The following is a 54363-nucleotide window of genomic DNA, read 5'->3' as shown; positions in this document are numbered from 1 at the left end:
CAATCCGGCGGGGCTGGTCGCGACCGCGTCCGGCGGCGAAAAGCGGCGCGCGGCGCTGGCCAAGCTGATGGCCGAAGCGCCCGAGCTGATGCTGCTGGACGAGCCGACGAACCACCTTGATATCGAGGCGATCGCCTGGCTGGAGGCGGAACTGAAGTCCACCAAGGCGGGCTTCGTGCTGATTTCCCACGACCGCGCGTTCCTGCGCAACCTGACCCGCGCGACGCTCTGGATCGACCGGGGCGAGGTGCGGCGTGCCGAGGAAGGCTTTGACGGGTTCGAGGCCTGGCGCGACCGGCTGTGGGAAGAGGAAGACCAGCAGCGCCACAAGCTGAACCGCAAGATCAAGGCCGAGGCTCGCTGGGCCGTCGAAGGCATTTCCGCCCGCCGCAAGCGCAACCAGGGGCGCGTGCGCGCGCTGCAGGACCTGCGCGCCGAGCGCGCGAACCAGATCCAGCGGCAGGGCACCGCCGCGATGGCCTTCGAGGGCGGCAGCACATCGGGCAAGAAGGTCATGGAAGCCTTTGGCCTGTTTAAGGAATTCGACGGCAAGCAGATCGTGCAGGGGCTCGATTTGACCGTGCAGCGCGGCGACCGCATCGCCTTTGTCGGGCCGAACGGCGTGGGTAAGACCACGCTGATCAAGATGCTGCTGGGACAGGTTGAACCGGATCAGGGCATGGTCAAGCTCGGCACCAATCTGGAAATCGCGCTTTTCGACCAGACCCGTGCGCAACTCGACCCCGATATGACCCTCTGGGACAACCTCGTGAACGACCCAGAGATGGGCGTCAGCGGCAAGGCCGACCAGATCATGGTGCGCGGCGTGCCGAAGCACGTCGTGGGCTACCTCAAGGAATTCCTGTTCGACGAGGCGCAGGCCCGCGCCCCCGTTCGTGCCCTGTCGGGCGGTGAAAAGGCGCGTCTGCTGCTGGCCCGCCTGATGGCCAAGCCCAGCAACCTGCTGGTGCTGGACGAACCGACCAATGATCTGGATATCGAGACGCTGGACCTGCTGCAGGACCTGCTGGGCGAGTATGACGGCACCGTGCTGCTGGTCAGCCACGACCGCGACTTCCTCGACCGGACAGCGACGACCACTGTGGCCATGGAAGGCGACGGTCAGGCGACCGTTTATGCCGGTGGCTGGACCGACTATCAGGCGCAGCGCGGGGATCGGGCGAAAGCTGCAAGTTCGGTCGGCAAGCAATTGTCGACCAAGGGAAAACAGCCGCAGGCTGTGGCCCGCAAGACGGGTCTTTCGTTCACTGAAAAGCACCGGTTGGAGGAGCTGCCCGGCGTCATCGCCCGGCTGGAGGCCGAGATCGCCAAGCTGGAAACGCTGATGGCCGATCCCGACCTCTTTACCCAGAACCCGGTGAAGTTCGAAAAGGCGACCGATGCGCTGACCGACCGTCACGGCAAGCTGGAAGAGGCCGAGGCCGAATGGCTGGCGCTGGAGGAAAAGGCGGGGACATGACCGGCGGCCCGGCGTCAGTCGTCGCCGAAATTACCATCCAGCATGCCGGCCACAAAGGCTTCGTTGCGGGTCTGTGCCATGTTGGGCATCAGCGCCGCCAGCGGCACATCCAGCGTATAAGTCATCTGCCCGTCCTGCACGCTGCGCGATGACGTGCCGTCCAGCATCGTCGGCACGATCTGCATCAGCAAACGCGTGCCGAACCCCTGGCGCGGCCCGACGGGCATGGGCGTGGCCTGCGCCGTGCCTGTATCTTCGTGCCAGACCAGCACGACGCGCGCGGCATCCGGATCGACCGCGTCGGTCACGGCATAGCTAACCGCGATGTGCCCGTCCTCTGCCGCCAGCGACCCATGCTTTTGCGCATTCGTGGCCAGTTCGTGAATCGCAAGGCTGATCTGCTGGGCCGCTTCCGCGTCGATCTGCAACTCGGGCCCCGTGACCGTGACCTTGTCCGCATAGGTCTGCATCACCGGTGCCAGCTGCCGGGTGACCACATCATGCAGGTTGGCTGTGGATTCGTGCTGTCCGCCCACGATGGCCCCGGTGGCGTCGGCCAGCGCGCTCAGCCGGCCGATCAGCACCTCGGTGAATGCGCCGACGTCGGTCTGCATGCGTGACGATTGCCGGGCCATCGAGGTGACGACCGCAATCAGGTTATGGCTGCGGTGGATCGCCTCTCTCGCGGCGATGGACAGCTTGGCGTTCAGGTCCTTCAGCTCTGCCGTGCGTTCGGCCACGGTCAGTTCCAGCGCGTCACGGGTCTGGCGCAGGGTCTCCATCGTCGCTGTGTGGGATTCCACCTCTGCCCGCAGGTTCGCGTTCGCGTCCTGCATGTTCTGCAAGCTGGGCAGTGAAATTAAGGTGGGGATCAGCCGGAATAGGACGACAGCCGTGATGGCCGACACGATTCCCGTCGCCAGTTTCACCATGCCGACCAGCGGATAGATCGGCACCCACAGCGTCACCACCGACAGCCCATGGGTGATGCCGCACAGCATGATGAAGGATGCGAACAGCACGACAAGGCCCCGCTGGCGGATGTCATTGCGTTTCGCCAGCACGCGCAGCAGGGCGAAGGGGATCGCGAAATACGCCGCCAGGATCAACAGATCGGACCCGGCCCACAGCAGCAGCAACCACGGCTGCCACAGCAGACACATGCCGTGCGGCATGTATTGGTCGAAATCGGTGAAGTACGAAAGCATTTCAGGCACCCCGACACAGCGGACCATCGCGCGATGGCCGAGTGCGACGTGGTGTCACACCCTTTTCAATGGGTATGCGGCGGGCGACGCGGTCACAAGCCAAATGAGCACGCGTCGGCGGGTCAAAACCGACAGGGGGCGCAAGGTCATCCCCCGGCCCCCCGCCTATATCGTCATCACCCGTCGAAGTTCACTTCTTCCATGATCCGCAGGGCGGCGGCGCGGTGACCGGCGACCTCGGTCAGATCGATGTCGTCCACGGTGTAGTCGCCCCAGCTTTTCACCAGATCCGACAGCGGCGCGCCGGGCAGCACAGGGTATTCGTTGTTCACCTCGGCATAGATCGCCTGCGCCGCGGGGGACACGAGGTATTCCATCAGCTGCTGCGCCTCGGCCTTGTGGGGCGCGCTTTGCGTCATCGCGATGCCAGAGATGTTGACGTGCGTGCCGCCGTCCTCGAACGTCGGGAACCGGATGCTGACGCTGTTCGCCCATTCGGTCTGCTCGGGATCGGCCAGCATCTGGCCCATGTAATAGGTATTGCCAAGGCTGATGTCGCATTCCCCGGCCCAGATGGATTTGACCTGTGACCGGTCGTTGCCTTCGGGCTTTTTCGCCAGGTTGTCCTTCAGACCCTGCGCCCAGACCTTGGCCTCGGCCTCGCCGTGGTGGGCAATATAGGCGCTCAGCAGCGCGAGGTTATAGTCGTGCAAGCCGGACCGGGTGCAGATGCGGCCTTTCCATTTCGGGTCGGCCAGATCCTCGTAGGTCGTGATCTCACCTTCGGGCACGCGGTCTTTGCTCGCATAGACGATGCGGGCGCGGGTGGTCAGCGCGAACCAGGTGTTGTCGGCGGCGTGCAGGTTGGCCGGCACCGCGTCCCGCAGCACCTGATCATCCATCGGCTGGATGGTGCCGCTGTCCACGACGCGCTGCATATTGGCGATATCGACGGTCATCACCAGATCGGCGGGGCTGCGGGCGCCTTCCGCGCGCAACCGCTCGATCAGGCCTTCGTTCACGAAGGCGAGGTTCACGGCAATCCCCGTCTCCTCGGTAAAGGCGTCCATCACCGGCTGGATCAGTTCCGGCTGGCGGGTGGTGTAGATATTGACCTCGGCCAGGGCGGGCAGGGCGCAGGCACTGGCGGCGGTGGCCAGAAGAAGGGTGCGAAGGGTCATCGGTGTCTCCATTGCTGTTGGCAACGGTAAACCCGACTCTTTCACTTGGGTCAATACCCGATCAATTCAGTCAGAGATTCGTTCGCGCAGTTTCGCCGCGTCCCACAGGGCATCCATCTCGGCCAGATCGCTTTGCGCGGGCGTGCGACCGTCCAAGGCCAGCGCGTCCTCGATCGCCTCGAATCGCCTTGTGAACTTGGCGTTGGCGGCACGCAGAGCCTCTTCCGGATCGACGCGCAGATGCCGGCCAAGGTTCGCCATGACGAACAGCAGGTCGCCATATTCCTCGGCCACCTTGTCGGGCGTCAGATCGTCGCGCGCCTCGACCAGCTCGGCCGCCTCTTCGGCGATCTTGTCCACGACCATGCCGATATCCGGCCAGTCGAAGCCGACCCGCGCCGCGCGTTTCTGCAACTTGACAGCCCGCATCAGGGCGGGCAGGCCGATGGCCACGCCGTCCAGCGTGCGCGTCTCGCGCTTGGCGGCACGCTCGGCGGCCTTGATCCGTTCCCAGTCGGCGGTCTGCTGGTCGGCGGACTTGTCGCGTGATTCGTCGCCAAAGACATGCGGATGCCGCGCCACCATCTTGTCGCTGATGTCGCGCACCACGTCGTCAAAGGTGAACAGCCCCGCCTCCTCGGCCATCTGCGTGTGATAGACCGACTGCAGCAGCAGATCGCCCAATTCGCCGCGCAACTCGCCCCAACTTTCCCGCGCAATGGCGTCGGCCACCTCGTAGGCCTCCTCGATCGTGTAGGGGGCGATACTGCCGAAATCCTGTTCGATATCCCACGGGCAGCCCGTTTCGGGATCGCGCAACCGGCGCATGATCTGCAACAGGCGCGGCATGCCGCCCTTGGGGTCATGGATCAGGTCGTTCGACATTGCGGGCCTCCGGTCACTCTGCCACTGTTCTAGGGATCACAGCCCCGGAGTGCCAGCCATGCCCGTCACCAATGCCATCGCCGCCATGGCGCCAGACCTCGCCGCATGGCGCCAGCATCTGCACACGATCCCAGAGGTGCGCTACGGCACGAAACGGACCGCCGCCTTCGTCGTCGAACGGCTGCGCGAATTTGGCGTGGACGAGATCCACGAGGGCATCGCGGAAAACGGCCTCGTCGCTATCATCAACGGGCAAAAACCGGGGCGCACCATCGGCTTGCGCGCCGACATGGATGCACTCCCGATGACCGAGGAGACGGGTCTGGACTACGCCAGCCTCTCACCCGGAGCGATGCACGCCTGCGGCCACGATGGCCATACCACGATGCTGCTGGGTGCTGCGCGTCATCTGGCCGAGACGCGCAATTTCGCGGGCCGCGTGGCGCTGATCTTTCAACCGGCCGAAGAAGGCGGCGCCGGCGCCGAGCGGATGCGCAGAGAAGGCATCTTTGACACCTTTGAGATTGCCGAGGTCTATGCCCTGCACAACGCCCCCGGCACGCCGGTCGGCCAGTTCTACACCACGCCGGGGCCGATCATGGCGGCGGTGGATGAATTCACGATCAACATCAACGGACGCGGCGGCCATGGCGCCACGCCGCACGCCACGGTGGACCCGATCAGCGCCGCCGTCGCGATGGTGCAGGCGATCCAGACCATCGTCAGCCGCAACCACTATGCCCTTGACGAGCTCGTGATTTCCGTCACGCAGATCCACGCGGGCACGGTCTTCAACGTGATCCCTGACACCGCCATGATCAACGGCACCGTCCGCACATTCGATCCTGCCGTGCAGGCGATGGTGATCCGCCGGCTGGAGGAGGTCGTGCAAGGCCACGCCGCCAGCTTCGGCGTGACTGCCACGCTCGACTACGGCAACGGCGATCCCGCCACGGTCAACGACCCCGACTGCGCCGCCTTCGCAGCCTCCGTCGCGGCAGAGGTGTCATCCTGCAACGCCAACGCGCCGCGCGAAATGGGTGCCGAGGATTTCTCCTACATGCTCGAAGCACGCCCCGGCGCCTACCTTTTCGTGGGCAACGGCGACACCGCCGGGCTGCACCACCCGAAATACGATTTCAACGACGAAACAGCGGCTTATGGCGCGTCCTTCTTTGCCCGCCTGATCGAAAGGGCGCTGCCGCTGGGGCACTGACCTCTCCTGCATCCAATGGCCCGGAAATCGGACCCCGCGGATATTGTCGATCCGGCCCGGCGTCCCATATCGCAAGGCAACAAAGGAGCATTCCATGCTGAAGAAAATCCTGATCAGTGTCGGCATCGTGGCCGTCGCTGGCGTGGCCTACGTCCGCCTGTCGCCCACGGACCTTGCGACCTATCACATCGCCCCCATCGCCACGATGGCGGGCGACGATGCAGGCGAACACAGCTTCAAGGCCGCGCGCCAGATCACGGCCCCCGCCGCCGACGTCCTGCGCGCTGTGGATACGCTGGCCTTGGCGACCGCGCGCACGGAGCTTGTCGCAGGCTCCGTCGGTGAGGGCCTGATGACCTACGAGACGCGCTCGGCCCTCATGGGCTATCCGGACTATACCACCGTCACGGTCGTCGACGGCGCCGACGGTCCGCTGCTGGTCATCAACGCCCGCTCGCGCTTTGGCTCCTCCGACCTGGGTGTGAACCGCGCGCGGGTCGAAGGCTGGCTCGCACGCCTCGGCCCGCTGGTCGTCCCGGCCTCTTGACGGGCGCCGCACGGCCTGCCACCTGACAGCCATGATACCCGCAGACCGCATGGCCCAGATCATCGACCGCTTCCAGTTTCTGGAGGCGAAGATGTCCGGCGACGTCGCAGGCGCCGACATCGCCGCATTGGCCAAGGAATACAGCGACCTGACCCCCGTGGTGGGCACCCTGCGCGCCTATCAGGACCTGATCCGCCAGATCGCCGAGACCGAGGACCTGCTGTCCGACCCCGAAATGCGCCGCATGGCGGAGGAGGAGCTGCCGGACCTGCGCGACCAGCTCGCGGTCAGCGAAAAGGCCGTGCAACTGGCCCTGCTGCCCCGCGACGCCGCCGACGCGCGCCCGGCGCTTCTGGAAATCCGCCCCGGCACTGGTGGCGACGAGGCCTCGCTTTTTGCCGCCGACCTGCTGCGCATGTACCAGCGCTATGCCGAAAGCCAGCGCTGGCAGTTCGAGATCCTCGATCAAAGCGACACCGAACTCGGTGGCATCAAGGAAGTCACCGCGCGGATCGCGGGCGACGGCGTCTTTGCCCGCCTGAAATACGAATCCGGCGTCCACCGCGTCCAGCGCGTGCCCGAAACCGAAAGCGGCGGCCGCATCCACACCTCTGCCGCGACGGTCGCCGTCCTGCCAGAGGCAGAGGAGGTCGACGTTCAGATCCCCAGCACCGACATCCGCATCGACACGATGCGCGCCAGCGGCGCCGGCGGCCAGCACGTCAACACGACCGATTCGGCCGTCCGCATCACGCACCTGCCGACGGGCATCATCGTCGTCAGCGCCGAAAAATCCCAGCACCGCAACCGCGAGATCGCAATGAACGTGCTGCGCACCCGGCTCTTCGATCTGGAACGCCAGCGAATCGATGGCGCACGCTCCGCCGACCGCAAGGCGCAGATCGGCACCGGCGACCGGTCGGAACGGATCCGCACCTATAACTTTCCTCAGGGCCGCCTGACCGACCACCGCATCAACCTGACGCTCTATTCGCTGGGGCAGGTGATGCAGGGCGACCTCGATGCCATCATCGACGCCCTGCAATCGGACGCACAGGCCCAGCTTCTGGCCGAGATGGGCGCATGATCTGGTCCGACCTGCTGCGGCAAGGCATCCAGACCCTCACCGCCGCAGGCATCCCCGACGCCCCCCGCGACGCCCGCAGGCTCGCCGCCCACGTCATGGGAATCGAGGCCAGCCGCATCACGCTGATCGCGCAGGACACCGTCCCGCCCGGCATCGTGCAGCTGTACGACGGCATCGTCGCCCAGCGCGCCCGCCGGGTCCCGGTCTCTCATCTGACCGGATCGCGCCAGTTCCACGGCCGCGTGTTCGAGGTGACACCGGACGTCCTCGACCCCCGGCCAGAGACCGAGATCCTGATCGAAACGGCGCTGGCCCGGCCGTGGCGAAGGGTGCTGGACCTTGGTACAGGTTCGGGCTGCATCCTGCTGACATTGCTTGCAGAACGGGGCAACCAGACCTTCGGTATCGGCACCGACCTGTCGCGCGCCGCCCTGTCCGTGGCGATGCGCAACGCGGCCAACCTGCGCCTTGGCGACCGGGTCCAGTTCCACGCCGGCGACTGGCTCGGCGCGCTGCCCGTCAGCACCGCCGCCTTCGATCTGATCGTGTCGAACCCGCCCTACATCACGCTCGACGACTACGCCGCTCTGGCCCCCGACGTCGGCCTCTACGAGCCGCGCCTTGCCCTGACGGACGAAGGCGACGGCCTTGGCGCCTATCGCCGCATCCTGCACGCCGCCCCCGCGCATCTGGTGCAGGGCGGCTGGCTGATCGTAGAAATCGGCCCTACGCAAGGGCCCGTCGTCAGCGACCTCTTCCGCACCCACGGCCTGACCGCGATCACCGTGTCACCCGACCTCGACGGGCGGGACCGCGTCGTGGCAGGGCAAAAACCGCGCGTTTGACGCGACAGCGGGTCACACTGACGTTTTTGGCTTGCCACCGGAGCCCCTACGTGCAAATTCAGATCAACCGGCGCGCAGAGTGCTCACGCGCTCTCTCCGGTTAGCCGCCAGACACCGCTTCGTCGCCCGCCGTGCACAAGGCACGGACCTGCGGGGACCAGCGCAACAAAGCCAAGGGCTTGACGGAAGTTCACATGAGATCATCGAAGTCACGGTCGCGGGGCAACAAGAACCGCAACACCAACCGCCCCACAGGCGGCAACATCATCAACCGGGTCTTCGACAGCTCCGGCCCGGATGGCAAGGTGCGCGGTACTCCGCAGCAGATCATCGAGAAATACAACCAGCTGCACCGCGACGCGCAGCTGAGCAACGATCGGGTGAATGCCGAAAACTTCGCCCAGCACGCGGAACACTACCTGCGGATGCTGGCCGAGGCGCAGCGCGAGGTCGATCGCCAGCGTGAAGAGCAGGAAGAGCAGAACCGCGCCCGGCAGGCCGAACGCGACCGCGAGCGCAACGAGCAGGAAGAGCTGAACCGCCAGCGTCAGGCCGACCGTGACCGCGAACGCAACGAACGCCTGCGCGCGCAGGAAGAGGCATCGGGCGGCCAGACGGCCGACCAGCCACGTCAGAACGACCAACCGCGTCAGACCGACCAACCCCGCCAGAACGACCAGCCGCGCAACGCGGATCAGCCGCGTCAGAACGATCAGCCGCGTCACAGCGACCAGCCGCGCCCGCAGACCGATGCGCCACAGACCCCGGTCGAGGCCTCTGACAGCGACAGCACCCTTGTCGATACGCCGGAATCCCGCGGTGACGCGCCTGCGCCGAAACCGCGCAAAACCCGCGCCCCGCGCAAGCCGCGCGCCAAGCCCGACGCGGCACCGGCCCAACCGGCGCCAGACGCCTCCGAATAGATGAAAAGGCCCCCGCACCGGGGGCCTTTTTCACATCAGGGGGTCAGGCTGCGGGTCAGGGCACAGAATTGCTCCAGCCCGATTTCTTCGGCCCGCGCCGTGGGCGGAATGCCCACCGCGTTCAGATGATCCTCCACATCCGCGCCCAAAGGCTTCAGCGCCGACCGCAGCATCTTGCGCCGCTGGTTGAATGCGGTGGCGACGACCCGGTTCAGCATCGCGGCATCCGCCGGATAGCGCGGTGCGGGCAGGGCGGTCAGATGCACGACAGCGGAACTCACCTTGGGCGGCGGCGAAAACGCCTCCGGCGGCAGGTCCATGACAATCCGCGCATCCGTGCGCCAATGCACCAGCAGCGCGAGGCGCCCGTAAGCCTTGTCGCCGGGCATCGCCACGATCCGCTGCGCCACCTCGCGCTGGAACATAAGCGTCAGGCTCTCCCAGAACGGCGGCCATGCGGGCGGCGACAACCACCGCACCAGCAGTTCCGTCCCGATATTATAGGGCAGGTTGGCCGCGACCCGGATCGGGGCCGTCAGCCGCCCTGCCACATCAATCTCCAGCGCATCGCCGTTCACGACCTCCAGCCGCCCCGGATAGGCGCTCGCGATCTCCTCCAGCGCCGCGATGCAGCGTGCGTCCTTCTCGATCGCCAGCACCCGCCGCGCGCCTTCGGCCAGCAACCCGCGCGTCAACCCGCCGGGTCCCGGCCCGATCTCAAGGATATCCGACCCCTTCAGATCGCCCGCCATCCGCGCGATCTTTGCCGTCAGGTTCAGATCCAGCAAAAAGTTCTGGCCCAGCGATTTCTTCGCCGCGATCCCGTGCGTCTCGATTACGGCCCGCAACGGCGGAAGATCATCGATCTGGCTCATGTCCTCGCTTTTTCCCAAATACTCCCGCCGGAGGCTCCCACATCGCCACGCGTCCGCGCATCAGCCATGTCGCGCGCCATCCGCAACGCCGCGATCATCGACGTCGCATCCGCCACACCGGTGCCCGCGATATCGAAGGCCGTCCCGTGATCCGGCGAGGTCCGCACGAAAGGCAGGCCCAGCGTCACGTTTACACCACCGGCAAAGTCGATGGTCTTGATCGGGATCAGCGCCTGATCGTGATACATGCAGACCGCCGCGTCATAGCCCGCCCGCGCGCCCGCGTGGAACATCGTGTCCGCGGGCAGCGGGCCACGCAGGATCATCCCATCGCCGCGCAACGCGTCCAGCAGGGGTGCGATTATCGCGATCTCCTCGTCCCCCATCTTGCCGTCCTCGCCCGCGTGCGGGTTCAGGCCAGCCACGGCGATCCGGGGGGCCATGATGCCGAAATCACGGATCAGGGCGGCATGGGTGATCCGCAGGGTCTGGCGCAGGCTCTCGGCGGTCAGGGCGGCGGGCACCTGCGACAGGGGGATATGGATCGTCGCGGGAACCACGCGCAGCTGCGCGCAGGCCAGCATCATCACCACCGGCACATCGCCTGCCAAGGCTGCGAGGTATTCCGTATGGCCGGGATAGGCGAAATCCGCCCCGTCGATCAGCGCCGCCTTGTTGATCGGCGCCGTGCACAGCGCGCGGGCCTGACCGGTCATCGTCAGATGCACGCCTTCGGCAATCGCGTCGATCACACCCTGCGCATGACGCGGGTTCGGCTGGCCGGGACGACGCGGACCGCCAAAGTCGCGTGCCAGCACGGGCAGCGCATCGGGGCAGGGACCGTGCGCCTCTGCCGCAGAAGCGACCACCCGGTGCGGCGTGCCATCCGGCAGATGCGCCGTATCGCCGATCCACAGCAGGGCCATCTCGGCCCCCAGCGCGCGCCAGGCGCCCACGGCGACCTCTGGCCCGATGCCGGCAGGTTCGCCGCAGCTGATCACGATCGGCGCCTGCGCCGCGGCCTGTGGCCCGTCAACCGCACTCATGCCGACACCGTCACGCGCCCATCGCCCGCAAGACCGTCATGGACGGATCGTGGCCGCCGCACGCAGATCGGCCAGCAGGGCGTTAGCGAAACCTTCCAGACGCTGACTCTGCAACTGGCCGCGCAGCGCCTCGGGGTCGGCGGCCGCATCGCCATAGGTCCGGCCGCACATCATCACCAGCAGCGTTGCGTTGCCCCGCGCAAGCCCGACCGAGGTTTCGTTCCGGTCCAGCCGCGCCAGTTGCAGCGCCACATCCTGCGGGATCTGCGCGGGCGACACGGTCTGACGGGTCAGAACGCCTTCGGGTTGCCCCTTGGCCATCCCGTAAAGGTCGTCGCAGGTATCGACGCGCAGGGCCACGGCGGCGGCCGCGGCGGCATCACCACCGACCGCATAGGTCGCGTAATCGACGCTGGTCGGCTGCGCGCGGGGCTGCTTCACCTCGCGGATGCCGCGCGACTGAAACAACGCCACGCCGTTCGGGATCGGGATCGGCGCCGTCACCTCGCCCACGGCAAGAGAGCTGATCAGCCCCTGCAGCGCGGGGGGATAATTCGACAGCGGCAGCCAGTTCAGACGGCCGCCGTTGCTGCGGCTGGGCAGGGCGGAATACTGCCGTGCCGCCGCCTCGAACGCCGATTGCGACCGGGTCTGGCTGATCCGTTCGGCGATCGCGTTCGCCTCGGCCGCGCGGGGCGGCGGGGCGGGGATGATGATCTCGGTCAGCAGGACTTCGAGCGCGTCGGCACTGCTGCCCTGCTGGTTGGCGGCCCGCTCCACCTCGGCATCGCTGATCTGCGCCTGCGCGCCGTAGCGCTGGCGGATATAATCGCGCCAGGTGACGCCCACGCGCACGAACTGCTCCAGCGTCGTCGGCGCCACGCCGCCTTGGTTCAGCACCTGCAGGAACTGCTCGGTCGACAATCCACCCCGTTCGGCAAAGGCATCGACTTCGCCGGCAAGGGCTTCCGGCGGCAGTGTGACGCCGCGGCGGTCCAGCTCTTCCTGCTTCAGCGTCTCTTCGATCAGCTGTTCGCGGGCCAGCTGCGCCACGTCGCCGGGGGTGCGGAACAGGGTCAGCAGGCGCTGCCGCTGGTCCAGCTCGTATCCCGTGATGGCATCGTCGTTCACCGTGATGACGGGCGAGAATTGGCCCTGCGCCACCGCACCGGTGGCGACAAGGGGCAGCAGCAGGGCAGTCAGAAGGGCGGTCAGGCGCATCGGGGGGTGGTCCTATCGTCTATGTGTCGTCGGGTCGGGGCCGGACCGGGTCCGGCTGGCGTGATGTCATTTGCGGCAGGTGGCGGGGGTGATGCGTGGCACGCCATTGGCGGAAAACCCCTGCAAAGCCACCGACAGGCCGTAGTTCGTCGTTGGCTGCAGCGTAGTCGAAGACGCATAGCGGCGCGAGACCGAAAGCGAGACGGTGACGCATTCATTCCGCCAGCCCACGCCGAACCCCGCCCGCACCGGGCTGTCGCGCGCGATGTCATAGCGGGTGTCGAAACTGACGTCCCAGGCGGGTGTCAGCTGCACCGTGCCGTCCAGACTGTATTCCGACACCGTGCCGGGCCGTCCGCCCGCCACATCGGCCTGCTGCCAGATATAGCCGCCGGCCAGTTGCACCTCTGGCCGGCTCCAGAACACCCGCGCGGTGGCCAGCGTCGTGGTGCCATCGTCCTGCAGCAGGGCGCGTCCGTCAAAGGTCAGCCCGCGCGGCAGGATGATCTGCCCCGCCACCAGCCAGTCCGACGCATCGCCGGTCTGACCGGACGTCCGGGTGAACTGCGGATCGGCCGTGTCCCGCAGGATGCGCCCGAACCCGAGGGTCGAGGTCACACCCTCGGACCCCGCGCGGGTCCAGGTCAGGCCCAGCGCCAGCCGGAACCCGTCCTCGGCCGCGTCCTGACCGGGGAAATGGGTCAGCGCCAGCAGGTTGCCTTCGTCCAGCTCGGGCCGGGTGCTGTCCTCGTTCGGCGGCGTGCTGCCAAGGGTGCGGGACCACGACAGCGCCGCGACCGGTTCCAGCACGTGCCGCGTGCGTCCATTGCGCCGCACCAGCGGATAGCGCAGCAGCACCTGCGCGTAAGGAACTGTCCGCGCGATCGTCGCATCGAACTGGGTGCTGTCGTTCACCTGCCAGACATCCGCCGTCAGCGCCCCCGTGCCGGTCAGCAGCACGCCGCTCCCGCTCAGCCAGTCGCGCATGTAGCGCAGGCTGCCGCCCGTGCGCGTCACATCGCGCCCCAACTGCCCGGTGGCGCTGCCATAGCGCAGCAGTGTGTCGGCGCTGGCGGTGGCCGTGACGGTGCCACCCGCCGCAGGATAGAACCGCCGCACGAGGCCTGCACTCGCGACCAGCGGCGGCAGGCTGGCGTTGCGCTCGCCCGTCCGCAGGGTCTGGTAATAGGACAGGCTGGTGGACCAAAGCATGTCCTCCGTCACTTTGGTCAGCGCCACGATGCTCGACAGCCGGTCGACATCCGTGACGCCGTAATCGCTCAGATAGGCAGCGTCGGAGGCACTCTGGATATCGAACCGCAGCTTGATCCCGTTCGCCAGCGCAAAGTCGCCTTCAGCAAAGACATAGCCGCGCAATCCGTCCGACACGCCCAGATCGTCGTTCGACCCGGCGGCGGTGATCGCGATGGTGCCGTTGCGGAACGCCTGCCGGTAGCGCGTCGTCAGCGTGCGGCTGTTGGACGACAGATACGGCGTCAGCAGCAGGTCGCGGCTGTCGGACAGGGCGATGTAATAGGGCACCTCGATCCCGATCCCCAGCCGGTTGCTGGACTGCAGCCGCGGCAGCAGCAGGCCCGTCGCACGGGTGTTGTTGGGGTCCGGCAGCCGCAGATAGGGCAGATAAAGGATCGGCACCCCCTTCACCCGGAACGTCGCATTGCGGAAATACAACTGCTGCGCCTCGGCGTCGTGGATCACCTTTTCCGCCCGGATTTCCCATAGCGGTTTCTGCCCGCCACAGACCTGACAGGACGTCACGGCGGTCTTGTACAGCTGGCTATAACGTCCGTCCGCCCGGTCGATCTGGTTCGCGGCCAGCTGCAGTTGCTGGTCCAGCACCAGCCGCGCGCCCAGCAGCACGCCGTTTTCCAGCTTCGGGTCCATGTCTGCCTGATCGGCGGTCAGGATCTCGCCGTCCGGGCCGGTAATCAGGATCGGCCCTTCGATCCGCAACCGGTCTGCTGCCTTGTCATAGATCACGCGGGACGCGGTCAGACGGCTGCCGTCATACAGCACCTCGATATTGCCGGTGGCCGTCAGGCGGTTCTGCCCCTCGACAAAGACATCGTCGGCCACCAGCGTCGCGGCCATCTGCGCCACAGCCACCTGCGGCAGCAACAGCGCCAGACATACCCAGAAAAACCGCATCACCCGTCCTCGCGTTGCAACAGGATGCCCATCGCCAGACCCGCCGCCGCCAGCGGCGGCGCCCAGACAGCAAGGGCTGCCGGTACATCCCCGTTCTCGCCCAGGATCTGCGCGAAGTTCCGGATGAAGTAAATTGAAAACGCAAGCAGAATCGCGATCATCACGTTCAGCCCCACGCGCCCCCCGCGCTGCGGTCGCATCGTGAAGGCCGCCCCGATCAGCATCATCGCCGCCAGAAATAGCGGCTGCGACAGCTCCATCTGGAACCAGACGATATGGCGCTGCGCCGAAAATCCCGCCGCCTGCAACCGCGTTATGAACGCAGGCAGATCCCAGATCGAAATGCTGCTGGGCGTGCCGAAGTTGTTGCGGATCTGGTCCGCCGTCAGGGTCGACGCGATCCGGTCCGTCGCCGCCAGCGTCGCCGCGGCCTCTGGCGTGGTGTCGGTGTCCAGCGGCCACGTCTTGACCCCGCTCAGGTCCCAGCCGCCGTCGTTCAGCACGGCCTTGTCCGCCGCGATCCGCGCCAGCGGCATGCCGTCGGGGGCGTAGGTCAGGAATGTCACACCGGACAGCGTCGTGCCCGACAGGTTGGTGCTGGTCGCGTGGATGACCGTCTGCCCGTCCGCATCGCCCTGCCGCAGCCACAGGCCCGACGACGCAAGGCTCAGCACCGATCCCGCGCCGCGCAGGTCGGCCACCTTGGCATCGAACGCCCGCGATGTGGCTGCGACAAGGGGGTTCAGCACCGCGACGGACAGCGCCCCGATCAGCAGGGTCGTCACCAGCGGCGCCACCAGCAGACGCAACCCCGACCGCCCGGCGGCGCGCGTGACGACCAGTTCCGACGTGCGCGCCAGCCCCAGAAACAGCGCGACGCTGGCGATGATCATGATCAACGGCAGGATCTGGTATACCCCCTGCGGCGCGTCCAGCAGGGCAAGGTTCAGGATGTCGCGAAAGCCCGCGGTATCGCCACCATAGCGGCGCAGGTTGTCCGCCAGCCCCAGAAACGTCAGGATGATGGTAAAGACCGCGAACATGCCCACAAAGATCCGCAGAAACCGCCGCGCGAAATACCGATCAAGGATCATGCCGCCACCCCGCGTCGCGGGGTGCGCCGGAACAGGTAGGGGCGTGCGGCGACAAACAGCAGCGCCGTCACGATGGCAAAGCCCACGGCGACCGACAGATAGGTCGCAAACCAGACCTGCGGCGTGGTCCGCGCGATGTTCAGACCCGTCGTCTCCAGCGCCTTGATGACGATGATCAGGAAAATGGCAAAGATGATCTGCGGCCAGACTCCGAACCGGCTGAAGCTGCCCAGCATCAAGGCGGCAAAGCCCAGCAGCGCGCCCACCGTCCCCAGCAGCGCCTGACTGATGCGGTCGTGCGCCTCTGTCACCAGCTGCGCCGCGGTGCGGCCGGTCTCGGCCTCCAGCGCTGCGGTCGGGTTCAGCAGATCATTGATGAACAGCTCGCGCGCCGTGCGGCTGTCGCGCGGGGTGATCTTGATCAGGTTGCCGATGTTGTAGGAAAAGTCCTGAAAATCCGTGACGAACAGCCGCTGGTCGCTGCTGCGCAGGCTTTGCGCCATGCCATCCACCATGACCAGCTGCGCATCACCCGCGTCACGCACCAGGTAGGCGCGCCGCGCCGTATAGGTCGTCTGCGTCGCCGGATCGCGCTGGTCCGACAGGAAGACGTCCTGCAACTCCCCCTCGGGCGTGATCGCGCGGATATAGATCGTGATGCCCGGTGTGGGTTCGATGAACTGCCCCTCGGTCAGGATGCGGGCGGTGATGTTCTGCGCGATTTCCGCCTGCCGCACGTTCAGCGCCGTCGTCGACAGCGGCACCAGCACCTGCATCAGGATCGAGATCAGGACCGCCACGATCAGCCCGAAATAAAGGACCGGGCGCGCCATCCGCCACGGACTGAACCCCGTCGCCTGCATCACCACCAGCTCGCTGTCCTGCATCATCCGGTTGGTAACATAGACGCTCGCCGCAAAGGCCGACAGCGGCAGCGCCAGCCGGATCACGTTGGGCAGCGACAGGGCGACCAGTTCTACGATGACGCCGATCCCCTGACCGCCCGCGATCAGCTGGTCGAACAGCCGCACCGCGGCGTTGATCCAGTAGATCATCACCAGCACCAGAGAGAAGAACCCGAAGGTCACCATCAGCTGGCTCAGCATGTAGCGGTCGAAGCGTCCCACGTCTGGCGAAGTCCCGTGCAAGAGGTTGCGGCAAACTAGCCGAAGGCTGCCGCTTCCGAAACTGCAAACTGGTCATTGCGGCGCGGGACCGCTAGCAAGGCAGCAACCCCGATTGAAGCCGCTCGAAAGGCCCGACCATGACTCAGATCGCCGATATCCGCTTTGCCGCCACAGACACTGACACGCTGGCCGATGTGACCGGCCTGATTGCCGTGCTGGTGGGCGAGGGCGGCAAGATGGACGCCAATGCCCGTCGCGTGAACACCCTGACCCGCAAGGCGCTCGCCCGTCTGGCCGAGAGCGAGGCCTTCGCCAAGGCAAAAGACGGCGACGTGATGCGCCTGTCGTATCCAACAGGTCTTGCCGCAGACGCCGTGCTGGTCGCCAAATCCGGCCCCCGGCCTGATCAGACCACCGCCCGCCGCATCGGCGCGCAACTGGCCAAGGCGCAGGGCAAGCACCCGATGACGCTGCTGCTGGGCAAGACCGCCAACGCCCCCGACATCGCACTGGGGCTGGCTCTGCGCGGCTACAACTTCACCGACCACAAGTCGGACAAGGGCAACCCGCCGGGCAACGTCACGATCATGACAGAAGACCCCGAAGCCACCGCGAAGGCCGCACAGACCGGCATGGCCATCGCCGAAGGCGTCTTCTTCACCCGCGACCTGACCAACGAACCCGCCAACGTGCTGACCACCGACGATTTCGCCGCACGTCTGGCGGCGATGCAGGAACTGGGGCTGGAGGTCGAGATCCTCGAAGAGGACGACCTGAAGAAACTCGGCATGGGCGCACTGCTGGCCGTGGGGCAAGGCTCTGCCAGCCCCTCCAAGGTCGTCGTCATGCAGTGGAACGGCGGCGGGGACGAGGCGCCCTTTGCGCTGGTGGGCAAGGGCGTCGTGTTCGACACCGGCGGCATCAGCCTGAAACCCGGTGCCAACATGGAAGACATGACGATGGACATGGGCGGCGCCGGCGTCGTCTCTGGCGTGATGCGGACACTGGCCCTGCGCAAGGCCAAGGCCAACGTCGTGGGCCTCGTCGGCATCGTCGAAAACATGCCGTCATCGACCGCCTATCGCCCCGGCGACGTGCTGCATTCCATGAAGGGCGACACAATCGAGGTCGTGAACACCGACGCCGAAGGCCGCCTCGTGCTGGCCGACGTGCTCTGGTATGCCCAAGACCGCTTCAAGCCCACCGGCATGATCAACCTCGCGACGCTGACGGGTGCCGTGCTGGTGGCCCTGGGCCATGAAAACGCGGGCGTCTTCAGCAACTCCGACGATCTGGCGAACGCGTTCCTCAAGGCGGCCGAATCCGAGGGCGAAGGCGCCTGGCGTCTGCCGCTGTCAAAGGCCTATGACAAGATGATCGACAGCCACATCGCCGACGTGAAAAACTCCGGCGGACGTTTGGCGGGGTCGATCACGGCGGCGCAGTTCCTGAAACGCTTCGTCAAGGACGACGTGCCGTGGTGCCACCTCGACATCGCTGGCGTCGCCTCGATCAAGGCGGAAACACCGCTCGCCCCCAAGGGCGCGACCGGCTGGGGCGTCATGGCGCTGAACCGTCTGATCGCAGACCGTTACGAGCACTGATGGGGGCGGTCTACTTCTATCATCTGACCGAAAGCCCGATCGACCAGGCGCTGCCGCAACTGGTCGACCGGGCGGCCGGGCAGGGCTGGCGCGTGTTGATCCGGGGGCGGCGCATGCCGCTGCTGGAACGGCTGGATGCGGTCCTCTGGCAGGGTCCGCCCGACAGCTTTCGCGCGCACGGAATGGCCGGTGATCACGACGCCGATCAGCCGATCCTGCTGGGCATCGACACGCCTGCGGAAGGTTTTGACTGCGTGATGAGCGTTGACGGCGCCGACCTGACGCCCGCCGAGATCGCGACAGCTGCCCGCGCCTGCGTCCTCTTCGACGGCCACGACGGCGACGCCCTGCAACGGGCGCGCGGTCAGTGGAAGGCGCTGACGGCGGCTGCGGTCGCGGCACAATACTGGGCGCAGGACGACGGCCGCTGGATCAAGAAGGCCGAAAGCGGCGGCGCCTAATAGGCAAAGCTCGAATCGAAATTCTCTGGCAGGGCGTTCGGGCTGGCACAGGCGGTCAGCATCATCGCTGTCACCAGCATCAGGGCAAGTGTCGAAAGGGGGCGGCGCATCGGTCTACCTCGTCAGGATCAAATCGTCGGCGGTCATCTGGATATTGCTGAAGTTCCGCAGGTAGGTCATCCCCAGAAGCGATCCGTCCATCGCGCCTTGATTGACGACCGCGCGCACGTCGGCCTGTGTCACGTCGCCAAGCGTCACGCTGTCCAGCGTCACCAGCGCCGTGCGCACCACGCCGTTCGCCGTGCTGGCCTGCCCGAGGTAGCGCAGCGTGGCGGTGTCGATCCCGACACGGGCGGCGTCCGCCGCACTCAGCACGATCTGGCTGGCGCCGGTATCGACCATGAAGGTCACCGGATGCCCGTTCACGTCCAATTGCGCATAGAAATGCCCATCCACCTGCCGCGGCAACACGATGTCTCCGCCGGTCATGACGCTTTGCTGCGGGGCAATCGATTGGCGTATGTCGCCCCACATGCCAGCGGCGGCGATCACGCCGACAAAGATCAGGCCCCAGATGCTGGCCTGCTGGGCCACCTTGCCCATCTGCCCGCGCTGGCTGACGATATAGCTGACGGCAATCGCACCCCCCAAAAGGGTCAGGTAGGTGATCTGCATGATGCGGTCGGTGTCCATGACACCCATATAGGGGTCAGCCCGCCAGACCGAAACCCTTCAGCCCGTCGAGGATGAACTGCACCGACAGCGCCGCCAGCAGCATCCCCAAAAGGCGGGTGACGACATTGATGCCGGTCTTGCCCAGAAGCCGCTCCAGCAGGCCGGCGGCCATGAACATGGCGAAAACCATTGCGATGACGAGGATCATCACGCCCAGCACCGCCCCGAACCCCAGCGCGCTGTCGGCCTGCCCGGTCAGCAGGATGATCGTGGCGATGGCACCCGGCCCCGCGATCAAAGGAATGGCGAGGGGGAAGATCGACGGATCGTGGGCGGGATCGACGGCGTCATCAGCATTGTCCTGCCGCCGCGCCTGACGCCGCTCGAACAGCATGTCGAGGGCCGTGATGAACAGCAACACACCGCCCGCGATCCGGAAGGCCGGCATCGAGATGCCGATGAACTCCAGCAGCGCCTCGCCGCAGACCGCGAAAAGCAGCAGTAGCCCGATCGCCACGGTGCAGGCGCGCACGCCGATCGCCCGGCGCTGCGCCTGTGACATGCCTTGGGTCATGGCGATGAACAGCGGCGCCAGACCGATCGGGTCGATGACGATGAACATGGCCGTGAAGGCGGCGATCAGGGTGGGCAGGTCGGTCATGTGGTGGCCTCGAATGCCTCTGCGGTGAGTTTTGCCTCGGGTAAATTTTCGTGGCGGGCGATTGGTGTTTTAGATCAAAGGGATGCACGCCGAAGGTCAGGTGCCGTCCCGGTCTGCCGCCGGAGCCTCCGGCGGGAGTATTTGAGGAAAAAGCGAGGAGGGCGTCAGGCCTTCTCGGCCTTTTCCAGTTTTTCAAGGGCTGCCATCCACATGGCCTCGGCGCGACCGAGGCCGTCCATCACTTCGGCGTATTTCTTGTTCCACGTCGCCAGTTCGCCGATCCGCGCATCCTCGTAGAGGGCGGGGTCGGCGAGTTTCTTGGCCAGCTTGTCGCGCATGTCGTTGATCTTCTGCACACGCTCCTCGCTTTTGCGGGCGTCGGACCGCAGGGCCATGATTTCCTCGCGCGTGGCTTTCTTGACCACGGGGGCGGCGGCCTTGGCCTTCTCCTGCTGCTTTTCGGGAGTCAGCAGCATCTTGCGATAGGATTCGAGGTCGTCATCGTAGGGTTTGACGTTGCCGCCCTTCACCAGCCACAGCCGGTCCGCGACCATCGACAGCAGGTGCATGTCGTGGCTGACGAGGATCACCGCACCGGAATAGGCGGTCAACGCGTCGACCAGCGCCTCGCGGGATTCGATGTCGAGGTGGTTCGTCGGCTCGTCGAGGATCAGCAGGTGTGGTGCGGGCAGAGTGGCCAGAAGCAGCGACAGACGGGCCTTCTGGCCGCCGGACAGACGCCCAACCTCTGTATCCGCCTGATCGGCGCCAAGGCCGAAGCCCGCGAGGCGGGCGCGCAGTTTCGCTTGACCTTCCTCGGCGCGTTCGCGCAGCAGGTGTTCCAGCGGGGTTTCCTCGATCCGCAGCTCGTCCACCTGATGCTGGGCAAAAAAGCCGATGCGCAGCTTGTTGGAGGTGACCATCTTGCCGCGGGCCAGTTCCAGCCGGTTCGACAGCATCTTCGACAGGGTCGACTTGCCCTCGCCGTTGCGGCCCAGCAGGGCGATCCGGTCGTCCTGGTCGATGCGCAGGTTCAGGTCATGCAGCACGATCGTGTTGCCGTAACCCACGGCGCCGCCTTCGACGCTGATGATGGGGGGCGACAACTCCTCGGGCTCGGGGAAGGTAAAGACCGTGCGCGCGGCGTCGGCGGGGACGCGGATCGTCTCCATCTTCTCCAGCGCCTTGACGCGGGACTGGGCCTGCTTGGCCTTGGACGCCTTCGCCTTGAAGCGGTCGACGAATTTTTGCAGATGCTCGCGCTTGGCGTCCTGCTTTTTCGCGGCCGAGGTCAGAAGGGCAATCTTTTCCGCGCGTTGCCGGGCGAACTGGTCGTAGGTGCCGGTGTAATAGATCAGCCCCTTGTTTTCCAGATGCAGGATCCCGCCGACGGACCGGTTCAAAAGCTCGCGGTCGTGGCTGACGATCAGCACCGTGTGTGGATACTTGGCGATATACGCCTCCAGCCACAGCGCGCCTTCCAGATCGAGGTAGTTGGTCGGCTCGTCCAGCAGCAGCAGGTCGGGTTCCGCGAAGAGCACCGCGGCGAGTGCCACGCGCATCCGCCAGCCGCCCGAAAACGCCGAACAGGGCATGCGCTGTTCTTCGTCCGTGAACCCCAGACCCTTGAGGATCGTGGACGCCCGCGCTTCGGCGCTCCATGCATCGATGTCGGCAAGGCGCGTCTGCACCTCGGCGATGCGCATGGGGTCGGTGGCGGTCTCGGCCTCGGCCAGCAGCGCCTCGCGTTCGGTATCTGCGCGCAGCACCGTGTCGATCAGGCTGACCTCGTTGCCGGGCACCTCCTGGCTGACGCCGCCGATCTTCCAGCCCTTCGGCAGGCTGATCGTGCCGGTGTCGAGGATCATTTCACCCCGGATGATGCGGAAAAGGGTGGTCTTGCCGGTGCCGTTGCGACCGACCAGACCGACCTTGTGACCCGTGGGGATCGTCACGCTGGTGTTTTCCAGCAGCGTGCGGCCTTCGACGGAATATGTGATGTCTGAGATTTTGAGCATGGCCGCCGCATAGCAGAGGCGGCGGCCATGGGAAAGCGTGCTTTATTGCCGTTCCTGCGCGACGTCGCGGTTCCAGATACTGGGGTCCACGCCCTTGTCGATATCCGGGTGTTCGCTGAACCGGAACAGCGGCACGCGGCCTGCCGCCTTCTGGCCGAAATAGTCCTTGGTCAGCACCACAACGGTTTTCGACAGGATCAGGATCGCGACAAGGTTGATCGTCGCCATCACCGCCATGCTGGCGTCGGCCAGATTGAAGACCGCCGACACCGGCTGCACCGCGCCCCAGATCACCATCGCCATGGCCAGCGCCTTCAGGATCATCAGCGGCACACGGCCCCCCAGCCCCAGAAACTCCATAGCGGATTCGGAATAGGAGTAGTTGCCGATGATCGAGGTGAAGGCGAAGAACAGGATCGCGATGGCGACGAAATAGGGACCTGCGACACCGATGTGTTCCCCAAGGGCATTCTGCGTCAGCACCATGCCCTGCGCGCCGTCGGGGCCGTAGTCCACCGCACCGGACAAAAGGATCATCAGGGCGGTCGCCGTGCAGATCATCAGCGTGTCGATGAACACGCCAAGACCCTGCACCAGACCTTGGCTTGACGGGTGGTGCGGGTCCGGCACGGCGGCAGCGGCGATGTTCGGCGCCGATCCCATGCCGGCCTCGTTCGAAAACAGGCCCCGCTTCACGCCGTTCATCAGGGCCGCCATAATGCCGCCGGTGAAGCCGCCCGCCGCCTGCTCGAACCCGAAGGCGGATTTGACGATCAGGGCCAGCATCGCAGGCACCTCGGTGATGTGGATCACCAGCACGTAGATCGCGACCAGCAGGTAGATGCCGGCCATCGCCGGCACGATCTTGTCCGCCACATTGGCGATCGACCGGATGCCGCCAAAGATCACGATGCCCGCCAAGGCTGCGATCACGACGCCGGTGACGATGCCCGGCACGCCAAAGGCTTCGGTCATGGCTTCAGAGATCGAATTTGCCTGCACGGCGGAAAAGATCAGGCCGAACGACAGGATGAGGCAGATCGAAAACGCGTAACCCATCGCGCGGCTGCCGACACCGGCGGCCATGTAGAACGCAGGCCCGCCGCGATACTGGCCGTCACCGTTGCGCACCTTGTACAACTGCGCCAGCGTCGATTCGGCGTAAGCCGTGGCCATGCCCACCAGCGCCACCATCCACATCCAGAAGATCGCCCCTGGCCCGCCTAGATAGATGGCGACGGCCACCCCCGCGAGGTTGCCGGTGCCCACGCGGCTGGCGAGCGAAATCGTCAGCGCCTGCAACGGGCTGATGCCCTCGCCAGAGGTCTCTCGCGACCCGGTGATGACGCGGAAGTATTCGGGGAAATGGCGGAACTGGATAAAGCCCAGCCGGATGGTAAAGAAGATGCCGACGGCGAGCAGGCCGTAAACCAGCACATACCCCCATAGCACCGTGTTCAGGAAATCGACGATCGCATTCACGAGGCAGGTCCTTTCAACTGATTGTGACTCAACCCTAGTGCCCTGTGCCGGCCTGACAAACCCGCATGCGTATTATTTCGTGATATCTGCGCCGGTCCACTCGGTCTCGATCCGGACGGTGACCGTATCGCCGACGCCGATGGTACTGCCCGCCTCCGGCACGCCCATCCCCATGCCAAAGGCCGTGCGACTGACCTCTCCGACCGCGGAAAAGCCGATCCGCACCCAAGGCTCGAACATGCCTGCGGTGGTATTACCGTTGAAGGTCGCCTGCAGCGTCACCGGCTGCGTTACCCCGTGCATCGTCAGATCGCCGGTGACGTCGGCCGTGGTGTCGCCCGTGCGTGCGACCTGCGTGCTGACAAAGGTGATCTGCGGAAAAACGTCCGCGTCAAAGAAGTTCGGCCCCAGCAATTCCTCGCGAAACCCCAGCGGCGGTGTGTTCAGATCCAACGAGGCCACATTGATCGTGAACGACACATCAGCGGTCTGCGGTGCGGCAGGGTCCAACCGCAGCGTCCCCTCCAGCGTGTCGAACTCTCCGGTGTAATGCGACAGCCCCAGATGATTGACCGAAAACACGACGCTGGCGTGGGCGGGATCCAGCGTGAAATCCTGTGCCGGAAAACTGGTCGGCGTATCCTGCGCAAGCGCCGGGGCGGCAGAAAGGATCAGGGCTGCAAGGACGGACAGGCGCATGGGACACTCCGTATCGGGTCGCCCGCCAGTCAAGGCCCGGCTGTCCCACGTGTCAAGGCAAAGCCTTTTCACCGCGCGGGGGCCATGCTAGGGCAGCGCCAGCATTCAACGCCGCAGTGCGGCACATTCAGACAGAGGCACCAACATGGCCATTCAGCGCACCTTCTCCATCATCAAGCCCGACGCCACCAAGCGCAACCTGACCGGCAAGATCATCGCCAAGTTCGAGGATGCCGGCCTGCGCGTCGTCGCCTCCAAGCGCATCCAGCTGACGCTGGCCCAGGCGCAGGAATTCTACGGCGTCCACAAGGACCGCCCCTTCTTTGGCGAGCTGTGCGAGTTCATGATTTCCGAGCCGATCGTCGTGCAGGTGCTGGAAGGCGAAAACGCCATCCAGAAGAACCGTGACGTCATGGGCGCCACCAACCCCGCCGACGCGGCAGAGGGCACGATCCGCAAGGATTTCGCCCTGTCGATCGGTGAAAACTCGGTCCACGGCTCTGACGCGCCGGAAACCGCAGCGGAAGAGATCGCCTATTTCTTCTCCGGCCTCGAACTGGTCGGCTGAACATGAAAAAGGCGGGCCAAGTGCCCGCCTTTGCATGATTTTCGCCGGTTCAGGCGAATCGGGGCTGTCCTGTCGGGACGGCCCCTTTGCGTTCCAGATGGGCGCGCAGCAGGGCAACGTTCTTGCGGTTCGACTTGAACGTGGCGTCGAACAGATCGCCGATCAGGGGGATCATGCCGACCAGCGTGTCGGTGGCCGTATTCGCCACCATCCGGCTGATGACATGCGCCGGCGCCCCCAACCGCTTGGATTCGTAGATGATCCAGGCAGAGGGTGCCAGCGTCAACAGATCGCCCACACCCGGGATCATCCCGATGATCGAATCGTAGCCGACCCGCAGCCCGATGACCGGAATCCGGATCGCCGAATCCATCCGGTGCGCCACCTTTTCCAGCCGCTGCAATCTCGCGTGATGATCGGTCATGCGGCAACCGGCTCGCTGCGGCTGATGATCCAGATCGCGTGGACCAGACCGGGGACGTAGCCCAGAATGGTCAGAAGGATGTTCAGCCAGAACTGGCCTCCCAGTCCGACTTTCAGAAAGACGCCCAGCGGCGGGATCAGGACGGACAGGATGATGCGGACGAGGGTCATGGTGATCTCCTTGCAGTGTTCACCAAATCAATGCGCAGGCGCGCACAACGGTTCCCTCAGTCGCGCAGGTGGCGGTCCGTCACACCGATCCTGTCCAAAAACGCCTCCAGCTCCGACCGGCCCGCATCGCCATGCGTGGCCTTCAGCGCGTCGAACTGCTGGCGCAGGGCGGTCTTCTCTGCCCCCTTGCAGTCGTTCCAGGGGCGGCCCTGCAACGCCATGTGCAGCACGTAATAGGAAATGAAATGCGCGCGGTGGCCATTGTCCAGCAACTTGGCATAGGCCGCATTGGCGCCAAGGGCGCGCAGCGTTTCGGCATCGGGAATGCCCGCATCACGGAATGCGGTTTCCATCGCGGGGCCAAGATTGCGGATGCTGGAAATTGCGGTCATGCGCCATCGTGGAACAGGCGCGCGCCCACCGCAAAGGGAAAAATCCGCACCGCCGATGGGAGGATCGGCGGTGCGGACAAATTGCGTCGCTCAGATACTGGCGAAATCCCGGAACATCGGGATCTGCTGTTCTTGCTGCTGCATCGGTTGCGGCGCCAAGGGGGTGCCTGTCTGCTGCGGCAGGGCGTGCGTGTCGCCCTGTTGCTGGTTCTCTGCCTCTGACTGGGCGGGGTGCTGGCTGGCCATTTTAGGTCCTGTAAAGTTGCCGTCGGTTGTTGTCGTTCCCCAACCCATCGCCTCTTGCCGGACGATGTGTTGAGGATGGGGTCGAATCGTGTCGCGCTCTGGGCACAACTGTGGCGGAATTAAGGCATTTTCAACCGGGCCGCCGCCACAATCGTCACTTCGGTCCACGCTTCAGCGGACCCTTGCCTGCGGGCTTGCGGGGTCCCGCCTTCGCCCCCGGCGGCACGAACCGCTTGGAGGTGTCGGAGGCGCTGGCCTTCGGTTTCGCAGGTGCGCCGTCAGGCTTCTTCCACGCGGGCTTGGCGTCTGATTTGCCTTTCCACGCGGGCTTTTCGCCGGGCTTGCCGTCGCTTTTGCCCTTATAGGGCGGCTTGCCGTCAGCCTTACCCTTGTAGGCGGGCTTGTCGTCGGACTTGCCCTTCCACGCAGGCTTGCCATCGGTCTTGCCCTTGTAGGCAGGCTTGGCATCGCCAACGGCGCGGTAGGGGGCACGGGCCGGGCGGGCCTCGTCGGACTTGCCCTTCCAGACCGGTTTCGCCTTCTTGTTCAGATCGACGACGGCGTCGCCATGATCCTTGCGCTCTGGCTTGGCAAAGGGCTTGGCGCGCGGCTTGCGTTCCTTGGGCGCGTCGCCGGACACGGGCGCAATCGCGGCCACGTCATCCTGACGGCTGGGCGGCGGCGGCGTCGTGTCGCGCGGCTTGTAGGCGCGGGGCGCCGCATCGTCGCGCTTGACGTAGGCTTTCTTGTCGGGACGCGCGCCACGGTCGGAAATCTGCGGAATACCGTCGACCTCGGACAGTTCCGCCTGATTCTCCAGCACCATGTCGGGACCGACGGCGGCCATGAAACCGGCGGCGGCACTTTCGGCAATCTCGACGAAGGTCTCGTCCGACTGAATCCGAATCGCGCCGATTTCCTTCTTAGTGATGTCACCGGCCTTGCACAGCATCGGCAGCAGCCAGCGCGCCTCGGCCTTCTGGTCGCGGCCCACGTTCACGCGGAACCACTTGGACGGGCCGAACTGCTCCTTGCGCTCTTTCGGCGCGGTCTCGCGACCTTCGCGCGGCGGCGGAGCGTTGTATTCGGTCAGATCTTCCGGGGCGGACTGCTTGCCCTGATACAGACGCAGATAGGCCGCGGCGATCTGGGTCGCGTCATGCGCCTCCAGCAGACGCGCGGCAAAGGCGGTCTCGTCCTCGGTGAACGTCTCGGACCAGATCTCGTCGTTCAGCAGACGCTCTTCATCCTTTCGCAGGATCTCGTCGGCAGAGGGCGGCATCGCCCAGGTGGCCTGCAGCTTGCCCCATGTCAGCAGGTTCTCGGCCCGGCGGCGCATCTTGGGCGTCACGATCATGGCCGAAATACCCTTGCGGCCCGCACGGCCCGTCCGGCCGGACCGGTGAAGCAGAATCTCCGCATTGGTCGGCAGTTCGGCGTGAATCACCAGCTCAAGGTTCGGCAGGTCGATGCCGCGCGCAGCGACGTCCGTGGCGACACAGACCTTCGCCCGCCCGTCGCGCATCGCCTGCAGCGCGTGGCTGCGTTCCTGCTGGCTCAACTCGCCGGACAGGGCGACCACGGAAAATCCACGGTTGCTCAGCCGCGTCGTCAGCCGCGTGACCATCGCGCGGGTGTTGGCAAAGACGATGGCGTTGGGCGCATCGTAGAATCGCAGCACGTTGATGATCGCATTGTCGGCGTCATGCTGGGCGACGCTCAGCGCGCGGTATTCGATATCGGCGTGCTGGCCCTCCTTGGTGGTCGTGGCGACGCGCACCGCGTCACGCTGGTAGGATTTTGCCAGCTTCACGATCATCGGCGGCACCGTGGCGCTGAACATCAGCGTGCGGCGCTCGGGCGGGGCCTCGCCCAGAATGAATTCCAGGTCTTCTTTAAATCCGAGGTCCAGCATCTCGTCCGCCTCGTCCAGCACGATGGCGCGGATGTCGGACAGGTCGATGTTGCTGCGCTTGATGTGGTCGACCAGACGACCGGGCGTGGCCACGACGATATGCGCCCCGCGATCAAGGCTGCGCCGTTCGTCGCGCACATCCATGCCGCCGACGCAGGATGCAAGAACGGCCCCGGTGTCCTTGTAAAGCCACGACAATTCGCGTTTGACCTGCAGCGCCAGTTCCCGCGTCGGCGCCACGATCAGCGCAAGCGGGCGGCCGGCCGGGCCAAATGTGCCGTCCTCGGCCAGAATGGTCGGACCGATCGCCAGACCGAAGCCCACGGTCTTGCCGGACCCGGTCTGCGCGCTGACCAGCAGATCCTGCCCGTCCAATGCGGGATCGGTCACGGCCTCCTGCACGGGGGTCAGGGCGTCATAGCCCTTTTCGGCAAGGGCTTTGGCAAGGGAATCGATCATGGGGCAAGGGTCCGGTCTGAATATAAGCTTCGCGCCCTATGCCCCTTGACCCTGTCTGTCCAGCCTCAAATGGCGGGCATTTGGCGTTCTTCCGCCTGTGCGGTCCGCCTGCGCCAGCGCCGGTGGATGCGCCAGGCGGCAAAGGTCAGCAGGGCCGGTCCGATCAATGCGGCATATCCCGGTTGCGGAAGTGTTGTCGTGGCGGCCTGTGGCGAAAGGCGGAACGCCAGCGCCATCGACAGGGCAAAGGCGTCCCAGATCGCGTGCAGCAGAATCGCCGGCCAAACGCTGCGCGCCTGCACGGTGATCGCACCAAAGAACAACCCAAGCCCCGTGGCGCTGACGATCTGGATCGCGGTCAGCGCGATATCCTGACCGACCAGCGCATTGACCACGTGAAAGACGCCGAACAGCACCCCGGACACCAAGACCGCCAGCCCCGGACTCATCCGGGTCCGCAACCCGTTCAGCACGACGCCCCTGAACAACGTCTCCTCGAACAGTCCGATCAGCAGGGTCATCACGGCGATCATGGCGATCTGCCGTCCCAGCGCCTGATCCGTCCCCGCCGTCAGCAGACCGCCCCAGACCAGTGCTATGATCACAAGGCCGGGGACCAGATACCAAAGGGACAGGCGAATGCCCTTAGCGTCGACCGGACCGCGCAACCCGGTGAAGCGGCCCCAGCGGCACAGGGCGATTAGCACCAGCAGCGCGGTGGCGACGGTCGCCTCGGTCACGATATAGGGGCGCAGGTCCGACAGATCGAAGGTGCCGGTGCCGCCCGTCGCATCCACAGGCGTTGCCAGAATCGTCGGCAGCGCGAACCAAACCGCGAAAAGCCCGAGGATCACCGCAGCGACGGCGGCGGGATACCGCAGGGCAAGGGTCGAGAAGGGACGCATGGGATATCCTGTGGCGGTTGTCGCGACCATGTCTGATGAGGTCTGCCGTGACCAGCGGTCAGGGCGCCGCTTGGGCTGACGCCTCACGCTTCGGTGAAAAACGCCTCGATTTGCGGCAGGATGGCGTCCCACAGGGCCGACGCGCCACGCGTGACCTTGTCACCGACGCGCGACTGCAACTGGTCGCGGGTCACGTTGTAGGACAGCCACGTGCCGCCATCCGTCGCCAGATTGGCCATCACCGGCTGCACCCGGTCCAGCGCCTTGGCAAAGATCGCGTCGTCGCTCTCGGCCGCCTCGAATTCCGTCCAGAGCGCGTGGAGGGCTGCCCCCTGCTGGCCCGGCAGCAGACCGAAGAGCCGGTCCGCGGCGCGCGCCTCGTCGGCGGCCTTGGCGTTCTGGTCGGCGGCGGTGGTATGAATGGGCAGGTCGCCTGCGTCGATTTCCACAAGGTCGTGGATCAGCAGCATGGCGATGACGCGGTCGGTATCGACGGGACGGATGGCGTGTTCCGAAAGCGTCAGCGCAAAGAGCGCCAGATGCCAGCTATGCTCTGCGCTGTTCTCGCGCCGCGAGCCGTCGAAGAGGGTCGTCGCGCGCAATTCCGTCTTCAGCCGGTCCGCCTCGGCCAGAAAGCGCAGGCGGGCGGTGGTGTCGGGATCGAGGCGGAAGCCTGTGTGGTCGAGCAGGCCGAGGGCATAAGTGTAGAGCTCCGGCCAGTCATTGGCGAGGGCGGCGGGGCGCCCGGTGGCGAGGAGGGCGCGGATGATGTCCCGCTCTGTCTCGGTCTGGGCCACGTTGCCCAGTTCCTGCATCAGCGGCTGGGCCATGTCGAGGATGCGGGCGGTCCGGGCGGCAGGGGTGGTGGCGTCCTCGAACGCCTCCCAGATGCTCCGGAAGGTCGCGGCCTGATCGGCGGGCAGGATCGGGTAGAGCCGGTCGGCGGCGGCGCGTTCCTTGATCGCGATCGCGGCATGGTCCTGGGGCAGGTGGATCGGGTGATCGCCCGCGTCGATTTCCACGATGTCGTGCAGCAGCGCCATGTGGATCGTGGCGCAGGGTGCGTCGAAGACCAGCGCCCAGAGGGCCAGATGCCAGGAATGTTCGGCGGAATTTTCATGGCGCGAGCCGTCCATCAGGACGTTGGCCCGGACCACGGATTTCAGGCGGTCGGCCTCTGACAGGAAGGCAAGCTGGCGGGTCAGGCGGTCGGATAGGGGGGGCATGAAATACATTTCAAAAGGCAAATGTTTCGCGTGCGAAACATATTATGTCATATTTCACGGACGCTTAACCGCACCGCGCGGGGCGTTAAGCGTCCGGTTTCGCAGCGCGGGCGGCGAGGATCTGGCGCGCGCGCGCCTCGGCCCGGCGCACGCGGACGAAGGTCAGGTAGCTTTCCTGCAGGGTCTGGGAGGAGGCGCCCAGAAGCTCTCCGATCTGGTCGACGATCTTGTCCTCGCCGGTGCGTTCCGCATCGGCGAGGGCCAGCTGGGCGAGTTCGAGGGCGACATCGTCAACGTAGGACATGGGGCTTACCGTGTGCTTTCCGTGAGGCGGCGGCGGACGTAGGTTTTCACGCTGCCGATCATCGGGTCCATGTGCGGATCCTCGAAGAAGTGGCCGGCACCGGGGACTTCCTCGTGGGTGATCGTGATGCCTTTCTGGTCGTGCAGCTTGTTCACCAGATTGACCGTATCGGCGGGTGGCGCCACGCGGTCGGCCGCACCGTTGATGATCAGGCCCGACGCCGGGCAGGGGGCGAGGAAGCTGAAGTCATACATGTTGGCGGGCGGGCTGACCGAGATGAAGCCCGTGATTTCCGGCCGGCGCATCAGAAGCTGCATGCCGATCCAGGCCCCGAAGGAGAAGCCCGCGACCCAGCAGTGTTTGGCGTTGTTGTTCATCGACTGCAGGTAATCGAGGGCGGAGGCCGCGTCGGAGAGTTCGCCGATGCCTTGGTCATATTCGCCCTGGCTACGCCCGACGCCGCGGAAGTTGAACCGCAGCACGGTGAAGCCCATGTTGTAAAACGCGTAATGCAGGTTGTAGACGACCCGGTTGTTCATCGTCCCGCCGAACTGCGGGTGCGGGTGCAGCACGATGGCGATCGGCGCGTCACGGTCCTTTTGCGGATGATAGCGGCCTTCGAGGCGGCCTTCGGGACCGGGAAAGATGACTTCGGGCATGCGCGTTCCAACTGCTGTGGGTGCCCGTGGCGGCGGTCAATTCTTGACGAAAACGCTCGGGCACCTTAGAAAGATTCTAAATCCGCACGACGGAGCCGCGCGGCGGGATTGGCGTGACCTAATCAGGCCGCGGCGGTTCGTCAATGTTTATGGCGACTGGGTTTATGGCGGTTGGAGGGCGTTTGCGATGAAATTGAGCACCAAGGGGCGTTACGCGATGGTGGCGCTGGCCGATCTGGCCCTGCAGCCGGACGGCACGCTGGTCAGCCTGACCGAGATCGCGCGCCGTCAGGACGTGAGCCTGCCTTATCTTGAGCAGCTTTTCGTGAAGCTGCGGCGCGAGGGGCTGGTGGACTCCGTCCGCGGCCCCGGTGGCGGGTATCGGCTGGCACGTCCTGCGTCCGAGATTCGCGTGTCCGACATCCTTGGCGCCGTGGACGAGACGGTGAGTGCGATGCACAAGGGGGCGGGTGCCTCGGGTGGCGCGTCGGGGTCCCGCGCCCAGTCGCTGACCAACCGGCTGTGGGAGGGCTTGAGCGCGCATGTCTATGTGTTCCTGCACCAGACGCGGCTGAGTGATGTGGTGGGCAATGCCATGGCGCCTTGCCCGGCGGTGCCGGCACTGTTCGAGGTGGTCGATGAGTGAGATGTCTCAGGGGGCTCTGCCCCCGGCCCTGACGGGCCTCCCCCGGAGTATTTTCGGAAAAAGCGAGGATGTGTCGCGGTGAGCCGGGTTTATCTGGACCATAATGCGACGACGCCTTTGCGGGCCGAGGCGCGGGCGGCGATGATCGCGGCGATGGATGTCGTGGGCAACCCGAGTTCCGTGCATGGCGAGGGGCGGGCGGCGAAGGCGCTGCTGGAGCGGAGCCGGGCTGCGGTGGCCGATGCCGTTGGCGCATCGGGGGCGGATGTCATCTTTGTGTCCGGGGCGACGGAAGCGGCGGCGCTGGCGCTGGCCGGGCGCGGCTTGCACGGGTCGGATCTGGAACATGAGGCGGTGCGTGGCTGGGTGGATTGCGATCTGGCCGTCGTGGGGGGGCGGGTGCAGGTGGCATCGCCGGCACGGTCGGTGGTGCAGCTTGCGAATTCCGAGACCGGGATCGTGCAGGCGCTGCCTGCGGGACTGGCCGTGAGCGATATCACGCAAGGCTTTGGCCGGGTTGCGTTTTCCTATGGCTGGGCCGGTGTGGAACAGGTGTTTTTGTCAGGCCACAAGTTCGGTGGGCCCAAGGGTGTCGGCGCGCTGGTCGTGCCGCAGGGATTCGATGTGGCAGCGCAGCTGCGCGGTGGCGGGCAGGAGCTGGGCCGCCGGTCGGGGACCGAGAATATCGTGGCGATCGCGGGCATGGCCGCGGCGGCTGTCGCGGCGCAGGACGATTTGGCCTCTGGCGCGTGGGAGCGGGTTGCGGAACTTAGAAATATTCTAGAAAAGGCGGTTGCGGATATCGTGCCGCAGACTATTTTTGTCGGAAATGATTTGGACCGGCTGCCGAACACCTGTTGCATGATCTGTCCCGGTTGGCGGGGCGAGACGCAGGTGATGGCGATGGATCTGGCGGGGTTCGCGGTCAGCGCGGGATCGGCCTGTTCCAGTGGCAAGGTCCGCTCCTCGCCGGTGCTGACGGCGCTGGGATACGACGACGAACAGGCCCGGTGCGCGTTGCGCGTGTCGCTGGGTGTCGAGACGACGGAAGACGAGGTTTTGCGCTTTGCCGATGCGTGGTGCGCCAAGGCCCAACGGATGATGGCGGCGTGAGCCGCAAGAGAGGTGAGTAAAATGGCTGCAATGGATGTGGACGTCAAAGACGGCGTCGATCAGGAGACCGTCGATGCGGTGGCGCAGCTGTCGGGGGCCTATAAATACGGCTGGAACGACGACGAGATCGAGATGGATTATGCGCCCAAGGGCGTGAACCCCGATATCGTGCGGCTGATTTCGTCCAAGAACGAAGAGCCGCAGTGGATGACCGACTGGCGTCTTTCGGCCTTCGCGCGCTGGGAAGGCATGGAAGTGCCGAACTGGGCGATGCTGAAGCTGGCGGATATCGATTTTCAGGATCTGTATTATTACGCCCGGCCGAAAAGCATGGAAGTGAAGCCGAAGTCCCTGGACGAGGTCGATCCCAAGCTGCTGGAGACCTACAAGAAACTGGGCATCCCGCTGAAAGAGCAGGCGATTCTGGCAGGCGTCGAGGGCGCCGAGGCGCCGCCCGCCGAGGGCCGTAAGGTGGCTGTGGATGCGGTGTTCGATAGTGTATCCGTGGGGACGACGTTCCAGAAGGAACTGGCCAAGGCCGGGGTGATCTTCTGCTCGATCTCGGAGGCGATCCGGGAGCATCCGGAGCTGGTGAAGAAGTATCTAGGCACCGTCGTGCCGCCGTCGGACAACTTTTATGCGACGCTGAACTCGGCCGTGTTTTCGGACGGGTCCTTCGTCTATATCCCGCCCGGCGTGCGCTGCCCGATGGAATTGAGCACCTATTTCCGGATCAACGCCGAGAATACCGGCCAGTTCGAGCGGACGCTGATCATCGCCGACAAGGGGTCCTATGTGTCCTACCTTGAAGGCTGCACGGCGCCCAAGCGCGACGTCGCACAGCTGCACGCGGCGGTGGTCGAGATCATCGTCGAGGAAGACGCGGAGGTGAAGTATTCCACGGTGCAGAACTGGTATCCGGGCGACGCCGAGGGCCGGGGTGGCATCTACAACTTCGTCACCAAGCGCGCCGACTGCCGGGGCGACCGGGCGAAGGTGATGTGGACGCAGGTGGAAACCGGGTCTGCGGTGACGTGGAAGTATCCAAGCTGCATCCTGCGGGGCAATGATTCACAGGGCGAATTTTACTCCATCGCCATCGCGAACAACATGCAGCAGGCCGATACCGGGACCAAGATGATCCACCTGGGCAAGCGCACGAAGTCGCGGATCGTGTCCAAGGGGATTTCGGCGGGCAAGGCGCAGAACACCTATCGGGGCCTCGTGTCGATGCACCCCAAGGCCAAGGAATCGCGCAACTATACCCAGTGCGATTCTTTGCTGATCGGGTCGGACTGCGGGGCGCATACGGTGCCTTATATCGAGGTGAAGAATAACTCTTCGCGGGTCGAGCATGAGGCGACGACGTCCAAGGTGGACGACGAGCAGCTGTTCTATTGCCGCAGCCGCGGCATGGATGAGGAAGAGGCCGTGGCACTGGTCGTGAACGGGTTCTGCAAGGAAGTGCTGCAGGCGCTGCCGATGGAGTTTGCCATGGAAGCACAGGCGCTTGTCGCGATCAGCCTCGAAGGCTCTGTCGGGTAGTAATGATGAGTTCTCTGCGGTGACCCCCTACGTCCTGCCGGTGCTGATGCTGGTCGCGTCGAATGTCTTCATGACCTTCGCGTGGTACGGGCATCTGAAGTTTCCCGGGCAGGCGTTGTGGGTCGTCGTGCTGGTCAGCTGGGGGATCGCGTTCTTCGAGTACTGGCTGGCGGTGCCGGCGAACCGGATCGGACACACGGTCTATTCGGCGGCGCAGTTGAAGACGATACAGGAGGTCATCACGCTGGTGGTCTTCACGGGTTTTTCGGTCTTCTGGTTGAAGGAAGGCGTGAGTTGGATGACGCTGGGTGGTTTCGTGCTGATCGTGTGCGGGGCGGCCATGGTGTTCAAAGGATAGAAGGACAGAGTTATGTTGGAAATCAAAGGCCTGAAGGTCGATCTGCAGGACGAGGACAAGTCGATCCTGAAGGGTGTGGACCTGAGCGTTCCCGCCGGAAAAGTGCATGCGATCATGGGGCCGAACGGGTCCGGCAAGTCGACGCTGTCCTATGTGCTGTCTGGCAAGGACGGCTACGAAGTCACTGCCGGCACGGCGACGCTGGACGGCGTGGACCTGCTGGCGATGGAGCCGGAAGAGCGTGCCGCGGCGGGCCTGTTTCTGGCGTTCCAGTATCCGGTCGAGATTCCGGGTGTCGGCAACATGACGTTCCTGCGCACGGCGGTGAATGCACAGCGCAAAGCGCGCGGGCAGGAAGAGCTGTCGGCCGGTGACTTCCTGAAGGAAGTCCGCGCCAAGGCGAAGGACCTGCAGATCGATGCCGAGATGCTGAAGCGCCCCGTAAACGTGGGCTTTTCGGGTGGCGAGAAGAAGCGCAACGAAATCCTGCAGATGGCGATGCTGGAACCGAAGATGTGTATCCTCGACGAGACCGACTCTGGCCTTGACGTGGACGCGATGAAGCTGGTGGCCGATGGCGTGAACGCGCTGCGGTCGGAAGGCCGGTCATTTCTGGTTATCACGCATTATCAACGCCTTCTGGACCATATCAAGCCGGACGTCGTCCACATCATGGCGAACGGCCGCATCATCAAGACCGGCGGGCCGGAGCTGGCCCTTGAGGTCGAGAACAACGGTTACGCCGATCTGATGGCGGAGGAGGCGTAATGGCGCTTGCGCAACGCAAACAGGATGCGACGGACGCGCGGCTGGGCGGCATCGCGTTGCCCGACGGCCCGGCCTGGCTGACACGCGCCCGCAAGGCGGCGCTGGCGCGCGTGGCGGCCATGGGTCTGCCCGCGCGGCGGGATGAATACTGGCGCTTCACCGACCCCACGACGCTGACCGACGGGGCCGCGATCCCGGCCGAGGTGCTGGCCATCGAGGAAGACCCGGAGTTTTCCGCGACCGACGCGCTGCGTGTGGTCTTCGTGGACGGTGTATTCGATGCGGACGCCTCTGACGATCTGACGGCCGCCGGTGTGACGATCACCCGTCTGGCCGCGGCGCAGGATATCACCTGGGCCGCCGACCTGCTGGGCACGCTGGAGACGCGCGGGCAGCAGCCGGTGGAACGCCCTCTGGCGGCGCTGACGACGGCCACGGCGACGGACGGTCTGCTGATCCATGTGACGGGTCAGGCGGAACGCGCGATCCATCTGCGCTATGACCGCAAGGACGCAGGTGCCGACGTGGCGCTGCACCATGTGGTCAAGCTGGACGCCGGGGCTGTCGTGACGCTGCTGGAAAGCGGTGCCGGTGCGGCGCGGTTTGCGTCGAACATGGAGGTCGACGTGGCAACGGGTGCCGCGTTCCACCATGTCCGCGCGCAGGGCCGCGACCATGGCCGCCGGATGAACACGCATACCTTTGCGCGGATCGGCGCCGAGTCGACGTTCAAGTCCTTCACGCTGAGCGTCAACGGGGCGCTGACCCGCAACGACTGCATCATGGAGATCGTGGGCGACGATGCCACGGCCCATGTGGCAGGTGCCTGCGTCGGTGACGGCGAAGGCTTTCACCACGACGATACGATCTTCATCACCCACGACGCGGTCGGCTGCGAGAGCCGCCAGGTGTTCAAGAAGGTGCTGCGCAACGGCGCCGTGGGCGTGTTTCAGGGCAAGATCCTGGTCAAGCACGGCGCGCAGAAGACCGACGGCTATCAGATCAGCCAGAGCCTGCTGCTGGACGGCGACAGCCAGTTCCTCGCCAAGCCGGAGCTGGAGATCTATGCCGACGATGTGGCCTGTTCGCATGGGTCCACGTCCGGTGCGATCGACGAGGATGCGCTGTTCTATTTGCGGTCCCGCGGTGTGCCGCACAAGACGGCGACGACGTTGCTGACCCTGTCGTTCCTGGCCGAGTCCCTGCAGGAAATCGCGGATGAAAGCCTTGCGGATGATCTGCGCGACAGGCTTGCGGGCTGGCTGGACCGTCATCAGCACTGATGGCGGTCACGGCTGACATTGTGCGCACATGGCGCGGCCCCCGCGCCGTGATGCGCGACCTGCTGTCCCGCGGCAAGCGCGAGGACCGGGCGTTGGCCTATCTGATCGTGTTCTGCCTGCTGGTCTTCGTCGCGCAATGGCCGCGGCTGGCGCGGACGGCGGCGGGCTTTGATCTGGCGCCGGGGACAGAGCCGCGCGAGATCGGACAATTGATGACCTACGAGCTTTTCGCCTGGCTGACGGTCTGGCCGCTGGCGCTTTATGGTCTGGCGGGGATCAGTCATCTGGTCGCGAAGGCATTTCGCGGGCAGGGGACGTTCTATTCCGCCCGGCTGGCGCTGTTCTGGTCGCTGCTGGCCACGGTGCCGGTGCTGCTGCTTTATGGTCTGATGGCCGGGTTTCTGGGGCAGGTGGCGGGGACGCATCTGGTGGGTGCGGTCTGGATCGTGGCCTTTGCCGTGATTTGGTTGCAAAGCCTGCGCGAGGCCGAGGCGTGACGCCGGGCCAATTCATCGCGACGTCGCTGCGGGACCCTGCCGGCGTGGCGCGGCGGCTGACAGCGGTGGCCCTGCCAAGCGGCATTCTGTGGCAGATGGCGGCGCTGGTCACGATCCTGTCGGTGCTGGTGCTGGAACTGGGTCTGCTGCTGTCGCCCACCGAGGCGTCGATGGTCGCGGCCAGTCCCTTTACCCTTTGCGTCATTCTGGGGTCGTCGCTGGTCATGATGGTCGCCGCGATCTTCTGGACCGGGCGCATGATCGGCGGGCAGGGACGGTTTGCCGCAGCGATTCTGCTGATTGTGTGGTGGCAGGGGATGGCGCTGGTCATTCAGGTCGTGCAGACCGTAGCCCTGTTGCTGTTTCCGCCGCTGGCGGGGATCGTGACGCTGGCAGGCCTCGCGTGGCTGGTCTTTGCGCTGCTGCATCTGGTCAACGTGTTGCACGGGTTTGACAGCCTGCTGAAATCGCTGGGCACGGTCGTGATCGGCGTGCTTGGCATATCTTTTGGGCTCGCATTGTTGCTGGCCCTGATCGGCGTGACCCTGCAAGGAGGCACCCTTTGATGTTCGACGTAGATGCGATCCGCGCGCAGTTTCCCATCCTGAGCCGCGAGGTGAACGGCAAGCCGCTGGTGTACCTCGACAACGGGGCATCCGCGCAGAAGCCGCGCGTCGTGATCGATGCGATGACGCAGATGTACGAGAACGAATATGCCAACGTTCACCGTGGCTTGCACTATCTTTCCAATGTGGCGACCGACCATTACGAAGGCGTGCGCGGCAAGATCGCGCGGTTCCTCAATGCAAAGTCAGAGGATGACATCATCCTCAATTCCGGCACGACCGAGGGCATCAACATGGTCAGCTACGGCTGGGCCGCGCCGCGCCTGCAGGCGGGCGACGAGATCGTACTGTCGATCATGGAGCACCACGCCAATATCGTGCCCTGGCATTTCCTGCGCGAACGGCAGGGCGTGGTCATCAAGTGGGTCGAGACGGGGGCCGACGGATCGCTGGACCCGCAGGCCGTGATCGACGCAATCGGGCCAAAGACGAAACTGGTGGCCGTCACGCATATGTCGAACGTGCTGGGCACGCTGGTCGATGTAAAGGCGATCTGTGCGGGCGCCCATGCCAAGGGCGTGCCGGTGCTGGTCGATGGCTCTCAGGCCGCGGTCCACATGTCCGTCGATGTGCAGGACATGGGGTGCGATTTCTATGCCGTCACCGGACATAAGCTTTATGGGCCAAGCGGTTCCGGGGCGATCTTCGTCCACCCAGACCGCATGGCCGAGATGCGCCCCTTCCTTGGTGGTGGTGACATGATCCGCGAGGTCAGCCGCGACGCGGTGACCTATAACGATGCGCCGATGAAGTTCGAGGCGGGCACACCGGGGATCGTGCAGACCATCGGTCTGGGGGTCGCGCTGGACTGGATGATGGATGTCGGCATGGACAACATCGCGGCCCACGAGGCGGGCCTGCGGGACTATGCGCAGGACAAGCTGCACGGGCTGAACTGGTTGCAGGTGCAAGGCAATGCGCCGGGCAAGGGCGCGATCTTCAGCTTTACGCTGGACGGGCCTGCACATGCGCACGACATTTCGACCGTGCTGGACAAGAAGGGTGTCGCCGTGCGTGCCGGGGCCCATTGCGCGATGCCGCTGATGGATCATCTGGGGCTGACGGCGACCTGCCGGGCGTCTTTCGGCGTCTACAACACCACGGCAGAGGTCGATGCGCTGGTCGATGCGCTGGAGCTGTGCCACGAACTTTTTGCCTAGGGGCTTTCGGTGTTGCGGCGCGGTTTTCGCGCCGCTATAGACGGTCCAAGGCACCCGTAGCTCAGCTGGATAGAGCGCTGCCCTCCGAAGGCAGAGGCCACTGGTTCGAATCCAGTCGGGTGCACCATTTTCATGATAACGTCTGGGCGTTTATCCGCGCCGTCCCATGCGACAGGGCGATTTGCCTTGGTCCTGCCGGTCGAAATGCCTACAGACGCCGGCCGCCACGATGACGATGATACCGGCGCACAGGCCGCCCAGAATGTAACATGTCAAAAGCCGCAGATCCGTGACGAAATACAGGATCGTCGTGAAGATCGTGGCCATGGCGCCCCAGGTGATCGATAGTATCGGCATAAATCTAAATCCAATGGAAAATCGCTAAAAATCGCTGCGGCGTGACGGAGCTTGGCATTCAGGCGACGTTCTTGGCTCCCTCCATCGGTTCTGTGTCCTGTGGTTCGGTGTCCAAAGCGCCGCGACACGATGGCAGGACGAAATACGCCCCCCTGCGTCGTGCAAACTCTGGCGCGCTGACAGGGCGACGTAAACGCTTGTTTTGCTCGATTGCAACTTAGGTTTGAATCCCGGATCCCAATAAAGTTTACAAGTCGTTAACAACTCTCAATTATTATGACGTGCATTAATTTTGCTCAGATGCACAAAACCGACAGGTGTGTTCAGGCATCCTGCCGCCACGCCTTTCAACCTGACAGCGATTCGGCTGTCTGTCAGGACAGCGCTTTGGTCAGCGGTCGGGGAGACTGGGGATGTCCGATAGCTGCTGTCATGATCGGGGTTTCTGGTAGGCCCGGCAGGATTTGAACCCGCAACCAAGGCGTTATGAGCGCCCTGCTCTAACCGTTGAGCTACAGGCCCCCCATGTCAGCAATAACGCGCAGGACGGCAGGGTCAAGTCAGTTGGTGATCGGTGCGGACCCGAGGACTTGCGTCAGCAGGACGATCATCTCACGCTCCTTGTCGGAAATCACGCTGGGGTCGCCGTCGAGGTCGGCCATTGCGACGATATCGTCATAGCTGGGCGGGCCGGGGTTGAAGGTCGCGTCCACCGGCACATCGACCCACAGATCGTCCATCGGCATGGGCGCCATGGAGACGACCTCGGCCGTGGCGGGGGTGGCGAGCAGGGCGATCAGGGGGATCATGCGGTGTATCATCATGCGAGTTTAACCCGGTCCCGCGCAAAAGGTTGCATCACATTCGGCGGTTTTTCGCGCAGGCTGTTGTCGTGTTGCGCCGTTGCACCAAGCGCGGACCTGGGGTATCGCGCAGGGGCCGGAACGGGGCCTGATACGGGGATCGCCACATGACACAGAACGGACTGACCTACGCTGCCGCAGGCGTCGACATCGACGCGGGAAATGCGCTGGTCGAACGCATCAAGCCTGCCGCCAAGCGCACCCAGCGCAGCGGCACGATGGCCGGTCTGGGCGGGTTCGGCGCGCTCTTCGACCTTAAGGCGGCCGGTTACACCGACCCGATCCTTGTGGCGGCGACGGACGGTGTGGGCACCAAGCTGCGCATCGCGATCGACACGGGCAATGTGGACACGATCGGGATCGACCTTGTCGCCATGTGCGTCAACGATCTGGTCTGTCAGGGGGCAGAACCGCTGTTCTTCCTCGATTATTTCGCGACCGGCAAGCTGGAGCTGGACGCCGCGACACGCATCATCGAAGGCATCGCGGCAGGCTGCGAAGCCTCTGGTTGCGCGCTGATCGGGGGCGAGACGGCAGAGATGCCGGGGATGTATCACGGCGGCGACTTCGACCTTGCGGGCTTTGCCGTGGGTGCGATGGAACGCGGGTCGGACCTGCCTGCGGGGGTCGCGGCTGGCGACGTGCTGCTGGGGCTGGCCAGCAACGGCGTTCATTCCAACGGCTATTCGCTGGTGCGGCGGATCGTGGAGGCGTCTGGGCTGGGCTGGTCGGATGCGGCACCCTTTGCGGATGGGCCGCTGGGGGGCGCGCTGCTGACGCCGACGCGGCTTTACGTCAAACCGGCCCTGGCGGCGGTGCGGGCAGGGGGCGTGCATGCGCTGGCCCATATCACCGGCGGCGGGCTGACGGAAAACCTGCCCCGCGTGCTGCCGGACGATCTGGGCTGCGAGATCGAGTTGTCATCCTGGGCGCTGCCGCCGGTCTTTGGCTGGCTGCGCGACGCAGGCGGCATGGCCGAGGCCGAGATGCTGAAGACCTTCAACACAGGCATCGGCATGGTGCTGGTCGTGGCCTCTGACCGGGCCGATGCGCTGGTGGACCTGCTGATGGCCGAGGGCGAGATGGTGCACCGCATCGGCCGCGTAGCGACGGGTGCGGGCGTACGCTATACCGGCGCGCTTGCGTGACACGTGTCGGCATCCTGATTTCCGGCGGCGGGTCCAACATGGTCGCACTCGCGCGTGACATGACCGGGGATCATCCCGGTCGTGCGCGGCTGGTGATCGCCAACGATCCCGGTGCCGGAGGTCTGCTGAAGGCCAATGCCCTGCGGATCCCGACCGCCGTGGTGGATCATCGCGATTTTCCCAAGGATCGCGCGGGGTTCGAGGGTGCTTTGCAGGACGCGCTTGAAGAGGCGCGGATCGAGGTCGTGGCGCTGGCAGGCTTCATGCGGATCCTGACGCCCGCGTTCACCGCGCAATGGGCCGGGCGGATGCTGAATATCCACCCGTCGTTACTGCCGAAATACAAGGGTTTGCACACCCATGCGCGTGTGCTGGATGAAGGCGACACCCGGCACGGCTGCACCGTGCACGAGGTGACGGCAGACCTTGATGACGGGCCGATTCTGGGGCAGGCGGCCATGGATGTGCGGCCCGGTGACACACCGCAGAGCCTGGCCGAACGGCTGCTGCCGCTGGAACACCGGCTATATCCATTGGTGCTGCGCCGCTACCTTGCGGGCGACCGCACGCCGGTGATGCTGGACGCCTGACGCCACAGGGTTTTCAACGCGGACATGATCGCTTATCACGGACCTGTCCGCGCCATCGCGGTATAGGAAATCAAGGCTTTCATGCAGACCATTACCACGACCGAGGCGCTGGCCACCTTCTGTGCCGCAGCCGCCAAGCGCGCTTATGTCACCGTCGATACGGAATTTTTGCGGGAACGCACCTATTACGCCAAGCTGTGCCTTGTGCAGCTGGCGTGGCAGGATGAGGGCGGCCATGACGAGGTGCTGGTTGATCCGCTGGCCGAGGGCCTGTCGCTGGAACCGCTGTATGATCTGTTCCGGGACGAGGGCGTGGTCAAGGTGTTCCATGCCGCGCGGCAGGATCTGGAGATCTTCTGGGTCGATGCGCAGCTGATTCCCTCGCCCTTGTTCGACACGCAGGTCGCGGCGATGGTCTGCGGCTTTGGCGATCAGGCGGGATACGAGACGCTGGTGCGCAAGATCTGCAAGGACGGTGTCGACAAGTCGAGCCGCTTTACCGACTGGTCGCGAAGGCCGCTGACGGACGCGCAAAAGACCTATGCGGTGGGCGACGTGACCTATCTGCGCGACATCTACGAATACCTGAGCGACCGACTGCGCAGCACCGGGCGGCAGAAGTGGGTCAACGAGGAAATGGCGGTCCTGAACGATCCCGCGACCTATGAAACCGACCCGGATACGGCGTGGGAAAAGGTCAAGACGCGCACGAACTCTGGCCGGTTCCTGAGCATCGTGCGCGAGTTGGCGCGGTTCCGCGAGACCTATGCCCAGAGCAAGGACGTGCCGCGCAGCCGGGTCTACAAGGATGATGCGCTGGTCGAGATCGCCAGCGCGAAGCCCGCCAACGAGGCCGATCTGGGCCGTCTGCGCCTGCTGCTGCGCGAGGCGCGGCGCGGTGACATCGCCGACGGCATCCTGAACGCGGTGAAGGAGGGGCTGGCGGTGCCGAACGACAAGCTGCCGAAGCCCGATCTGAGCCGCGAGAAGCTGCAGGTGAACCCGGCCATTGCCGATATGCTGCGTGTCCTGCTGAAGGCGAAATCCGATGAGGAAGATGTGGCGCAGAAGCTGATCGCCTCCTCTGCCGACCTCGATCTGCTGGCGGCAGGACAGCGCGACATTCCGGCGCTGAAAGGCTGGCGCAACGAGGTCTTTGGCCGCGACGCGCTGCTGCTGACGCAAGGCAAGGTGGCGCTGGCCGTCGATGGCCAGCGCGTGGTGACGGTGCCGCGCTAGCGGCCGACGCTGCGGCCCGATTGGGCCGCCATCACGATGATCGACGTGGCACGGCCCAGGGTCGCGCTGTCGATCTTGGTGGCCACGGTGATCTGCTGCGGGGTCAGGCCTGCGGGTTGCGTCGCCGGGGCCCGCACCCGGAATTCATAGACCAGCGTGCCATCGCTGCCTGCGAGAGGCACGAGGCCTGCGTCATAGAACCCCTGACCCGCCGCACGGCCGGTGGCCCGCAGCACGGCGCCGCCGGGCACATTTTCCAGCGTGACCGTGTCGACACTGGCGATCAGCGTCCGGCTGTCGTCGGCCACGGCAAGGTCGCGCGCCGTGACGAGGGGTTTCACGTTACCATCGGCATCGCGCGGCACGGCGCCGGAGCCCTTGAACAGATTGAGCGGGTTGAGCCGCGAATCCGCGATCCGGGCGCACCCCGTGGTGGCGAGCGTTGCAATCAGCAGAAGAGAGAGGACGGGACGCATGGCGGGCCTTTCGCAGTGTGATCCATGACCTAGCCGAATTGCAGCCCTGTGGAAAGTGCCTGCGACTGGACCTTTGCGGCCCTGGTGCCTAGATCAGAGTTGACCAGACAGGAGACCGCAGCATGGCGACGCCCGCTTTCGAGGAGATCGTGGAGACCTTTGAATTCCTTGACGACTGGGAGGACCGCTATCGCCATGTGATCGACATGGGCAAGGCGATGCCGCCGCTGGAGGATGCGCTGAAGGTGCCGGCGACCAAGGTCGACGGCTGTGCGAGCCAGGTCTGGCTGGTGCCGCTGCCCGAAGACGGTGTCTTTCATTTCCGCGGCGACAGCGATGCGATGATCGTGCGCGGGCTGGTGGCGATCCTGGGGGCGCTTTACGACGGTGTGCCGCTGGACGAGGTGAACCGGATCGACGCAGGCGACGCACTGGGGCGGCTTGGGCTGACGGATCATCTGTCGGCCCAGCGGTCCAACGGGCTGCGCGCCATGGTGGAACGAATCCGCAGCGTGGCGGCGGCGGGATAGCCGATTTTCTCGGTGAAAAATCGGCCATGGGGGCTCTGCCCCCCGCCGTGCCGGCGTCCCCCGAAGTATTTTCGACCAGAAGAAGGGCTTAGGCGGTGGCGAGGGCCTGTGTGAGGTCGCCGTAGCCCGTCTGGCGGCGGCTGAAGGCGAGGCCCATGCGGTCCGCGATGGCGCGGGCGTTGTCGGTCAGGGCGGGATCATCGGTCTGGGCGAGGTAGATCAGCGCCGTGTAGTTGCCGAAGTAGGTGTCGCGCAGTTCGGGGTGGCGGTCGAGGCCGAGGGGGCGCCAGACGAAGGCGTCGAACTGGCGGGTCAGGAAATCGGTGAGGTAGAAGGCGGTCATGTCGTCGGCCTGCGCAAAGGCGTCATTGCCGGTGAAAAAGCTGTAGCAATGCGGGCCGGGGATCATGCGGACGCCGAGAGCGTCGCAGGCGGCATGCAACTGGCCGCCGGTGCCGCAGTCAGCGTAGACCACGAAGATGCGGTCGTAAGCCGCGCGATGGGTCGCGACGGCCTGCGTGATCGCCGGGACGATGCGTTCGGGATGGTTGTGCCAGATCGCGGGCAGGCATTGCAGGTCGAGGTGATCCCAGCCGTTGGCGCGCCGCAGGGCGATGATTTCATGCGCCAGCGCGCCGCAGGCCAGCAGCAGGACACGGCCACGCCCCGTGGGGGCCAGACCGTCTTCGGTCAGTTGCAGGTCGGGTGTCGGCGTCAGTGGGCCCGGCGCAGCAGGACCGACAGCACCAGCAACACTGCCGCCACCGCCGGCATCAGGGCCAGCAGGCCCGACGTGCTGGCGAGCCAGACGGTCAGCGCGGACAAGGCGAGCACCGCGGTCAGCAGCCATAGAAACGATCCGATGCGCATGATGTTTCCTCTCTCCCAGATGCGGCCCAGTAGAGAGTTTTCGGACGACCTGTAAAGTGCGATGTGCCGGAACCTGAAACCAGGTCAGCCAGCGCTCGCGCGATTGTGTTTGCGGGCCATCCAGGTCTTTGCGGTTTCGACCGCGACGGCGGCATCTCGGCAATAGGCGTCGGCACCAATGGCACGCCCGAATTCCTCGTTCAGAGGTGCGCCGCCGACGAGCACGATGTAATCTTCCCGCATGCCCTTTTCGATCAGCGTGTCGATCACGACCTTCATGTAGGGCATCGTCGTGGTCAGCAGGGCGGACATGCCGAGGATGTCGGCCTTTTCCTTTTCCAGCGCCTCGATATAGCCGTCGACGGCGTTGTTGATGCCAAGGTCGATGACCTCGAATCCCGCGCCTTCCATCATCATGCCGACGAGGTTCTTGCCGATGTCGTGGATGTCGCCCTTGACGGTGCCGATGACCATCTTGCCGATGGTCGGCGCGCCGGTTTCGGCCAGCAGGGGTTTCAGGATGGCCATGCCGCCCTTCATCGCATTGGCGGCCAAGAGCACCTCTGGCACGAAGAGAATGCCGTCGCGGAAGTCGGCGCCGACGATGGTCATGCCGCCGACCAGCGCCTCGGTCAGCACCCGGTAGGGTTCCCAGCCGCGGCCGATCAGGATGTTGACGCCGTCCTCGATCTCTTCCTTCATGCCGTCGTAGAGGTCGTCGAACATCTGCGCGACGAGGTCTTCGTCGTTGAGGTCGGCGAGGATGATGTCGTCGTCGTCTGACATGGGGCGATCCTTTTGGCGCGGCTTTCACCGGGGTTGTAGTTTCGTCATGCGCCTTTGCCCAGACCGGCACGCGATAAATTGCGACATCTGGGCGGGTGTGACCGACGCGGGGTTGCGTTTGTTTCCGTTTTGTTCCATTTTGCGGGCATGGATTTGGGACCGCCGCCACGTTATCGCACGCCCGGACGGGCCGCCGGGGGGAACCCGGATGTCCGGTTCGACCGGCTGACGCGGGAGGGTGCGGACGACGGCTGGACCTTGGACGATGATCTGCCGGTGCTGCGCACGCAGGTCAGCGACGAGGTGCCGCGGCGGGTAATCTCGAAAAACACCTCGCCTGACATTTCGTTTGAGCAGTCGATCAATCCCTACCGCGGCTGCGAGCATGGCTGCATCTATTGTTTTGCGCGGCCCAGTCACGCCTATCTGGGCCTGTCGCCGGGGCTGGATTTCGAGACGCGGCTGATCGCGCGGCCCGATGCGCCTCAGGTTCTTGCGCGGGAGTTGCGGGCCAAGGGCTATGTGCCGCGCACCATCGCGATCGGCACGAATACCGATCCCTACCAGCCGATCGAGCGTGACAGGGGGATCATGCGCGGGATTCTGCAAGTGTTGTCGGAGTTCAACCATCCGGTGGCCATCGTGACCAAAGGCGCGCTGATCACACGCGACATCGACATTCTGGCGCCGATGGCGGCCAAGGGACTGGCGCGGGTCGGAGTTTCGGTCACGACGCTGGACAACGCCACCAGCCGCGCGATGGAGCCGCGCGTGCCGCTGCCCGCCGTGCGCCTGCGGGCGATCCGGGCGCTGACGGAGGCGGGGATCGACGTGCGGGTCATGGTCTCTCCGATCGTGCCCGCGCTGACGGATCACGAGCTGGAGGCGATTTTGAAGGCGGCGGCGGAAGCTGGGGCGGTGGCCGCGTCATCCATCGTGTTGCGGCTGCCGCGCGAGGTCGCGGGGCTGTTCCGCGACTGGGTGGCGGAGACCTATCCCGACCGCGCCGCGCGCATCATGGGGCGGGTGCGGGAATTGCACGGCGGGATGGATTACGACCCTGCGTTCGGCACGCGGATGACCGGGCAGGGGGAATGGGCGCGGCTGCTGCGGCAGCGATTCGATCTGGCGGCACGGCGGCTGGGACTGGACAGGCGGTTGCCGCCGTTGCGGACCGACCTGTTCGCAGCCCCGCCGCGGGCGGGAGATCAGCTTTCGTTGTTGTGAGGTTGGCCGGTGCGTGGCCGCGGGTGTCGGCCTGACGGCCGAGCCTCCGGCGGGGATATTTTTGAAACAGAGAGGGGGCCGGCGTTTTGGGCGTAGTGGGTCTGTGCAGCCTGCGGTGGTGCAGGCTGCGGGACTGTCGTGCCGCCGCTGGGGTCAGCCGCGGCGCTTACCGCGGCGGGCGGCGCGGACCGGGCCGTTACCGTCGGTACCGTCGGATTCAGACGAGAAGGTGCCCAGAGCGGCGGTGATCTGGTCGAGCGTCGGGCGGTCGCCTTTGGGGCGGGTTTCCAGCGCTTCGCGCATCGCGGTCAGGTGTTCGGGGGTGGTGCCGCAGCAGCCGCCGATGATCCTGGCCCCGCAGTTGCGGGCGAGTTCCGCGTAATCGGCCATCAGTTCCGGCGTGCCGTCATAATGAATGTGGCCGTCGTGGTATTTCGGGATGCCAGCGTTGCCCTTGGAGATCAGCGGCAGGTCCGGGTCGGCGTCCGCCATGCCAAGGATCGTCCGCAGCAGGTCCGAGGCCCCGGTGCCGCAGTTGGCGCCAAAGCCCTGCGGCTGGTAGGCGAGCTTGGCCACGGATTTCACCATCTCGCGGCTGGTGACGCCCATCATGGTGCGTCCGGCGGTATCAAACGACATCGTGCCGCACCACGGCATGTCGGCCAGCTTGAAGGCCTCGGCGGCGGCGGCGTATTCCTCGAAGGCGGAAATGGTTTCGACCCAGAGCACATCGGCCCCGCCGGCCTTGAGCCCTTCGGCCTGTTCGTGGAACATCTCGACCGCGAGTTCGTGGGTCAGGCTGCCCATCGGCATCATGATGTCGCCGGTCGGCCCTACCGAGCCTGCGACGATGACCGTGCGGCCGGACTTGTCCGCGACCTCGCGCCCGATTTCGGCGGCGGCCTTGTTCAACTCCATCACGCGGCCTTGCGCGTCGTGCAGTTTCAGGCGCGAGGCATTGCCGCCGAAGCTGTTGGTCAGAAAGAGGTCGGAGCCTGCGTCGACGGCGCCCTGATAGAGTTGCGCGATCCGGTCAGGATGTTCGACGTTCCACATCTCTGGCGCGTCGCCGGAAGAAAGACCCATGTTGAACAGATTGGTCCCGGTGGCGCCATCGGCGAGGATCCAGTCGCGCGCGGCGAGAAGTTGGGCGAATGCGTTTGTCATCGGTGGCCTCGGTCTGTGCAGGGGGTCCGGAGCGGACGGTCGCGTCTTCCGTCGCATGAGGCGCGGCAAAAGACAATCGCCCGAGCCGTGAGGTCAGGCGCGCATGGGGGCGCTGGACGGCCCAGAGGACCGCCGTTGCAGACCACAGGAACCGCAGCGCGCCGGGTGCGGCATAGTAGAGCGGGCGGGTCTGTGGGGCGAAACTGCCCTTGAACTGCGCCAGCCCGGCGTGGCGGCGGCCGAGCCAGCCGAAGGGGCCGCGTTGTGCCACGGTGGCGCCGAGATTGACCTCTGTCACACCGGCGGATTTCGCGGCGGCGAAGCCTGCGGCCATGGCCGCATGGATCGCACCCGCGGGCAGGGTGCCGTCATAGCGGATCAGGTCGAGCACCCAGTCCTGCGGGCCGGTCTGGAAGGTGACGAAGCCGCGCAGGGTGCCGCCCGCGTGGATGCCAAGGACAAGCTGGTCGCGCAGGGCGTGGGGCTGGTAGCGGCCCATGGAAAAGCCGCGCTCGCCCCCATGCGCGCGGGCCCAGGCAGCGGCGATGCGCGACATGGTGTCGCCGTGGTCGGCGGGGTCGATGATGGCGACCGTGGCCCCCTTGGCCTGCGCCTGCCGCAGCTTGCGCCGCAGGGCGGCACGGTCGGGGCCGTCCAGAGACCAGGTTTGCGGGTCGATGACCGACTCGGTGGCGATGACCATGACTGTCCATCCGCGCCGGCGCAGCCGGGCCGTGGTGCGGGCGTTGCATTTGTAGCGGCCGGTGCGGGACAGGGCGGTGGGGGTCTGGCCCAAGGTCTCTCCGATAATCGCTTTGGCAAGGGGGGCCTGACCGACCAGTGCGGCGCCGCGCGCGTCCTGCCAGACAGAGGCCCCCTGCGCCGCCAGCCCCCAGAGCGCCGGGGCCCGGTCGCGGAGCAGGTGACGCAGGGCGTCGCGGCCGGGCAGCACTGGGGCGGTGTGCAGCGACACAAGGCCCGCGACACCCGGCAGCACGCCGTAGATCAGGCGGTAGGCCAGCAGCGCGGGCAGCATGTCCGCCACCGGGACAGGCAGCAGGGCCAGCACCACCAGATCGAAGGCGCCGAGGCCCATCGGCAGGTGGGTGGCCAGCCCCGCGCCGAGGGCGAGGACGAAGACCGCGAGCACATCCGCCAGCGGCAGATCGGCGGGCGCCAGCAGGGCGAAAACGAGCGACGCGCAAAGCAGGTCCAGTTGACACCAGCCCATGACGGCAGCGGCCAGCCTGCGGTGCCGCCACAGCAGCGGGCCATAGCGCCACAGCGCCAGCGCTGCACAGGTGACCAGCAGCGGCAGGGCCGACAGCGACAGGGATGGCAGTTGTGCCAGTGCGATCCACCAGATCGCCACCAGGGCCGTCAGCGCCCAGCACAGCATGAACGACAGCGAGGCCGCGAGCGACTGGCGGGCGATGTCGGCGGTGCGGGCGGTGTCGCGCAGCAGGCGCCAGCGCAGCAGGGCCGCGACGACGCTGGCGGCGCCGACGCATTGGCCCACAGCGACGGCCAGACGCCCGGTGCGGCGGGCGGCCCAGGGTTGCGTGTTCAGGCGCAGGGTGATGTGCCACGACGCTTCCATCCGGCCCATGGCGATGAAACTGAGGCCGGTCAGGGCGATGGCGGCGATCCAGCGCCAGGGGGCGATAGCGGGCAGGCCCAGCAGCGCTGTCTGCAGCGCGCGGGGGGGCAGTTGGCCCGCGCCCCAGATCAGCAGGCAGAGGCCGAAGGCCAGCGCAAGCGCCGTGCGCGCGGCACCCCGGAGCGAGAGAGATATGCCGTGCATCCGGGGCCTCCTGACTGCGATGTCAGAGCCCTAGCGCAGGCCGCATGAAAGCCGGGTAAACGCGGCCCCGAAAGGCCGCGAAACCCTTTCAAATGCGATCAGTTCTCGTCGAGCAACTGCGCCTTGGCGGCGATCATCAGCTCTTCCATCTTGGCGCGCAGATCGGCCTCGGAGACCGTGTCGCCGAGATCGCCGTGGACCTTGCGGAACACGTCCTCGTCGCCGGCTTCCTGAAAGTCGGACTTGATGACCTCTTTGGCATAGGCCTGCGCGTCGTCGCCCGACTTGCCCATCACGTCGGCGGCCCAGAGGCCCAGCAGCTTGTTGCGGCGCGCCTCGGCCTTGAACTGCATTTCGGCGTCATGGGCGAACTTGTTTTCGAACGCGTTTTCGCGGTCTTTCATCGTCGACATGGGGCTGGGTCCTTTGTGCGGCGTTGCATTGCAGAAGTTATGGGGACCGCACCGCTTGCCCGCAAGGGGGGCTTGGCGTAAGAGGCGGAAAGCGGTGGCCCGCCAACGGGGCCGCCCCCAGACGTGAGGCATCCCATGGCGCGCCGCAAACTGATCTATGAAGGCAAGGCGAAGATCCTGTACGAAGGACCCGAGCCGGGCACCTACGTCCAGTATTTCAAGGACGATGCCACCGCCGGCAACGGCGCCAAGAAGGCCGTGATCGAAGGCAAGGGCGTGTTGAACAACCGCCTGTCAGAGTTCTTTATGGTGGGTCTGGGCAATATCGGAATCCCCACCCACTTCATCCGCCGCATCAACATGCGCGAGCAGTTGATCCGTCAGGTCGAGATCATTCCGCTGGAAATCATCGTGCGCAACTTTGCCGCAGGATCCATGGCGAAACGTCTGGGCATGGAAGAGGGCGCTGCCCTGCCGCGCCCGATCGTCGAGTTTTCCTACAAGGACGACAAGCTGGGCGACCCGCTGGTCCCCGAGGAATACATCATCGCCTTCGGCTGGGCGTCCCAGCAGGATATGGACGATATCGTCTCCATGGCGTTGCGGGTGAACGATTTTCTGTCGGGCACCATGTATGGCGTCGGCATCAAGCTGGTCGATTTCAAGATCGAGGTCGGGCGGATCTGGGACAACGAATTCCCGCGTCTGGTCGTGGCCGACGAGATCAGCCCCGATTGCTGCCGCCTGTGGGACGTGGAAACCGGACAGAAGCTGGACAAGGACGTGTTCCGTCAGGACCTTGGCAACCTTGCCGATGCCTATACGGAAGTCGCGCGTCGGTTGGGCGTGCTGCCCAGCAATGTCACCCACCGGCCGAAGCCCACGCTGATCAACTAAGGATACCAATGACATGAAAGCCAATGTTCATGTGATGCTGAAAGACGGCGTACTGGATCCACAGGGCGAGGCGGTGCGCCACGCGCTGGGGGCCATGGGGTTCGACGGTGTCAACGGCGTGCGGCAGGGTAAGGTCATCGCCCTTGATCTGGCCGACGGCACGTCAGAGGCCGCGATCGCCGAGATGTGCGAGAAGCTGCTGGCCAACACGGTGATCGAATCCTACCGGATCGAAATCCTGTAATGCGCATCGCGATCGACATGGACGAGGTGCTGGCCGACGCCCATGGCGGTCAGCGGGCGCTTTATGCCGATGCCGGTTTCACGATCGACGATGCCGACCTGCGCGGGCGCAGGCTGCGCGACGTGGCGCCTCATGAGGCGGTGATCGCCGTGGAACGGCACCTGCATCAGGGCACGTTCTTTGCCAACCTCGACCCGATGCCCGGTGCGACCGCGGCCTTGCGCCGCCTGTGCGCCACGCACGAGGTCTTCATCGCGACCGCCGCGATGGAATACCCTGCGTCCTGCGGTCACAAGGTGGCCTGGGTCATGCGGCACTTTCCGTTCTTCGACCTCGACCGGCTTGTGCTGTGCGGCGACAAGAGCATCATCAAGGCCGACGTGCTGATCGACGATCATGCGCGGCATTTCGACGGGTTCGGCGGGCAGGGCCTGCTGTTCGACGCGCTGCACAATGCGACCGTCGACTGGCCGCACCGCCTGACCTACTGGGATCACGCCCATTCCACCTTGCAGGAGATGTCCGCATGAAGGCCGCCGTCATCGTATTCCCCGGATCGAACTGTGACCGCGACATGGCCGTGGCCCTGCGCGCGGCTGGTGCCGACGTCACCATGGTCTGGCACAAGGATGCCGAGATCGGGGATGTCGATCTGGTGGCCGTGCCCGGCGGCTTTTCCTTCGGCGACTACCTGCGCTGCGGCGCGATTGCGGCACAGTCGCCGGTCTGCCGGGCGCTGAAGCAGCATGTGGACCGGGGCGGCTACGCCCTTGGCGTCTGCAACGGCTTTCAGGTGCTGACCGAAACCGGCCTGCTGCCCGGTGCGCTGATGCGCAACGCGGGGCTGAAATTCGTCTGCCGCACCGTGCCGCTGACCGTTGCGACCTCTGACAGCGCCTTTACCCAAGGCTATAATGCGGGCGACACCATCGGCCTGCCGGTGGCGCACCACGACGGCAATTATACCGCCGACGACGCCACGCTGGATGCGCTGCGGGATGCAGACCGGATCGCCTTTACCTACAGCGACAACTTCAACGGCAGCCGCAATGACATCGCCGGCGTGCTGAGCGCGAATCGACGTGTACTGGGCATGATGCCACATCCGGAGCGTGCAGTGGATGCCGCAACCGGCAGCACCGCGGGCAGCGCATTGTTCCGGGGCCTTGTGCAGCAACTCGCCCACGCGTGAGCCATCGCTTGCCGGTGGGCAACGTGTCACCTATTTATGGGTGATGAACAGAACGGCCACCACGACTGACCGCACCACAGGAGGGCAGGGCCGCTGGCTGCTGCGCTTGGGCGTTCTGCTGATCTGTCTGCTGGGAATCGGCACGATCTACACCACCAATCTGCTGCTGACCGAACGGTTCACGGAAACCACGCGGAATCGGGCAGAGGTGCGCCTGACGCTTTACGTGGCCAACCTGATGAGCGAATTGCAGCGCAATTCCATCGTGCCGCAACTGCTGGCCCGCGACCCCGAACTGATCAACGCCCTGTCAGAGGGCAATTATACCCTGTCGACCCAGCGGCTGCTGTCCTTCGTGGATGAAATCGGCGCCGCGTCCCTGATGCTGCTGGACCGCGACGGGCGCGCCGTGGCTGCGACGGACCGCAACCGGTTGGGCGAACAGCACCGCACGGATGCGTCATTTGTCAACGCGATGCGCAGCAATACCACGGTCTTTACCCTGAGCGAGACGCCGCAGGGCGGTTTCGGCTTCGTCTATTCGCGGCGGGTGGATCAGAACGGCACGACGATGGGCGTGATCTCGGTCGCGGTGGACCTTGCCAAGCTGGAACGCGGCTGGGCGGGGGTGTCGGACGCGGTCTATGTCACCAATTCGCAAGGCCAGATCATCCTGTCGACGGAACCGCGCTGGCGCGGGTTGGACGAGGCCGAGGCGCTGCGCCGCCAGACGCCCCCCAGTGCCATCGAGATGGCCCTGCGTGCGACGCAGGACTGGGCCGCCCTGCCGAT

59 protein-coding genes and 2 tRNA genes (2 of these 61 cut by a window edge) are annotated in these 54363 nt (G+C 65.4%); 29 read left to right on the top strand and 32 right to left on the bottom strand.

Features of this window, described 5'->3' with window-relative positions:
- Nucleotides 1-1480, top strand: partial view of an ATP-binding cassette domain-containing protein gene (locus GLR48_RS15550; RefSeq protein WP_237062766.1) — the 3' portion only. The gene continues 332 nt to the left of window position 1, outside the view; only the last 1480 of its 1812 coding nucleotides appear in the window; the start codon falls outside the window, past its left edge; its stop codon occupies nucleotides 1478-1480.
- Nucleotides 1481-1494: 14 nt separating this feature from the next.
- On the opposite strand, the gene GLR48_RS15545 is transcribed toward GLR48_RS15550, so the two are convergent.
- From GLR48_RS15545 to mazG, 3 genes are all read right to left on the bottom strand, one after another.
- On the bottom strand, nucleotides 1495-2688 hold the full coding sequence (locus GLR48_RS15545; protein WP_237062765.1) for a sensor histidine kinase: 1194 nt from the start codon (nucleotides 2686-2688) through the stop codon (nucleotides 1495-1497).
- A 176-nt stretch (nucleotides 2689-2864) separates the two neighbouring features.
- On the bottom strand, nucleotides 2865-3869 hold the full coding sequence (locus GLR48_RS15540) for a Fe(3+) ABC transporter substrate-binding protein (RefSeq protein WP_237062764.1): 1005 nt from the start codon (nucleotides 3867-3869) through the stop codon (nucleotides 2865-2867).
- 66 nt (nucleotides 3870-3935) lie between these two features.
- Complete coding sequence (gene mazG / locus GLR48_RS15535) at nucleotides 3936-4754, bottom strand: nucleoside triphosphate pyrophosphohydrolase (protein ID WP_237062763.1); 819 nt, start codon at nucleotides 4752-4754, stop codon at nucleotides 3936-3938.
- A 58-nt stretch (nucleotides 4755-4812) separates the two neighbouring features.
- Here mazG and GLR48_RS15530 point away from each other — a divergent pair, with 58 nt between their 5' ends.
- The 5 genes from GLR48_RS15530 (at nucleotide 4813) to GLR48_RS15510 (ending at nucleotide 9372) form a co-directional block, all read left to right on the top strand.
- Nucleotides 4813-5970 carry a M20 aminoacylase family protein gene (locus GLR48_RS15530; RefSeq protein WP_237062761.1) on the top strand — a complete coding sequence of 386 codons (1158 nt, stop codon included), beginning with the start codon at nucleotides 4813-4815 and terminating at the stop codon, nucleotides 5968-5970.
- A gap of 94 nt (nucleotides 5971-6064) precedes the next feature.
- Nucleotides 6065-6517 (top strand): DUF1499 domain-containing protein, encoded by a 453-nt coding sequence (locus GLR48_RS15525; RefSeq protein ID WP_237062760.1) that lies wholly within the window; start codon nucleotides 6065-6067, stop codon nucleotides 6515-6517.
- A 31-nt stretch (nucleotides 6518-6548) separates the two neighbouring features.
- Complete coding sequence (prfA, locus tag GLR48_RS15520; RefSeq protein WP_237062759.1) at nucleotides 6549-7604, top strand: peptide chain release factor 1; 1056 nt, start codon at nucleotides 6549-6551, stop codon at nucleotides 7602-7604.
- Nucleotides 7601-8449: a peptide chain release factor N(5)-glutamine methyltransferase gene (gene prmC, locus GLR48_RS15515; protein WP_237062758.1), complete on the top strand. Its 849-nt coding sequence runs from the start codon at nucleotides 7601-7603 to the stop codon at nucleotides 8447-8449. The genes prfA and prmC overlap by 4 nt, the downstream gene beginning before the upstream one ends.
- A gap of 194 nt (nucleotides 8450-8643) precedes the next feature.
- Nucleotides 8644-9372: a DUF4167 domain-containing protein gene (locus GLR48_RS15510; RefSeq protein WP_237062757.1), complete on the top strand. Its 729-nt coding sequence runs from the start codon at nucleotides 8644-8646 to the stop codon at nucleotides 9370-9372.
- A 35-nt stretch (nucleotides 9373-9407) separates the two neighbouring features.
- Here GLR48_RS15510 and rsmA read toward each other — a convergent pair whose 3' ends face one another.
- The 6 genes from rsmA to lptF all read right to left on the bottom strand — a co-directional run bounded on the left by rsmA (nucleotide 9408) and on the right by lptF (nucleotide 16904).
- Nucleotides 9408-10247, bottom strand: coding sequence for a 16S rRNA (adenine(1518)-N(6)/adenine(1519)-N(6))-dimethyltransferase RsmA (gene rsmA / locus GLR48_RS15505; RefSeq protein WP_237062756.1), 840 nt, complete (start codon nucleotides 10245-10247; stop codon nucleotides 9408-9410).
- Nucleotides 10244-11293 carry a 4-hydroxythreonine-4-phosphate dehydrogenase PdxA gene (gene pdxA, locus GLR48_RS15500; RefSeq protein WP_237062755.1) on the bottom strand — a complete coding sequence of 350 codons (1050 nt, stop codon included), beginning with the start codon at nucleotides 11291-11293 and terminating at the stop codon, nucleotides 10244-10246. The genes rsmA and pdxA overlap by 4 nt, the downstream gene beginning before the upstream one ends.
- 36 nt (nucleotides 11294-11329) lie before the next feature.
- Nucleotides 11330-12514: a peptidylprolyl isomerase gene (locus GLR48_RS15495; protein ID WP_237062754.1), complete on the bottom strand. Its 1185-nt coding sequence runs from the start codon at nucleotides 12512-12514 to the stop codon at nucleotides 11330-11332.
- Nucleotides 12515-12580: 66 nt separating this feature from the next.
- Nucleotides 12581-14683, bottom strand: coding sequence for an LPS-assembly protein LptD (locus GLR48_RS15490; RefSeq protein WP_237062752.1), 2103 nt, complete (start codon nucleotides 14681-14683; stop codon nucleotides 12581-12583).
- Nucleotides 14683-15777 carry an LPS export ABC transporter permease LptG gene (gene lptG / locus GLR48_RS15485; RefSeq protein WP_237062750.1) on the bottom strand — a complete coding sequence of 365 codons (1095 nt, stop codon included), beginning with the start codon at nucleotides 15775-15777 and terminating at the stop codon, nucleotides 14683-14685. The genes GLR48_RS15490 and lptG overlap by 1 nt, the downstream gene beginning before the upstream one ends.
- Nucleotides 15774-16904, bottom strand: coding sequence for an LPS export ABC transporter permease LptF (gene lptF / locus GLR48_RS15480; protein ID WP_237062748.1), 1131 nt, complete (start codon nucleotides 16902-16904; stop codon nucleotides 15774-15776). The genes lptG and lptF overlap by 4 nt, the downstream gene beginning before the upstream one ends.
- Before the next feature lie 137 nt (nucleotides 16905-17041).
- On the opposite strand from lptF, the gene GLR48_RS15475 reads away from it, so the two are divergent.
- Both GLR48_RS15475 and GLR48_RS15470 read left to right on the top strand, forming a co-directional pair.
- Nucleotides 17042-18508 carry a leucyl aminopeptidase gene (locus GLR48_RS15475; protein WP_237062746.1) on the top strand — a complete coding sequence of 489 codons (1467 nt, stop codon included), beginning with the start codon at nucleotides 17042-17044 and terminating at the stop codon, nucleotides 18506-18508.
- The gene (locus GLR48_RS15470; protein WP_237062744.1) at nucleotides 18508-18969 is read left to right on the top strand and encodes a DNA polymerase III subunit chi; all 462 of its coding nucleotides are present in this window, start codon (nucleotides 18508-18510) and stop codon (nucleotides 18967-18969) included. Before GLR48_RS15475 ends, GLR48_RS15470 begins: the two co-directional genes overlap by 1 nt.
- A 114-nt stretch (nucleotides 18970-19083) precedes the next feature.
- On the opposite strand, the gene GLR48_RS15465 is transcribed toward GLR48_RS15470, so the two are convergent.
- From GLR48_RS15465 to GLR48_RS15445, 5 genes are all read right to left on the bottom strand, one after another.
- A complete protein-coding gene (locus GLR48_RS15465; protein ID WP_336886643.1) occupies nucleotides 19084-19671 on the bottom strand; it encodes a retropepsin-like aspartic protease family protein in 588 nt (195 codons plus the stop codon).
- A 7-nt stretch (nucleotides 19672-19678) separates the two neighbouring features.
- Nucleotides 19679-20305, bottom strand: a complete 627-nt coding sequence (locus GLR48_RS15460) for a MarC family protein (protein ID WP_237062743.1) — start codon at nucleotides 20303-20305, stop codon at nucleotides 19679-19681.
- Between the two features lie 164 nt (nucleotides 20306-20469).
- Nucleotides 20470-22323 carry an ABC-F family ATP-binding cassette domain-containing protein gene (locus GLR48_RS15455; protein WP_237062742.1) on the bottom strand — a complete coding sequence of 618 codons (1854 nt, stop codon included), beginning with the start codon at nucleotides 22321-22323 and terminating at the stop codon, nucleotides 20470-20472.
- Nucleotides 22324-22365: 42 nt separating this feature from the next.
- A complete protein-coding gene (locus GLR48_RS15450; RefSeq protein ID WP_237062741.1) occupies nucleotides 22366-23805 on the bottom strand; it encodes an alanine/glycine:cation symporter family protein in 1440 nt (479 codons plus the stop codon).
- Nucleotides 23806-23877: 72 nt separating this feature from the next.
- A complete protein-coding gene (locus GLR48_RS15445; protein ID WP_237062740.1) occupies nucleotides 23878-24504 on the bottom strand; it encodes a YceI family protein in 627 nt (208 codons plus the stop codon).
- A gap of 145 nt (nucleotides 24505-24649) precedes the next feature.
- Here GLR48_RS15445 and ndk point away from each other — a divergent pair, with 145 nt between their 5' ends.
- Nucleotides 24650-25072, top strand: a complete 423-nt coding sequence (ndk, locus tag GLR48_RS15440; protein WP_237062739.1) for a nucleoside-diphosphate kinase — start codon at nucleotides 24650-24652, stop codon at nucleotides 25070-25072.
- A gap of 49 nt (nucleotides 25073-25121) precedes the next feature.
- Here the strand turns inward: ndk and GLR48_RS15435 are convergent, their stop codons facing one another.
- From GLR48_RS15435 to GLR48_RS15395, 9 genes are all read right to left on the bottom strand, one after another.
- A complete protein-coding gene (locus GLR48_RS15435) occupies nucleotides 25122-25496 on the bottom strand; it encodes a DUF4112 domain-containing protein (RefSeq protein ID WP_237062738.1) in 375 nt (124 codons plus the stop codon).
- A complete protein-coding gene (locus GLR48_RS15430) occupies nucleotides 25493-25666 on the bottom strand; it encodes a YqaE/Pmp3 family membrane protein (RefSeq protein WP_237062736.1) in 174 nt (57 codons plus the stop codon). Before GLR48_RS15430 ends, GLR48_RS15435 begins: the two co-directional genes overlap by 4 nt.
- A 56-nt stretch (nucleotides 25667-25722) precedes the next feature.
- A complete protein-coding gene (locus GLR48_RS15425) occupies nucleotides 25723-26058 on the bottom strand; it encodes a TfoX/Sxy family protein (protein WP_237062734.1) in 336 nt (111 codons plus the stop codon).
- Nucleotides 26059-26148: 90 nt separating this feature from the next.
- Nucleotides 26149-26304, bottom strand: coding sequence for a hypothetical protein (locus tag GLR48_RS15420; RefSeq protein ID WP_237062732.1), 156 nt, complete (start codon nucleotides 26302-26304; stop codon nucleotides 26149-26151).
- A gap of 154 nt (nucleotides 26305-26458) precedes the next feature.
- Nucleotides 26459-28678: a DEAD/DEAH box helicase gene (locus GLR48_RS15415; RefSeq protein ID WP_237062731.1), complete on the bottom strand. Its 2220-nt coding sequence runs from the start codon at nucleotides 28676-28678 to the stop codon at nucleotides 26459-26461.
- Between the two features lie 65 nt (nucleotides 28679-28743).
- Nucleotides 28744-29583 (bottom strand): CPBP family intramembrane glutamic endopeptidase, encoded by an 840-nt coding sequence (locus GLR48_RS15410; protein WP_237062730.1) that lies wholly within the window; start codon nucleotides 29581-29583, stop codon nucleotides 28744-28746.
- 83 nt (nucleotides 29584-29666) lie between these two features.
- A complete protein-coding gene (locus GLR48_RS15405; RefSeq protein ID WP_237062729.1) occupies nucleotides 29667-30809 on the bottom strand; it encodes an HD domain-containing protein in 1143 nt (380 codons plus the stop codon).
- Between the two features lie 85 nt (nucleotides 30810-30894).
- Nucleotides 30895-31113, bottom strand: a complete 219-nt coding sequence (locus GLR48_RS15400) for a hypothetical protein (protein WP_237062728.1) — start codon at nucleotides 31111-31113, stop codon at nucleotides 30895-30897.
- 5 nt (nucleotides 31114-31118) lie between these two features.
- Nucleotides 31119-31772 carry an alpha/beta hydrolase gene (locus tag GLR48_RS15395; protein ID WP_237062727.1) on the bottom strand — a complete coding sequence of 218 codons (654 nt, stop codon included), beginning with the start codon at nucleotides 31770-31772 and terminating at the stop codon, nucleotides 31119-31121.
- A 187-nt stretch (nucleotides 31773-31959) separates the two neighbouring features.
- Between GLR48_RS15395 and GLR48_RS15390 the strand changes: the two genes are divergently transcribed.
- From GLR48_RS15390 to GLR48_RS15345, 10 genes are all read left to right on the top strand, one after another.
- Complete coding sequence (locus tag GLR48_RS15390; protein ID WP_237062726.1) at nucleotides 31960-32418, top strand: Rrf2 family transcriptional regulator; 459 nt, start codon at nucleotides 31960-31962, stop codon at nucleotides 32416-32418.
- A gap of 78 nt (nucleotides 32419-32496) precedes the next feature.
- Nucleotides 32497-33531 (top strand): cysteine desulfurase family protein, encoded by a 1035-nt coding sequence (locus tag GLR48_RS15385; protein WP_237062724.1) that lies wholly within the window; start codon nucleotides 32497-32499, stop codon nucleotides 33529-33531.
- Nucleotides 33532-33552: 21 nt separating this feature from the next.
- Nucleotides 33553-35076 (top strand): Fe-S cluster assembly protein SufB, encoded by a 1524-nt coding sequence (sufB, locus tag GLR48_RS15380; RefSeq protein ID WP_237062722.1) that lies wholly within the window; start codon nucleotides 33553-33555, stop codon nucleotides 35074-35076.
- A gap of 46 nt (nucleotides 35077-35122) precedes the next feature.
- Nucleotides 35123-35434 (top strand): DMT family protein, encoded by a 312-nt coding sequence (locus GLR48_RS15375; RefSeq protein ID WP_237064569.1) that lies wholly within the window; start codon nucleotides 35123-35125, stop codon nucleotides 35432-35434.
- A 12-nt stretch (nucleotides 35435-35446) separates the two neighbouring features.
- Nucleotides 35447-36202: a Fe-S cluster assembly ATPase SufC gene (gene sufC / locus GLR48_RS15370; protein ID WP_237062720.1), complete on the top strand. Its 756-nt coding sequence runs from the start codon at nucleotides 35447-35449 to the stop codon at nucleotides 36200-36202.
- A complete protein-coding gene (locus GLR48_RS15365; protein WP_237062718.1) occupies nucleotides 36202-37485 on the top strand; it encodes a SufB/SufD family protein in 1284 nt (427 codons plus the stop codon). The genes sufC and GLR48_RS15365 overlap by 1 nt, the downstream gene beginning before the upstream one ends.
- Entirely contained in the window at nucleotides 37485-37982 is a 498-nt protein-coding gene (locus GLR48_RS15360) for a YIP1 family protein (protein WP_237062716.1), read from the top strand. The genes GLR48_RS15365 and GLR48_RS15360 overlap by 1 nt, the downstream gene beginning before the upstream one ends.
- Nucleotides 37979-38548 carry a YIP1 family protein gene (locus GLR48_RS15355; RefSeq protein ID WP_237062715.1) on the top strand — a complete coding sequence of 190 codons (570 nt, stop codon included), beginning with the start codon at nucleotides 37979-37981 and terminating at the stop codon, nucleotides 38546-38548. Before GLR48_RS15360 ends, GLR48_RS15355 begins: the two co-directional genes overlap by 4 nt.
- Nucleotides 38548-39768 carry a cysteine desulfurase gene (locus tag GLR48_RS15350; RefSeq protein ID WP_237062714.1) on the top strand — a complete coding sequence of 407 codons (1221 nt, stop codon included), beginning with the start codon at nucleotides 38548-38550 and terminating at the stop codon, nucleotides 39766-39768. Before GLR48_RS15355 ends, GLR48_RS15350 begins: the two co-directional genes overlap by 1 nt.
- Nucleotides 39769-39818: 50 nt before the next feature.
- A tRNA-Arg gene (locus tag GLR48_RS15345) sits at nucleotides 39819-39895 on the top strand.
- Nucleotides 39896-39918: 23 nt separating this feature from the next.
- Here the strand turns inward: GLR48_RS15345 and GLR48_RS15340 are convergent.
- The 3 genes from GLR48_RS15340 to GLR48_RS15330 all read right to left on the bottom strand — a co-directional run bounded on the left by GLR48_RS15340 (nucleotide 39919) and on the right by GLR48_RS15330 (nucleotide 40934).
- Nucleotides 39919-40125, bottom strand: a complete 207-nt coding sequence (locus tag GLR48_RS15340) for a hypothetical protein (RefSeq protein ID WP_237062713.1) — start codon at nucleotides 40123-40125, stop codon at nucleotides 39919-39921.
- Nucleotides 40126-40571: 446 nt separating this feature from the next.
- Nucleotides 40572-40647 (bottom strand) — tRNA-Ile (locus GLR48_RS15335).
- Between the two features lie 38 nt (nucleotides 40648-40685).
- Nucleotides 40686-40934 (bottom strand): hypothetical protein, encoded by a 249-nt coding sequence (locus tag GLR48_RS15330; RefSeq protein ID WP_237062712.1) that lies wholly within the window; start codon nucleotides 40932-40934, stop codon nucleotides 40686-40688.
- 161 nt (nucleotides 40935-41095) lie between these two features.
- Here GLR48_RS15330 and purM point away from each other — a divergent pair, with 161 nt between their 5' ends.
- From purM to rnd, 3 genes are all read left to right on the top strand, one after another.
- A complete protein-coding gene (purM, locus tag GLR48_RS15325) occupies nucleotides 41096-42136 on the top strand; it encodes a phosphoribosylformylglycinamidine cyclo-ligase (RefSeq protein ID WP_237062711.1) in 1041 nt (346 codons plus the stop codon).
- Entirely contained in the window at nucleotides 42133-42726 is a 594-nt protein-coding gene (gene purN / locus GLR48_RS15320) for a phosphoribosylglycinamide formyltransferase (RefSeq protein ID WP_336886641.1), read from the top strand. The genes purM and purN overlap by 4 nt, the downstream gene beginning before the upstream one ends.
- Nucleotides 42727-42807: 81 nt before the next feature.
- Nucleotides 42808-43965 (top strand): ribonuclease D, encoded by a 1158-nt coding sequence (gene rnd, locus GLR48_RS15315; protein WP_237062710.1) that lies wholly within the window; start codon nucleotides 42808-42810, stop codon nucleotides 43963-43965.
- Here the strand turns inward: rnd and GLR48_RS15310 are convergent.
- Entirely contained in the window at nucleotides 43962-44441 is a 480-nt protein-coding gene (locus tag GLR48_RS15310; RefSeq protein WP_237062708.1) for a hypothetical protein, read from the bottom strand. The two genes, rnd and GLR48_RS15310, sit on opposite strands and share 4 nt — an antisense overlap.
- A gap of 122 nt (nucleotides 44442-44563) precedes the next feature.
- Between GLR48_RS15310 and GLR48_RS15305 the strand changes: the two genes are divergently transcribed.
- Nucleotides 44564-44971, top strand: a complete 408-nt coding sequence (locus tag GLR48_RS15305; RefSeq protein WP_237062706.1) for a SufE family protein — start codon at nucleotides 44564-44566, stop codon at nucleotides 44969-44971.
- A gap of 88 nt (nucleotides 44972-45059) precedes the next feature.
- Here GLR48_RS15305 and GLR48_RS15300 read toward each other — a convergent pair whose 3' ends face one another.
- Together GLR48_RS15300 and GLR48_RS15295 are read right to left on the bottom strand one after the other, a co-directional pair.
- Nucleotides 45060-45821 (bottom strand): DUF1638 domain-containing protein, encoded by a 762-nt coding sequence (locus tag GLR48_RS15300; protein WP_237062704.1) that lies wholly within the window; start codon nucleotides 45819-45821, stop codon nucleotides 45060-45062.
- A gap of 104 nt (nucleotides 45822-45925) precedes the next feature.
- Nucleotides 45926-46627, bottom strand: coding sequence for a corrinoid protein (locus GLR48_RS15295; protein WP_237062702.1), 702 nt, complete (start codon nucleotides 46625-46627; stop codon nucleotides 45926-45928).
- Nucleotides 46628-46774: 147 nt separating this feature from the next.
- Here GLR48_RS15295 and GLR48_RS15290 point away from each other — a divergent pair, with 147 nt between their 5' ends.
- Entirely contained in the window at nucleotides 46775-47854 is a 1080-nt protein-coding gene (locus GLR48_RS15290) for a PA0069 family radical SAM protein (RefSeq protein ID WP_237062700.1), read from the top strand.
- Nucleotides 47855-48007: 153 nt separating this feature from the next.
- Here GLR48_RS15290 and bmt read toward each other — a convergent pair whose 3' ends face one another.
- The 3 genes from bmt to GLR48_RS15275 all read right to left on the bottom strand — a co-directional run bounded on the left by bmt (nucleotide 48008) and on the right by GLR48_RS15275 (nucleotide 51238).
- On the bottom strand, nucleotides 48008-48979 hold the full coding sequence (gene bmt / locus GLR48_RS15285) for a betaine--homocysteine S-methyltransferase (RefSeq protein ID WP_237064567.1): 972 nt from the start codon (nucleotides 48977-48979) through the stop codon (nucleotides 48008-48010).
- Nucleotides 48888-50825 carry a phosphatidylglycerol lysyltransferase domain-containing protein gene (locus tag GLR48_RS25960; protein WP_237062698.1) on the bottom strand — a complete coding sequence of 646 codons (1938 nt, stop codon included), beginning with the start codon at nucleotides 50823-50825 and terminating at the stop codon, nucleotides 48888-48890. The genes bmt and GLR48_RS25960 overlap by 92 nt, the downstream gene beginning before the upstream one ends.
- Nucleotides 50826-50923: 98 nt before the next feature.
- Entirely contained in the window at nucleotides 50924-51238 is a 315-nt protein-coding gene (locus GLR48_RS15275) for a DUF1476 domain-containing protein (RefSeq protein ID WP_237062696.1), read from the bottom strand.
- A 135-nt stretch (nucleotides 51239-51373) separates the two neighbouring features.
- Between GLR48_RS15275 and purC the strand changes: the two genes are divergently transcribed.
- The 5 genes in view from purC to GLR48_RS15250 are tightly spaced (at most 43 nt apart) and all read left to right on the top strand, a layout consistent with a single transcriptional unit that may run on beyond the window.
- The gene (purC, locus tag GLR48_RS15270; RefSeq protein ID WP_237062693.1) at nucleotides 51374-52135 is read left to right on the top strand and encodes a phosphoribosylaminoimidazolesuccinocarboxamide synthase; all 762 of its coding nucleotides are present in this window, start codon (nucleotides 51374-51376) and stop codon (nucleotides 52133-52135) included.
- Between the two features lie 13 nt (nucleotides 52136-52148).
- Nucleotides 52149-52379 carry a phosphoribosylformylglycinamidine synthase subunit PurS gene (gene purS / locus GLR48_RS15265; protein WP_237062692.1) on the top strand — a complete coding sequence of 77 codons (231 nt, stop codon included), beginning with the start codon at nucleotides 52149-52151 and terminating at the stop codon, nucleotides 52377-52379.
- Nucleotides 52379-52909 (top strand): 5' nucleotidase, NT5C type, encoded by a 531-nt coding sequence (locus tag GLR48_RS15260; protein WP_237062691.1) that lies wholly within the window; start codon nucleotides 52379-52381, stop codon nucleotides 52907-52909. The genes purS and GLR48_RS15260 overlap by 1 nt, the downstream gene beginning before the upstream one ends.
- Complete coding sequence (gene purQ, locus GLR48_RS15255) at nucleotides 52906-53571, top strand: phosphoribosylformylglycinamidine synthase subunit PurQ (RefSeq protein ID WP_237062690.1); 666 nt, start codon at nucleotides 52906-52908, stop codon at nucleotides 53569-53571. Before GLR48_RS15260 ends, purQ begins: the two co-directional genes overlap by 4 nt.
- Before the next feature lie 43 nt (nucleotides 53572-53614).
- Nucleotides 53615-54363, top strand: the beginning of a protein-coding gene (locus GLR48_RS15250; protein ID WP_237062689.1) for a sensor histidine kinase. 1012 nt of this gene lie beyond the right edge of the window; 749 of the gene's 1761 nt are visible here — the first part of the coding sequence; the start codon lies at nucleotides 53615-53617; its stop codon lies beyond the right edge, outside the window.

The sequence above is a fragment of the Loktanella sp. M215 genome (assembly GCF_021735925.1).
GTDB lineage: Bacteria > Pseudomonadota > Alphaproteobacteria > Rhodobacterales > Rhodobacteraceae > Loktanella.
Note: the sequence above shows the minus strand (reverse complement) of the source record. Positions and strands in the feature narration are given on the sequence as shown.

What these genes read in the sequence shown, in the direction of transcription:
- GLR48_RS15545 (WP_237062765.1), bottom strand. Translation starts at nt 2,688, where the DNA reads ATGCTTTCGTACTTCACCGATTTCGACCAATACATGCCGCACGGCATG.
- GLR48_RS15540 (WP_237062764.1), bottom strand. Translation starts at nt 3,869, where the DNA reads ATGACCCTTCGCACCCTTCTTCTGGCCACCGCCGCCAGTGCCTGCGCC.
- mazG (WP_237062763.1), bottom strand. Translation starts at nt 4,754, where the DNA reads ATGTCGAACGACCTGATCCATGACCCCAAGGGCGGCATGCCGCGCCTG.
- GLR48_RS15530 (WP_237062761.1), top strand. Translation starts at nt 4,813, where the DNA reads ATGCCCGTCACCAATGCCATCGCCGCCATGGCGCCAGACCTCGCCGCA.
- GLR48_RS15525 (WP_237062760.1), top strand. Translation starts at nt 6,065, where the DNA reads ATGCTGAAGAAAATCCTGATCAGTGTCGGCATCGTGGCCGTCGCTGGC.
- prfA (WP_237062759.1), top strand. Translation starts at nt 6,549, where the DNA reads ATGATACCCGCAGACCGCATGGCCCAGATCATCGACCGCTTCCAGTTT.
- prmC (WP_237062758.1), top strand. Translation starts at nt 7,601, where the DNA reads ATGATCTGGTCCGACCTGCTGCGGCAAGGCATCCAGACCCTCACCGCC.
- GLR48_RS15510 (WP_237062757.1), top strand. Translation starts at nt 8,644, where the DNA reads ATGAGATCATCGAAGTCACGGTCGCGGGGCAACAAGAACCGCAACACC.
- rsmA (WP_237062756.1), bottom strand. Translation starts at nt 10,247, where the DNA reads ATGAGCCAGATCGATGATCTTCCGCCGTTGCGGGCCGTAATCGAGACG.
- pdxA (WP_237062755.1), bottom strand. Translation starts at nt 11,293, where the DNA reads ATGAGTGCGGTTGACGGGCCACAGGCCGCGGCGCAGGCGCCGATCGTG.
- GLR48_RS15495 (WP_237062754.1), bottom strand. Translation starts at nt 12,514, where the DNA reads ATGCGCCTGACCGCCCTTCTGACTGCCCTGCTGCTGCCCCTTGTCGCC.
- GLR48_RS15490 (WP_237062752.1), bottom strand. Translation starts at nt 14,683, where the DNA reads ATGCGGTTTTTCTGGGTATGTCTGGCGCTGTTGCTGCCGCAGGTGGCT.
- lptG (WP_237062750.1), bottom strand. Translation starts at nt 15,777, where the DNA reads ATGATCCTTGATCGGTATTTCGCGCGGCGGTTTCTGCGGATCTTTGTG.
- GLR48_RS15475 (WP_237062746.1), top strand. Translation starts at nt 17,042, where the DNA reads ATGACTCAGATCGCCGATATCCGCTTTGCCGCCACAGACACTGACACG.
- GLR48_RS15470 (WP_237062744.1), top strand. Translation starts at nt 18,508, where the DNA reads ATGGGGGCGGTCTACTTCTATCATCTGACCGAAAGCCCGATCGACCAG.
- GLR48_RS15465 (WP_336886643.1), bottom strand. Translation starts at nt 19,671, where the DNA reads ATGGGTGTCATGGACACCGACCGCATCATGCAGATCACCTACCTGACC.
- GLR48_RS15460 (WP_237062743.1), bottom strand. Translation starts at nt 20,305, where the DNA reads ATGACCGACCTGCCCACCCTGATCGCCGCCTTCACGGCCATGTTCATC.
- GLR48_RS15455 (WP_237062742.1), bottom strand. Translation starts at nt 22,323, where the DNA reads ATGCTCAAAATCTCAGACATCACATATTCCGTCGAAGGCCGCACGCTG.
- GLR48_RS15445 (WP_237062740.1), bottom strand. Translation starts at nt 24,504, where the DNA reads ATGCGCCTGTCCGTCCTTGCAGCCCTGATCCTTTCTGCCGCCCCGGCG.
- ndk (WP_237062739.1), top strand. Translation starts at nt 24,650, where the DNA reads ATGGCCATTCAGCGCACCTTCTCCATCATCAAGCCCGACGCCACCAAG.
- GLR48_RS15435 (WP_237062738.1), bottom strand. Translation starts at nt 25,496, where the DNA reads ATGACCGATCATCACGCGAGATTGCAGCGGCTGGAAAAGGTGGCGCAC.
- GLR48_RS15430 (WP_237062736.1), bottom strand. Translation starts at nt 25,666, where the DNA reads ATGACCCTCGTCCGCATCATCCTGTCCGTCCTGATCCCGCCGCTGGGC.
- GLR48_RS15425 (WP_237062734.1), bottom strand. Translation starts at nt 26,058, where the DNA reads ATGACCGCAATTTCCAGCATCCGCAATCTTGGCCCCGCGATGGAAACC.
- GLR48_RS15420 (WP_237062732.1), bottom strand. Translation starts at nt 26,304, where the DNA reads ATGGCCAGCCAGCACCCCGCCCAGTCAGAGGCAGAGAACCAGCAACAG.
- GLR48_RS15415 (WP_237062731.1), bottom strand. Translation starts at nt 28,678, where the DNA reads ATGATCGATTCCCTTGCCAAAGCCCTTGCCGAAAAGGGCTATGACGCC.
- GLR48_RS15410 (WP_237062730.1), bottom strand. Translation starts at nt 29,583, where the DNA reads ATGCGTCCCTTCTCGACCCTTGCCCTGCGGTATCCCGCCGCCGTCGCT.
- GLR48_RS15405 (WP_237062729.1), bottom strand. Translation starts at nt 30,809, where the DNA reads ATGCCCCCCCTATCCGACCGCCTGACCCGCCAGCTTGCCTTCCTGTCA.
- GLR48_RS15400 (WP_237062728.1), bottom strand. Translation starts at nt 31,113, where the DNA reads ATGTCCTACGTTGACGATGTCGCCCTCGAACTCGCCCAGCTGGCCCTC.
- GLR48_RS15395 (WP_237062727.1), bottom strand. Translation starts at nt 31,772, where the DNA reads ATGCCCGAAGTCATCTTTCCCGGTCCCGAAGGCCGCCTCGAAGGCCGC.
- GLR48_RS15390 (WP_237062726.1), top strand. Translation starts at nt 31,960, where the DNA reads ATGAAATTGAGCACCAAGGGGCGTTACGCGATGGTGGCGCTGGCCGAT.
- sufB (WP_237062722.1), top strand. Translation starts at nt 33,553, where the DNA reads ATGGCTGCAATGGATGTGGACGTCAAAGACGGCGTCGATCAGGAGACC.
- GLR48_RS15375 (WP_237064569.1), top strand. Translation starts at nt 35,123, where the DNA reads ATGCTGGTCGCGTCGAATGTCTTCATGACCTTCGCGTGGTACGGGCAT.
- sufC (WP_237062720.1), top strand. Translation starts at nt 35,447, where the DNA reads ATGTTGGAAATCAAAGGCCTGAAGGTCGATCTGCAGGACGAGGACAAG.
- GLR48_RS15365 (WP_237062718.1), top strand. Translation starts at nt 36,202, where the DNA reads ATGGCGCTTGCGCAACGCAAACAGGATGCGACGGACGCGCGGCTGGGC.
- GLR48_RS15360 (WP_237062716.1), top strand. Translation starts at nt 37,485, where the DNA reads ATGGCGGTCACGGCTGACATTGTGCGCACATGGCGCGGCCCCCGCGCC.
- GLR48_RS15350 (WP_237062714.1), top strand. Translation starts at nt 38,548, where the DNA reads ATGTTCGACGTAGATGCGATCCGCGCGCAGTTTCCCATCCTGAGCCGC.
- GLR48_RS15340 (WP_237062713.1), bottom strand. Translation starts at nt 40,125, where the DNA reads ATGCCGATACTATCGATCACCTGGGGCGCCATGGCCACGATCTTCACG.
- GLR48_RS15330 (WP_237062712.1), bottom strand. Translation starts at nt 40,934, where the DNA reads ATGATCCCCCTGATCGCCCTGCTCGCCACCCCCGCCACGGCCGAGGTC.
- purM (WP_237062711.1), top strand. Translation starts at nt 41,096, where the DNA reads ATGACACAGAACGGACTGACCTACGCTGCCGCAGGCGTCGACATCGAC.
- rnd (WP_237062710.1), top strand. Translation starts at nt 42,808, where the DNA reads ATGCAGACCATTACCACGACCGAGGCGCTGGCCACCTTCTGTGCCGCA.
- GLR48_RS15310 (WP_237062708.1), bottom strand. Translation starts at nt 44,441, where the DNA reads ATGCGTCCCGTCCTCTCTCTTCTGCTGATTGCAACGCTCGCCACCACG.
- GLR48_RS15305 (WP_237062706.1), top strand. Translation starts at nt 44,564, where the DNA reads ATGGCGACGCCCGCTTTCGAGGAGATCGTGGAGACCTTTGAATTCCTT.
- GLR48_RS15300 (WP_237062704.1), bottom strand. Translation starts at nt 45,821, where the DNA reads ATGGCTGCTGACCGCGGTGCTCGCCTTGTCCGCGCTGACCGTCTGGCT.
- GLR48_RS15295 (WP_237062702.1), bottom strand. Translation starts at nt 46,627, where the DNA reads ATGTCAGACGACGACGACATCATCCTCGCCGACCTCAACGACGAAGAC.
- GLR48_RS15290 (WP_237062700.1), top strand. Translation starts at nt 46,775, where the DNA reads ATGGATTTGGGACCGCCGCCACGTTATCGCACGCCCGGACGGGCCGCC.
- GLR48_RS25960 (WP_237062698.1), bottom strand. Translation starts at nt 50,825, where the DNA reads ATGCACGGCATATCTCTCTCGCTCCGGGGTGCCGCGCGCACGGCGCTT.
- GLR48_RS15275 (WP_237062696.1), bottom strand. Translation starts at nt 51,238, where the DNA reads ATGTCGACGATGAAAGACCGCGAAAACGCGTTCGAAAACAAGTTCGCC.
- purC (WP_237062693.1), top strand. Translation starts at nt 51,374, where the DNA reads ATGGCGCGCCGCAAACTGATCTATGAAGGCAAGGCGAAGATCCTGTAC.
- purS (WP_237062692.1), top strand. Translation starts at nt 52,149, where the DNA reads ATGAAAGCCAATGTTCATGTGATGCTGAAAGACGGCGTACTGGATCCA.
- GLR48_RS15260 (WP_237062691.1), top strand. Translation starts at nt 52,379, where the DNA reads ATGCGCATCGCGATCGACATGGACGAGGTGCTGGCCGACGCCCATGGC.
- purQ (WP_237062690.1), top strand. Translation starts at nt 52,906, where the DNA reads ATGAAGGCCGCCGTCATCGTATTCCCCGGATCGAACTGTGACCGCGAC.